This is a genomic window from Streptomyces sp. NPDC060205, assembly GCF_042728395.1.
Classification (GTDB): Bacteria; Actinomycetota; Actinomycetes; order Streptomycetales; family Streptomycetaceae; genus Streptomyces.
Genome location: NZ_JBHWZP010000028.1, coordinates 1 through 50,122, shown reverse-complemented (window position 1 = coordinate 50,122; position 50,122 = coordinate 1). Strand labels below are relative to the sequence as shown.

The window sequence follows — 50,122 nt, the reverse complement described above, 5'->3', positions numbered from 1 at the left end:
ACCCCCGGCGGGTGATCCCGCCCCACCGGGGAGACGATGAGGTGGAGGGCGCGGACGTACGCCGGCATGCGGCGCAGCGGACGGCACGGATGCCCGGTTCGGGCAGCCGGTGGAGGCGCTCGGTACAGGTGCGCGTGGCACGGGTGCTCGTAGGCACCGTCCGGACGGGTTCAGGAGGTTCGCGCCATGGCCATACCGATCGCCTTCACGGCCTCCCTGCCCCCCGCCGAGAGGGCGGCGTACGGCAGGGACGCGCGCAGGCGGGCCTCCCGTTCGTGTCACGGCTGGTTCGAGGCGGAGCAGGAACGGCCCGACCCCGTCGAGGTGATAGAGCGCCAGTCGCGGACACGGCTGCCCGAGCTGGTGCCGATCCGCTACGGACGCATGCTGGAGTCCCCGTTCCGCTTCTACCGGGGCGCCGCGTCGATCATGGCCGCCGACCTCGGACCCGTACCGAACTCCGGCCTGACCGTGCAGCTCTGCGGAGACGCCCATCTGCTCAACTTCCGGCTGCTGGCCTCGCCGGAACGGCACCTGGTCTTCGACATCAACGACTTCGACGAGACCCTCGCCGGACCCTTCGAATGGGACGTCAAGCGGCTGGCGGCCAGCTTCGCGATCGCCGCCCGGGCCAACGGTTTCTCCGTCACGAAGCAGGACCGCGTCGTAGCGGCCTGTGTACGGGCCTACCGGGACCGGATGCGCCAGTTCGCGGGCATGGGCACGCTCGACATCTGGTACGCGCAGGACGACGTCGACCGGATGCGTGAGCTGCTGGCCTCCTCGATGGACAAACGGGTCAGGCGCCGGACCGCCGACGCCTCGGAGCGGGCCAGGACACGCACACATCTCCAGGCCTTCGAGAAGCTCACCCGGGTCACGGCCGAGGGCAGGCGGATCACACCGGACCCACCGCTGATCACTCCGCTGCGGGATCTGCTCGCGGACACCTCCGAGGCCGACGAGGAGAAGGAGCTGCGGACCGTCGTGGACGGGTACGCGCGCACCCTGTCCTCCGAGCGACGGCACCTGCTGCGCCACTACCGGCTCGTGGACATGGCCCGAAAGGTGGTGGGCGTCGGCAGCGTCGGCACCCGCTGCTGGATCCTGCTGATGCTCGGCAGGGACGACGGGGATCCCCTGCTGCTGCAGGCCAAGGAGGCACAGGAGTCGGTCCTCGCCCCGCACACGAACGGCAACCACTACGACAACCAGGGGCGCCGCGTGGTGGCGGGACAGCGGCTGATCCAGACGACCAGTGACATCTTCCTCGGCTGGACGAACGTCGTCGGTCTCGACGGCCGGGGCCGGGACTTCTACGTACGGCAGCTGCGGGACTGGAAGGGCATCGCCCGGCCGGAGACCATGGACCCGGAGCTGCTGCGCCTGTTCGGGCAGCTGTGCGGTGCCTGTCTGGCGCGGGCGCACGCCCGTTCCGGCGATCCCGTGGCCATCGCCGCCTACCTGGGCGGGAGCGAGCGCTTCGACCGCGCGCTCACCGGGTTCGCGCAGGCCTACGCCGACCAGAACGAACGGGACTTCGAGGCGCTGGGCGCCGCCGTCCGCGCCGGCCGGGTCCGCGCCGAGAGTCTCTGAGAGCGTCCCGCCCGCGACGGCACCCCGAGCGCGCCGGTGTGTTCACGCGACGGTGTGCTCAATGGGTCAGGAAGAGCTTGAACGAGATGATCAGCAGGCCGAGGACCAGGTTCACCCCGGCGGTGACGGCCGTCAGACGCCGGGAGGCGCCACCCCTTCGTGCCGCGACGGTGGACCAGCCCACCTGACCGGCCACGGCGACCGCGAGCGCGCACCACATGGTGGCCTCGATGCCCAGCCCCAGCAGGGGACTGACGGCCACGACGGCGGCCGGCGGGACGGCCGCCTCGACGATCGGCCACTCGTCGCGGCAGACGCCCAGAACGGCCTGGAGATCCAGCCTCCGCTGCGTCAGACGCGCCCCGAAGACCTGGGCGTGCACGTGCGCGATCCAGAACGCCACTCCGGTGAGCAGCAACAGCAGCACCAGCTCAAGTCGCGGGAACGAGCCGAGCGCGCCCGCTCCGATGATCACGGAGGCGGCGAGCATGGAGCCGTAGACGGCCCCGGTGCAGTCGGCCCGGGCCCGGCGCTCCGCGGTGCGCACCGCCCGGGACGTGGCCTGTCCGGTACCGGACATCTCGATCTCCCTTCGGGCGCCGGTTCCGCGTCCGCCCGGGTGCCCGTACCGCGGCCGTCCTGCCCCACGGCACGTGACGGGCCCGGACGGCGCCTCACCCTCCATGGGCGACCCCGGCAGCCGAACACCCGAACGCCACCCCCCGCTCAGCCGAAGGCGTCCATCTCCTTGTCGAGCGAGAGGGCGGCCGTGATGAGCGCCAGGTGCGTGAACGCCTGCGGGAAGTTGCCGAGCTGCTCGCCGGTCGAACCGATCTCCTCGGCGAACAGGCCCACGGGGTTGGCGTAGGTGAGCATCTTGTCGAACGCGTACCGGGCCGGCCCGAGCCGGCCCGCCTGCGCCAGCGCGTCCACGTACAGGAAGCTGCACAGGGAGAACGTGCCCTCGCTGCCGCGCAGTCCGTCCGGGGACGCCTGTGGGTCGTAGCGCTGGACGAGGCTGTCGGAGACGAGTTCCCCTTCCATCGCGTCGAGGGTCGACAGCCAGCGCGGGTCCCTCGGCCCGATGAAGCCCACGGAGGGCATGAGCAGCAGGGACGCGTCGAGCGTGGTGTCCTCGTAGTTCTGGACGAACGACCGGCGCCGGGTGTTCCAGCCGCGTTCCATCACCTGGCGCAGGATGGCGTCCCGCGCCATGGTCCACTCCGGGATGTCGGCGGGCCGGGCGAAGTCACGTGCCATCCGGATGCCCCGGTCGAAGGCGACCCAGCACATGAGACGGCTGTAGGTGAAGTCCTTCTGTCCGCCCCGTGTCTCCCAGATCCCCTCGTCGGGCCGGTCCCAGGCCTTGACCAGCCAGTCCAGCACCCCGGACAGGGCCAGCCAGCCGTCGTACGGCGGTGCGTTGCCGGCGCCCTGCACGGTGTGCGACAGAGCCAGGACCGCCTCCCCGTAGATGTCGAGCTGGAGCTGTCCCGCGGCGCCGTTGCCCGCGTACACCGGCGCCGATCCCCGGTACCCCTCGAAGTGGTCGAGCGCCACTTCCGGCAGCTCGGGGTCGCCGTCAACGCGGTACATGATCTGCAGGGGTTCGCCGCTGACCGTGCGGCCCGCCTTCACCCGGTCACCGAGCCAGCCGCGGAACGCGAGGGCCTCCTCGATGTGCCCGAGGCCCAGCAGGGCGCCGACCGACATCGAGCCGTCCCGCACCCAGGTGTAGCGGTAGTCCCAGTTGCGCCCGCCGCCGATCTGTTCGGGCAGCCCCATCGTGGGTGCAGCTACGGGTGCCCCGGTCGGCGCGTAGGTGAGCAGTTTCAGGGTGATGGCCGCCCGGTTCACCATGTCCTGCCAGCGTCCGCGGTAGTGACCGCGGCGCACCCACGCGTGCCAGAAGTCCCGGGTGCCCTCGAACGACGCCAGCACGTCCGACGCCGTCAGCGGTGGTACGGGGCTGTCGTCGGCGTCGCCCACCGTCAGGACGAGCGCGGCGAAGTCCCCCTCGTTCATGGTCAGTTCACTGCGCGCATCGTCGCCGTCGCCGCTCCACCGCACCGGGCCGACGCTCTGCACGACGGCCTGCGCGCCGGGGGCGTCGAAGCGTACGGTGTCCTCGCCGAGGCCGAGACGGTGTCCGGCGCGGCCGTAGTCGAAGCGGGGCCGGCACTCCAGCGAGAAGCGGACCCGGCCGCGCGTCACCCGCAGGATCCTGACGAGCCGGTGCCTGCCCGCCGCGCGCTCGGGGCGCTCCACGGGCATGAAGTCGACCACTTCGCCCACGCCCGACTCCGTCAGGAAACGCGTCACGAGGATCGCGGTGTCCTGGAGGTAGATCTGCACGGGCGGCTGCGCGGTCTCGGCGGACACGGTGAAGTGCCCGCCGCGCTCGTGGTCGAGAAGCGAGGCGAACACACTGGGCGAGTCGAACCTGGGCGCGCACAGCCAGTCGACCGTGCCGTCGGAGGAGACCAGCGCGGCGGTCTGCAGATCACCGACCAGTCCGTGGTCGGCGATGGGGGGATAACGTCGCATGCCCGGCACTCCCTCCGGCAGAAGCGCCCCCGGGCACCACATGTCCCGGCACGATGCCACGCCCTGCCACGGGCCAACATCGCCGCCCCACACCGAGGAAACCTCCCCCACGACGGGTGAGATCCCCACGACAGCGGACCGTTCCCGAGAGGCCCGGCCTCCGTCAGGCCCGCAGGGACCTACACACCGAAGCCCCGTCAGGGCCGCAGGGAATCACGCACCGGAGCCCTCCCCCAGGGGGCGCGGGGACCTACGCCTCGGAGCCCCCTCAGACCCGCAGACAACTACGCACCGAAGCCCCTTCAAGGCCGCAGACACCTATGCACCGAAGCACCCGCGGGCTGCGCAGGGAGCCGCGCACCCAAGCCCCCACAGGCCCGCAGGGAACCGCGCACCGGAGCCCCCCAGGGGCGCGGGGAACTGCGCACCGGGGGCCCGGGGGCGGAGCCCCCGATTCAGTGACAGCACCCCCCTGGAGCCGCAGGAACAGACTCGGGGGCCCGGGGGCAGCGCCCCCGGAAAAGCAGCGGGAGGCCCTCAAGAAAAGAGGACCTCCAGATCCGGCTTCTTGTCGCCGAACAACCCATCCCGCTCCCCCAACGCCGCCAACTTCTCCAGCGACGCCATGTCCACCCCCACCGGCCACCCGGGCAACGTGAGCTTAGCCAGCACATCCCCCTCGATCTTGGTGTAGGTGGTGAGGACCTGACGGGCCTCGTCGGGATGGTCGCCGGCGTACTTGAGCGACTCGGTCATCGCCGCGGCGAACCGCTTCACCAGCCCCGGATCCCGCTTCACCAGCTCGGCCGAGGTGAAGTACGTCGCCACGGTGAGCTTCGGGTCCGTCTCGGCGAACGGGGACGCCACCACACGGGCTCCCTGCGCCTTGGCGATCGTCATGGCGGGTTCCCCCATCCACGCGGCGTCCACCCGCCCGTCGTCCAGCGCCGCCGGCATCTGGTCGAACGGAATCTCCACGAACTCGACCTCGGACGGGTCGCCGCCGTCCGCCCGGACCGATTCACGCACCGTGGTGTCCCCGATGTTCTGCAGGGTGTTCACCGCGACCGTGTGCCCGGCGAGGTCCGCGGCCGATTTGATCGGACTGTCCTTGCTGACACCCACCCCGGTGACGTCACCGCCGACCTTGCCGTTGGACGCCGCGCCGTTCACCACCGATCTGACCGGGACCCCCTTGACCTGCGCGACCATCAGCGACGTGGTGTTGCTGAACCCGAACTGGAACTGGCCGCTGACCACTCCGGGAATGATCGCCGCGCCGCCCTGGGCGCTCACCATCTCCAGTTCGATCCCCCGGCTGCGGAAGAATCCCTTCTTCTGCCCCAGATAGAGCGGGGCCACGTCGACGATCGGAATGATGCCGACCTTGACCCGGGTGGTCCTGTTCCCGCCCGAGGACGACGCACCGTCGGCCTCCGGGTCGGAAGAGCCGCATCCGGCCGCGGCGACGATCGTGGTCAGCACGGCGACAAGCCCGAGAACGCGCCTTCGCATGGGCTCCTCCTGCAGCTCGGTGCTACGGCTCGGCCTATGTTGTGCATTTTCGTGACGGCAGGAATCTACAGGCCTAGTTTCACGCTGTCAGCACTCAGGACAAGGGCAGCCGCGTACGCCGAGGGGCCCGGCAGGCACCGAAGATCCCTTGAGCGTGCCCCGCGTTTTCACGCGACCACCGCACCTCGCTTTCACTGTCCACTTCTTTCGATGCGAATGATCCGGCCGTTCGGAGGTACGTCCTGGAATTCTCGAACGGCCGCGTTTGGACCGGCTCTCTCCGGTCAGCCGTAACAGTGGATCGCACGGACGAAGCACAAGTGAGGACGTGAATCGCAGTGGCCGAGAACGAGAAGGCGAAGGCGAAGACCGAGCAGGCCAAGGGCAAGGTCAAGGAGACCCTGGGCAAGGCTGTCGGCAACGAGCGGCTGACCGCCGAGGGCAAGGCGGAGCAGTCCAAGGGAGACGCCCGCCAGGCCAAGGAAAAGACCAAGGACGTATTCCGGCATTGAGGATCACCTAATGCGGAGGGCCCGTCGCACGCTCTTGCGGCGGGCCTGCTTCTTTTTCAGGCGAAGGAGCAAGAAATGCTCAGGGAGCACCGGACGCCCGTCACCGGCCCGGCGGCCGTCCCGCCCCGGCCCACCCCCTCCGGACCCCGTAATCCGGCCGAGGTGCGCGAAGAGGTGAGGTACGCGCTCGCGGAGGCCCGGCGGTCCCGGCGGCGCGAGGCCCTCGAAGGTGACGAGATCATCGGCGACGCCCTGCTCGTCGCCTCCGAGCTGACGACCAACGCGATGCTGCACGGCGGCGGTGTCACCGGCTTCGAGGTGACATTGGACGACCAGGACGTACGTCTGTCGGTGAGCGACCGCAGCCAGGAGTTCCCCAGGCCGGCGGAACACATCGACGAGCGGGGCTTCATGCGGCCCGGCGGCCACGGCTGGCCGATCGTCTGCCGTCTCGCCCGGGACATCACCATCTCGGAACTCAGGACCGGTGGCAAGCGCATCACCGCCGTGGTACCGCTCAGGCGCCGATAGAGCCGGCCCGGCTCTGCCCTGCCTGTCCGGGGCCACGCACGGCGGACCGGCCGCACCCGGGGGTACAGCCGGTCCTCGGACACAGGCGGAAGCCGCCCATGGGGGGGGCGGATCCTCACGCCGCGGATCCCGACGGGAAGCCGCCCGCGGGAGTCACTTCTTGAGCACCCGAGCGCCCGCGGGAGTCACTTCTTGAGGATGCCGCGTACGTTGTCGACGGATCCGCAGCCGGACGACAGATGGTGCGCCCGCTCCTTGAGGAAGTCCGCGCCCAGCTCTTCGCGGCGCTCCATGGCGACGTTCTCCCGCGCTCCGTTGAGGATGGTCCGCTCCTCCTCGTCGGTGTGGTGCGCGATGGCCTCCACCAGCTCTTCGAGCTTCTCGTCCCAGTCGTCGGAGCCGACCTCGTCGACCTCCAGGAGGGCGAGCAGTGCCTTGTTGCCCTCCTCGTGCTCCTCCTCGCCGTGCTCCACTTCCTCGTCGTCGATGTCCTTGTACCGCTTGAGGGCGGGGTAGACCTTGGTCTCCTCCGCGAGCGCGTGCGCGATCAGGAGGTCGGCGAACTCCGCCAGCGCGGACGCGCGGTCCGCCTCGACACTGCGCATCTGCCGGAAGAGGTCCTCCATCTTCCGGTGGTCCGCGAGTATGAGTTCGACGACGTCTCGTGTCTCAGGCATGGGTGCGGTGGGCCTTCCTCGCTGGAAATACAGTCCAGCGACACGTGTGCCCCCGCGATCGGGGAAAAAGCACCCGCAGGAAAGCCCCCGGAGAAAAACACCGGGGGGTCAGTGTCCTGGCGGGCGCACCCGGCGTCAGGCGGTGAGGGCCTGCCGGGGCACCTGCGCAGCCGTCGCCGGGGCGCGCACCACGGAACGCACCGCGGGGCGCGCGGCGGGCCGCACCGGGTACGTCGTCTTCGAGGGGTCGATCACCGGGTCGCCCAGGACGAGCCGGCCCGCCTCGTGCAGCGCGTCGCACTCGTCCGTGGGCAGCGCCACGTAACAGCCCGTGGCCGCCTGCCAGTAGCCGTACCGGCGGCGGCCGTTGGCGTGCACGGTCAGGCAGACGGGGACCCGCTGAACCGTGATCAGCCGCAGCACCTCGGAACCGCCGGCGCCGAGCGGCGCGGGCGTGCGCGGGACGGGCCGCAGCAGGGTCAGCGGCGCTCCGTCCGAGGCTCGCGGCACGGCACGGCGGCGGGGAGTGGTCGTCATGTGCGGGCGGCCTTTCGACGGACGGGTTCGATCGCGTATCGCCTGGAGCGATAACGTCCTCGCTGCTCGGCATTCTTCCTCAGGGCACTGACATCGCGGGGTGCGGCCGCTCCGGGCCACTCCCTGGGGCCGCACCTCACCGGCGGCCGGGCGGCGGGGGCGCATGATGTGCGCGGCCTTCCAGCTCGCCCTGGACGAAGGGGTCGTCGGCGCTGTCGTACGCCCCGGCGTGATCGAAGAGCGCCTGGGTGATGCGCTCCCACTCGTCGGCCTCCGCCTGCGCGATCAACGCGTCCCGGCCGGTGCGCGAACCGTCCTCGGCCGCCTCGCGGGCGTCCTCCCACGCGGTCTTCGCCTCGTGGTGCCGCATTCCCTGCGCGGACCGCCGTACCCGTTCCCAGGCATCACGTTCGTCCTGGGTCGGCTCCACCACCTCGTCGCTCGTGTCGTCGACGAGACCGGACGCTCGGTCCTGCTGCGGGCTCACTGCTCCACCTCGCTGGGGTACGGCACGGTAAAACCGCCTTCCGCAGTCCCGTCTGCCCCCGCCACGGAAGCCGACACCTGTCCATGATGACGAGCCAATACGTCAGCAAGTTCCCCGGTCCTGGGCGGTGAGGCCCGCGCGCCGCGCGCCGCGGACATCCCCCTGCGCGCCGCCCGCGCTACGCGGTGTTGTCCCGCGAGGTGCGGCTGCGGATGCGGCGCCGCAGGGCGCGTCGCTCGGCCTCACTCTTACCGCCCCAGACACCGATGCTCTGGCCCGTGTCGAGCGCCCAGTTCAGACACTCGTCGCGCACGGGACAGCGCCGGCAGACGGACTTCGCGTCCTCGATCTGCACCAGCGCGGGGCCCGTGCTGCCGATGGGGAAGAAGAGGTCGGGATCGACGGTGCGGCATTCCGCGTACTCGCGCCAGCCCTCCATGGGGGGCCTCCTTCGGTCGCAGTGATGTTGTTCACGGGTTCGGTCCCCCCTCGGGTCACCAGGTACCGCCCGGGTGAAACAGGGTGTCTTGTGGGACAGTGCTGCCCGGACCTCCGCACGGCGCCGGCGATCTCGTACCGGACGTACCGAAAGGCCAGGCCCGGCGCGATGCGGACGCCCGGGTGGCAGGATGGGCCTTCACGAAGCATCCCGGGATGCTTCACCAAAAGAGCAGGTGACGCATGTCAGAGGTGTCGGGCGAGGTCTGGGAGCAGTTCGCGATCGCCGTGGCGGAGATGGCGCGGGATCTGCTGGCGCAGGACTCCGCGCAGGGCACCCTGGACAGGGTCGCGGAGCATGCGAAGGTCCTGATCGACGGGTGCGACGAGGCCGGCATCCTCACGGTGCGGCAGGGCGAGGTGCACGCACTGGCGGCCACGAGCGACGTGGTCCGCCGGTCGGACCGGATGCAGCAGGACCTTCAGGAGGGTCCGTGCTTCGACGCGGTGACCGACCGGGAGCAGATCTACGCCATCGAGGACCTGCGGGAGCCGAACAAGAAGTGGCCCCGCTTCGCCCCCGAGCTGAGGAAGCTGGGCATGGGAAGCATGATGGGCTTCCTCCTGTTCACCGAGGACGACAACCTCGGCGCCCTGAACGTGTACTCGCACAAGCCGGACGCCTTCGACGAGACCGCCCGGCGCGCCGGCTGGATCCTCGCCTCCCACGCGGCCGTGGCGTTCTCCGCGGCCCGTACGCATCAGCAGCTGAGCCACGCCATGGAGACCCGGCACGAGATCGGCGAGGCCATGGGCATCCTGATGGAACGCTACGGACTGAGCGAGGACTCGGCGTTCAAGGTACTCAGGAAGACGTCGCAGGACCGCAACGTGAAACTGCGCGAGATCGCCCGCCAGATCTGCCGAACCGGCGAGAAGCCCTCCTGACACCGGACCGGGCCGGCGATCCGGCCGGCCCTGCCGACCCGACCCCACCACCCGGTCCGTCGGCCCCGTCCGTCCCGCCGGCCCTGCCCGTCCCGTCCCTCACAGGAAGCGGCGGATGGGGATGACGGCCGCCTCCCGGGCCCGCTGTACGACGGAGCGTCGCTTCCAGCGGCCCTTCTCGATCAGGGTGCTGGCGGTCAGGTCCTCGTCGAAGTGGGCGTCGAGGGTCGAGGTGAACTCCTCGTCGAGCACGGCGAGCATGATCTCCTCGTCGTGGTCGAGCGAGCGGCGGTTGAAGTTGGTCGAGCCGACCAGCGAGGCGACCTTGTCCACGGTGATGACCTTGGCGTGCATCATCGTCGGCTGGTACTGGTGGATCTTCACACCGCAGGCGGTGAGGTCCTCGTAGTAGTGCTGGCCGGCCAGCTGGCAGACCCGCTTGTCCGTGTGCGGGCCGGGCAGCAGGATCTCCACCCGTACGCCCCGGCGGGCCGCGGCGCACAGCAGCTCGACGAAGAACGCGTCCGGCGAGAAGTAGGCGGTGGCCAGCCGGAAGCGCTCCTCGGCCGACTCCAGCATCACCCGGAGCAGGGTCTGCATGTCCTGCCAGCCGAAGCTGGCCGAGCCGCGCACCACCTGCACCACGGCCCCGCCCTCGGGGGTGTGCGCGACGAACCGGTCACGGTCGTCGAAGAGTTCCTCGTGGCACTCGGCCCAGTTCTGGGCGAACGCGGCGGCGATACCGTCCACGGCCGGTCCGCGGACCTCGGCATGGGTGTCACGCCACTCGCGCTCGTTGCGCGCGTCGCCGCACCACTCCTCCGCGATCCCCACCCCGCCGGTGAACGCGGTCCGTTCGTCGACGACGAGAACCTTGCGGTGACACCGGTGGTTCTGCTTGAGCGGGGACAGGGCGAGCGGCTTGCGGAACCACGCCACCTGCACGCCGGCCTCTTCCATGGCCGCCAGCAGGTCCTTCTCGATCAGCCTGCTGCCGAACCCGTCGAGCAGCAGGCGCACCCGCACACCGTCCCGGGCCCGTTCCGCGAGCGCCTGCGCGAACTCGCGGGCGATGTCGCCCTTCCAGTACACGAAGGTCATCATGTCCACGGTGTGCTCGGCGGACCTGATGCCCGCCAGCATCGCGGCGAAGATCTCGTCGCCGTTGCGCAGAGCCGTGAGGGAGTTGCCCTCGGTCGCCGCGATGCCGATGAGTCTCTCCAGTCGGCGCCGTATCCGTTCCGCGCGCTGCGCGTACTCCGGCGACGACCATGTCCCGGAAGCGCGGAGCTCCTTCTCGGGCTTGTCCTGCGTGTCCCGCAGGCCTTTCGTGTCGGACTGGTCCTGCGTAAGCGGCTGGTCCTGCGTACGCGACTGGTCCTGCGTACCTGGCTGGTCCTGCGTACTGGTCATGGCATCACCCGGCCGGCACAGGGAGGAGACAGGAGGGTGCGCGCTGCCCGGTCCGGCACGGGCGCGGCGAGCAGACTGTACTCCGGCACCCTGGGTGCGCAGGGAGGGACGTCTTCGTAATTGACCGGGGTTGAGCAGACATGCTCTGGAGCAAGCCGGGCAGGAGACGACCAACTTGCTTTCTAGTTAAGGCGGCACCGTGACTACCTCTGTGAACACCCGCGAGGCATCTGACTGCAGCACGGGCGTGCAGGAGGCCGCGGGCGACCTGCCGTGGATCGAGGACGGGGGCAAGGTCGCTCCCAAGGACGCGCGGGTGCTGTCCCGGCTCTTCCTCGACCGGCTGCAGGAGCTGGAAGAGGGCACCCACGAATACCAGTACGCCCGCAACACCTTGATCGAGATGAACCTGTCCCTGGTCAGCTTCGCGGCCCGCCGGTTCCGCAACCGGGGCAGCGGTGACATGGAGGACGTCATCCAGGTCGGCACGATCGGCCTGATCAAGGCGATCGACCGCTTCGACCTGTCGCGCGAGGTCGAGTTCACCTCCTTCGCGATCCCTTACATCGTCGGTGAGATCAAGCGCTTCTTCCGGGACACCACCTGGGCCGTGCACGTCCCGCGGCGCCTTCAGGAGCTGCGTGTCTCCCTCGCCAAGAGCAAGGAGGCCCTTGCCGCCACGCTGAACCGCCCGCCGACGGTCAAGGAGCTCGCCGTCCATCTGGACCTGAGCGAGGAAGAGGTTATAGAGGGCCTGGTCGCCGCCAACGGCTACGTGGCCGGCTCCATCGACACCCCCGGTGGCGACGACGACTCGACCGACGGCGGTCCGAAGTACGCGGACACCCTGGGCGAGGACGACCCGGCGATGGACCTGTTCGAGGACCTGCACACGCTCGCGCCCCTGCTGCAGCAGCTCGACGAACGGGAGCGGACCATCATCGAGATGCGCTTCGGCCGCGAGATGACGCAGGCCGAGATCGGCCGCGAGCTGAACCTCTCCCAGATGCACATCTCCCGTCTGCTGACGCGCACGCTGAGCCGGCTCCGCGCCGGACTGCTCGCCGCCTGACAGGAACGACCTGACAGGAACGACACGTTGCCGGAACGAAAGGACGAGCAAGGCCGTGAGTGACGAGCAGGACCCGCTCCGGGAGTCGGCCGCGCCGATCGTGACCGAGCCCGTGCCGGACCTCCAGCTGCAGATGTTGGTGCGGCTGGTCGGTCAGGACCCGCAGGCGGCGCTGCCGATCACCCTGTTCGTCGGGGGTGGTCTCCTCTACGGCGACCTCATCTCGCACAAGGCGTGGAAGACCGACTGGGCGCGCAGCCTGCGCAGTGTCGACGGACCCGGCGCACAGCTCCTTGAGCGGTTCCCCGAGCAGGTGGACGAGGCGGTCTCCGACAAACAGGGGCGTCCGGTCCCGCAGCGGCTGCCGCAGTGGATCCATCTGCGCGACGCCACCAGTGCCGTCGCGGCGGGCGGCCCTGTCGTGATGCCCCTGTGGCGGGGGCGGCTCACGGACGTCTCCGGATGGTCCCTGGGCAAGCCCGACAGCTCCCTCGGCGAGACAGAGGACAGCCGCCTCTGACGTACGGGGACAACCGCGTCCGGCGTACGGAGGACAACCGCCTCTGATGTACCGGGCGAACGACAGGACGTACAGGGGACGTACAGGGGACAGGCAGGGGACGGACAAGCAGGTCCCCCGGGCCTCAGCCGCCGTTTCTTCGCGCGCGCCCCGGGCCCGAGGTGCGCAGCGCGCCGACCGACTTCAGCAGCCGGTCCGCGGGCTCCCTCAGCTTCGGATGGGCCAGCACCGTGTTCCGCAGGCCGCGCACCGGCCGGCGCCAGAGCCGGTGTGCCGTCGCCACCGGGTGGGGACGCGTCACGAAGCCCTCCCCCACCCGCAGCTCCCGGGTCTTGAGCCAGTCCTTGTACTCCTTGTCGCCACGGCCCAGGTCCAGGACCCGCACACCCTCGCGGCCCGCGGCCTCCGCCATCCTGAGGTGCATGATCAGCCCGGGTGAGTAGTAGCGCAGTCCGGGGTCGTACGCGGTGAACCAGGCCGCGAACACCGTGCGCGACCTGGGGCCGAAGTGTGCGGCCACCGGCCGGTCGCCGGCGTACACCACGGACAGGACGCCGGTGAAGTGCTCCTCACGGACCTGGAACAGGTGCTCCACCGCGTCGACGATCCAGGGGCGCGCGAAGCGGTCCATGCGGGACGTCCTGCGGTACTGGGCGGACTTCCACCCCATGAGGGTGCGCAGCATCGCGGGATCGCGCTCGTCGAAGACGAACCGCAGCTCCCCCAGGTCGCGTCCCAGGCGGCGTTCCTTCTTCAGCGTCGTCTTCGCCAGTCCCGGGTACGCGCCGCGCAGCCACTCCGCATAGCTGCCGTCACCGACCTTCAGGTCGACGACCGGTGACGCGAACGTCCCCGTGACATAGGGGGTGAATGGTTTCTGCTCCTCGACGAGGTGGTCGAACTCGAAGACGGACAGGCCACAGGCCCGCAGCAGTTCACGGGGGTCCCAGGTGACTCCCGGCCGGTGCACGAGGGCCTGGCAGTCGGACAGCCCGAGCCCGATGGCCCGCCCCACCCCGAAGGAGTTCCGCTCGTACGGGAGGAAGCCCACGGCCTCTTCGCCCTCGTACAGGACCGCCACCCGTGCCCCGCCGCGGTAGGTGCCGATGCCGGCCGCGAACTCAGGGGACAGAAAGGGGTTGGCGTAGTCGGGTGACGCGTCAGCCGCCCGGTGCCAGTCCCGGCGCAGGGACGCGCTCAGGGACTCGGGTCTGTGGATTCTTATGTCCGCCTCGGTGGATCGCATGGCCGATCGCCCCCCATTCCCCCTGGGCGCGACGCCCGCGCCCCCGGCACCTCTTCGACCGATGGCCGACGGCCGACGACCGACAACCGGGTCCGAGGTGTCCGTAGGGCCCAAACGTCGCGAAACAGTACGCAGACTGTCAAGAGTGTCGGTCGTAACGAAAAAGGTGTGAGTCGGGTGCACCGGTTGGTCGGTCCGTAAAGTCACCTTGAAGGTTGAATTCGAGACATGGCTTCGCAGGGGTGGTCAGGTGTCTCTCGCACACCTCGCCGCCTGCGCCTTTGCGGCCCGCGGCAGTGTGCCAGAAGCCATGGAACTGCGGGGACGGTCCTGACAACTTCGGGATCATGGCCTGATGATGCGAGTAGCATCCGGCCCCAGCACCACACGATGACGAGGAAAGGTAACTGCCATGTCCGAAGTCGAATCGGCCGCCACGGAGCTCAAGTCCCAGTACGCCGCCCAGGTGTCTGCGGACCTCGAACGCAACACCAAGGAGCAGGAACGTATCGGCGCCGAAGTGGAGGCGCTCCAGGAGCAGTTGAGTGCTCTGCAGCACGACCAGACCCTGCTCGCCGAGTTGCAGCGGGCGCTGGGTGGTGACCAGGCCGCCGCGGACGCCAAGGGTGGCTCGGCGCCCGCGGCTTCGGTGCCGCGTCAGGCCACGGCCACGGCGGGCGGGCGCAAGAAGGCCACCACCGCGAAGCCGGCCGCCAAGCCGGCTGCCACGAAGGCCGCCACCAAGTCGGCCTCGAAGTCGGCCGCTTCGAAGACACCTGCAGTGAAGACCGCCGCAGCAAAGCCCGCGGCTGCGAAGTCCACCGCCTCGAAGACCGCCGCCGCGAAGCCCGGTACCAAGTCCGTCGCGGCCGAGTCAGGTGCCGCGAAGACCGCCGCCGCGAAGCCCACGCTCGTCGAGCTCATCCGTGAGCACCTCGGCCGGCAGTCCGAGCCGCGCTCGTCCGCGGAGGTCGCCACCGCACTGGCGCAGGCCCACCCGGAGCGCGAGATCAAGCCCAAGGTCGTACGCACCACGGTGGAAGGGCTCGTCGCCAAGGGTCAGGTCCAGCGCAGCAAGCAGGGGTCGTCCGTCTTCTACACGACGTCCAAGGCCGCGCCGGCCGACGCCACCGCGGAGCAGGCCCCCGCTCCGCAGACCACCGCCTGACCCCCGCCCCGGCGCCCGCCCGGCCGACGGGGCGCGGTGACCCCGCCGGCCAGTGGCTGCCGGTCGACGTACAGCTGTCCATGACGGATAGTCAGGCAACGGCGCAGGTGGTGCCGTTGAGGGTGAACGCGGTCGGGGCGGGGTTCGTGGTGCCCTTGTTCGCGGTGAAGCCGACGGCGACCGATCCGCCCGCGGGGATGGTGGCGGTGTACGAGGCGTTGGCCACACTCACCGAGGCGCCGCTCTGGGTCGGGGTACCGCCCCACATGTTGGAGACCGTCTGGCCGCCTGCGAAAGCGAAGACCAGCTTCCAGCCGCTGATCGCGGCGGTGCCCGTGTTGCGGAGGGTGATCTCGCCCTGGAAGCCGCCCGGCCACTCGTTGCTGACGCGGTAGCCGACGGAGCAGCTCGTACCGGGTGTGCTGCCGCCGTCCGCGGTGGTGACACTCACCGTGGCCGAGCGGGCCGAGCGGTTCCCGGCCGCGTCCCGTGCGTAGACGGCGAAGGTGTACGCCGTGTTCGCGGTGAGCCCGGTCACGGTGGTGGTGTTGGTGGTGGCCGCGGCGACCGTGGTCTCGCTGCTTCCGCTGACCCGTACGACGTCGTAGGCGGTGACACCCACGTTGTCGGTGGCGGCGGTCCAGGTGAGGGTCACCGAGGTGGCCGCCACGGCGGAGGCACCCGGGGTGCCCGGCGCGGTCGGGGCCTGGGTGTCACCCGGGGTGCCGCCGCCGTAGATGGTGGCTTCCTCGGAGGTCTGGGCGATGCCGTTGGCGCCGTTGAAGATGCGCTGACCCCAGGAGCTGAGCTGTGCGGGGTCGAAACCGATCGTGAGGTCCAGGATGGGATCGGTGTTGCCGCTCCAGGACCAGGCGAGGTAGCCGAGGCGCAACTGCTGCGCCGTGGCCATCATGGTGTCCTCGTCCGGATCGCCGTACTGGTCGGCCGGACCGCCGAACTCGCCGATGAGGATGGGGAGTTTCGCGGTGACGAACGCGTTCAGGTAGTCGGTGATCTCCGCCGCGGTGTCGAAGACGCTGTACATGTGGATCGAGAAGATGAGGTTGCCGGTGGTGTCGGCGTCGTAGACGGCCTGGGCGTTGGCCCGCATGACTCCTTGCCAGTCCTGGCCCCAGTTGGGCGCGTCCACCATGATGGTGTGCTCGAATCCGGCGGCGCGCAGCTTCTTGACGGCGGCGATCGTGGGATCGGTCCAGCCCGCGGGGTCGGTGTTGCCCCAGGGCTCGTTGCCGATGTTGACGATGACGTAGTTCTCCTGGCCGGTGAGTACGCTCTTGAGGCCGATCCAGTAGTCGGCCGCGTGGTCGAGCGTGCCCGCCGCCGCGTCCTCGCCGTAACCGGTGGTGTCGTGCACCTCCAGTACGCAGATCAGCCGGTTGGCCTTGCACTGGGCGATGACGGCGGCCACGTCCTCAGGACTGTTCTTGCTCCAGCGGTGGCCGTCGGACAGGACGACGCGCACGGAGTTGGCTCCGAGCGCCTTGATGTCGGCCAGCGACTGGGTCTCGCCCGGGTACCAGGTGTGGGCGTGATTGACGCCGCGCATGACGAAATCGTTGCCGTTGCCTTCGAGCAGGCGGCCGTTGTCGACATGGAGGCCGGTCGCGAGGGCGCCCGGGGACGCGCCGGGCGGGTCACCCGGCAACTGGGCGTGTGCGGCGGTCGGGACGAGCGCGCCGAGGACGACGAGCCCGAGCAGGGCGGCCAGCCCGGCGAGGAACGTGCTGACGAGGTTCTTCCGTGTCGTGCTTCTTGTTCTTCTCACTGCGACTCCAGAAAGTGAGCGTCAAGAAACGGGGATTGCGGGAAAGTGGGAGCGCTCCCATACAGTCACCTTGCCAGGGGCACGTCAAGACTTGGCGCATGCTCCGCCGCGTAACGGATGTGCCGGAGGGGGCCTGCGGGAGGCCCCCTCCATGACGCGTCAGGACCCGGCGGCTCCGGGGACCCCGGTGTCGAAGGGCACGGACGTGTGCTGATGGACGATCAGCCAGCGATCACCCGTCAGCCGGTAGCCGGTGGTCACTCGCGCCGTGGTGTCCAGTGCCTGGCCGCCGGCCAGCGTGGCCCGCATCCGGACGAGCGCGTGGCTGAAGGCGATGCTCTCGTCGACCCGCACGCGGAATTCGAGCACCTCGCGCTCCACCGGCCCGGACAGCGCCGCGAACCAGACCTCCTCGGCCTTGCGGAGGGCGTCGACCCCGCGCTGCTCAAGACCGCTCACCGGGTGGAACACCTCCACGTCCGGCGCGTAACAGGCCATCGCCCGGTCGAAGTCCCGCTCCCGCCCGGCGGCCGTCAGTTCCGCGTCGAGCCGGCGGATCTCCCCCTCGGCGTCCTCGTCGTCCCAGAACGCGCGCACCTCCATGGCCCCGAGGGCCGCCACCGGATGCTTCGCGGCGGCCGCCACAGCCTCCTCCAGGCTGTCGCACTCAAGGATGTCGTACCCGGCGACGTACTCCTTCGTCTCCGCGAACGGCCCGTCGGTGCGCAGCACTTCGCCCTCGCGCACGCGCACGGTCACCGCGTCGGCCGGGGGCCGCAGCCGGTGGCCGTGCAGCCGTACACCGGTGCGCACGCTCAGCTCCTCCACCCATGGTTCGACGGGTGCCGTCCCCGTGGCGTCGGCGGTGTCGTCGCCGCAGACGAGCAACATGTACTTCATGGTTCCTCCCGGTGTTCCTGAGACCTTTTGCCTCCCCGACGAACCGGGGTGAGCCGAGTCGACACTTCCGCAGCATCTCTTACGAACCGGCGCGCGCCGCGTGACCACTCTCACGCCCCCCGGGGGCCGCTTGTCACCACCCCTGTACGCGCACTACTGTCACGACGCCTTGGTGCTCGGGAAATCGGTGTGATGCCGGTGCGGCCCTCGCCACTGTGATCGGGAAGTCCGGCTCCGGCCCTCACGGGCAGCCACTGGGTCCTCGGACCCGGGAAGGCGGAGCACGGGTGGTGTTACCCGTAAGCCAGGAGACCGGCCAAGGCGCGTCAACCATCCACGAGGTGCTGGAGAGGGTCTGCTGAGCCATGCACATAGCCGAGGGTTTCCTTCCTCCGGCGCACGCGGTCGCCTGGGGCGTCGCGTCGGCGCCGTTCGTCGTCCACGGAGTCCGGTCGCTCACCCGTGAGGTCAGAGAACATCCCGAGAGCACGCTCCTCATCGGCGCGTCGGGGGCCTTCACCTTCGTCCTCTCCGCACTGAAACTGCCGTCGGTGACCGGCAGCTGCTCGCATCCGACCGGCACCGGCCTGGGCGCCATCCTGTTCCGGCCGCCGATCATGGCGGTCCTGGGCACCATCACCCTGCTCTTCCAGGCACTGCTGCTCGCGCACGGCGGACTGACCACGCTGGGCGCCAACGTCTTCTCGATGGCGATCGTCGGCCCGTGGGCCGGCTACGCGGTCTACCGGCTGCTGCGGCGGTTCGACGTGCCGCTGATGGTCGCGGTGTTCTTCGCCGCGTTCGTCGCCGACCTGTCCACCTACTGCGTCACCAGCGTGCAGCTGGCGCTCGCGTTCCCCGACCCGAGCAGCGGATTCCTGGGCGCGCTCGGCAAGTTCGGCTCGATCTTCGCCGTCACCCAGATCCCGCTCGCGGTGAGCGAGGGGCTGCTCACCGTGCTCGTGATGCGGCTGCTGGTGCAGTCGAGCAAGGGTGAACTGACCCGGCTCGGTGTGTTCCTGGCCGGCAGGCGGTCCCGGGCCGAGGGGTCCGCAGCGGACAGGGCGCCCGAGGATTCCGCGACGGACAGGCCGGCCGAGACGAACGACACGACCGGGACGGTGACCCGATGAGCCGTAACACGAAGATCAACGCCCTGCTGCTGTTCGTGGTGGCCGCGCTCGCCGTACTGCCGCTGGTGTTCGGCATGGGCGACCACAAGAAGGAGCCGTTCACGGGCGCCGACGCGGAGGCCGAGACCGCGATCACCGAGATCGAGCCGGACTACGAGCCGTGGTTCTCACCCCTGTACGAGCCGCCGTCCGGTGAGATCGAGTCGGCGCTGTTCGCCCTCCAGGCCGCCCTCGGCGCGGGCGTCCTCGCCTACTACTTCGGCCTGCGCCGGGGCAGGCGCCAGGGCGAACTGCGGGCCCTGGCACAGCGGGAGGGCGGTCAGGACCCGACGGCTGAGGCACTTGGCGGTGCCGGTGGGTCCGTGGCCGAACCGGGCCGACCGACCGAACGGGCCTGAACCTTCGTGCTGCCGATCGACGCGGCGGCGCACAGCAGTCGCTGGCGCCACCGCCATCCCGTGGACAAGGCCGTGCTCGGCCTCGGCCTGACCGTCCTCGCGATCTCGCTCCCGCCCTGGCCGGGCGCCGCCCTGGTCCTGGTGACCGCCCTCACCGTGCTGCTGGGCCCGGCGGCGGTACCCCGCCGGCGGCTCTGGCGCGCCTACCGGGTACCGCTGGGCTTCTGCGTGACCGGAGCGCTGCCCCTGCTGCTCCAGGTCGGCGGCCCGGACGGGTTCGTGACACTGGCCGAGGGCGGTCCGGTACGCGCCGGTGAACTCCTGCTGCGTACCTCGGCCGCCTCGCTCGGCGTGCTCCTGTTCGCGTTCACCACTCCCCTGTCGGATCTGCTGCCGCGGCTGGTGAACGCCGGGGTGCCCGCGCCGGTCGTCGACGTAGCCCTGGTGACGTACCGGATGAGCTTCCTGCTCCTCGACTCCGTGCGCCGGATCAGGGAGGCGCAGGCCGCCCGGCTCGGGCACACCACACGGGCCGCCACCTGGCGTTCGCTGGCGGGGCTCGGCGCCACCGCCTTCGTGCGGGCCTTCGACCGGGCGACCCGGCTGCAGGCCGGACTCGCGGGCCGCGGCTACGACGGCACCCTGCGCGTCCTGGTCCCGGAGGCCCGGATCTCCGCGCGCTTCACCCTCGCCAGTGTCGCGCTGCTCGCGGCGGTGGCCGCACTCACCCTCGTACTGGAAAGGCCGCTGCGATGAGCGAGCCCGTGCTGGTCGCCCTGCGGGGCGTGTCCTACGCGTACGAGGACGGCCCGACCGTGCTCGGCGGCCTCGACTTCGAGGTGCGCGCGGGGCGCGCGCTCGCCCTGCTCGGCCGCAACGGCAGTGGAAAGACCACCCTGATGCGGCTGCTCAGCGGCGGACTGCGCCCGCGCAGCGGGCAGTTGACCGTGGAGGACCGGCCGGTCCGCTACGACCGCAAGGGCCTGACCCTGCTGCGCACGACCGTGCAGCTGGTGGTCCAGGACCCGGACGACCAGCTCTTCGCCGCGTCCGTCTACCAGGACGTGTCGTTCGGACCGCTGAACCTCGGCCTGCCCGACACCGAGGTACGGGCCCGGGTGGACGAGGCGCTCGCCGCGCTGGACATCTCGGCGCTCGCCGAACGCCCCACCCATCTGCTCTCCTACGGGCAGCGCAAGCGGACCGCGATCGCGGGTGCCGTGGCGATGCGGCCCCGTGTCCTGATCCTCGACGAACCGACCGCGGGGCTGGACCCGGACGGGCAGGAGCGGCTGATCGCGACCCTTGACGGGCTGCGCGCGAGCGGCACCACCGTGGTGATGGCGACGCACGACGTGGACCTCGCCCTGCGCTGGGCCGACGACGCGGCCCTCCTCACCCCGTCCGGAGCGGTCACCGGCCCCGCGGACGCGACCCTGGCCCGTACGGACCTTCTGGAACAGGCGGGGCTGCGGCTGCCCTGGGGCATCGCGGTGGCCGAACTCCTGCGCACACAGGGCCTGTTGACCTCACCGTCCGCCGGTCCGCGCACCGCGGAGGAACTGGCCGCGCTGACCGCACGGCACTCCGCTCCCCCGGTGCCGGCGGACAGCTGACCGCCGTCAGCCGGCGGGGGTCACCCGGGTCACCTTGCCGCGGGCGTCGGCCTGCAGATAGCCGCTCCTGTTGTACTCGTCGGAGAGGTAGACGAACATCTCGGATCCCCGGTCGAACAGGTCGTTCGGCGGCTTGACCACGAGGTAGCGGGTGGTCGCGTCGTCGACGTTCAGCTTCTTCTCCGCCTCGGCGAGCAGCGCGGGGAGCCTGTCCCAGGCGAGGCCGTCCAGGGTCATCGGCTGGTCCCCGCCCGCCAACTGCGCCTTGACGGGGGTCTCCTGGACGCCCCGGCCGACGTAGTAGGTGTACTGCTGGTAACTGGTCCGGCTGCCCTCGACCATCACCTGCGCGGAGACGTATTCGGGGTAGACCGTCAGGTGGCCGTAGCGGTCGCGGCCCGTCTCCTTCTCCAGCGCCTTGACCGCGGTACGGATGCCGTCCGGTGTCAGCAGGTCGGTGGGCGTCTTCTGCTTTGTCCGCCGGGGCGTGGGGCTCTTGTCGGCCGCATCGGTCCTGTCCGTCAAGGAGGCGTCGGCCGACGGATCCGCTGTCGCTCCGTTCGTGGAATCACCCGAGGCCGAGGATCCCGAGCCCTCCCCGTCGGGCAGCAGGGTCCACGCCAGCACGCCCACCAGCACCGTTCCGACGGCGGACAGGGCGACTGCGGTCCGGCGTCCCCGCATCGCGGGCCGTACGGGTGCCGGGTCGGGGCGTACGGGTGCCGGGTCGGGCGGCCGGGGCACGGCGTCGCGCGGAGGCGTGAGCCGGTAGGAGGTGGGTTCCGTACGGGCCTCGGGTGCGGCGTCGGCCATACCCTCGCTCACGGCCGTACCCACGCCCACGCCCGCGCCCGCGCTCGTGTCCGCGCTCACGGCCGTCAGCATGCGGTCGAACGTTCCGGCGTCCGGGCGGGCCTGCGGGTCCCGCACCAGCACGCTCATCAGCGCGTCCGCCAGCGGGCCCGCGTTTCGCGGCTGCGGCACGTCCTCGTACAGGACGGCGGCGAGGGTGGCCATCGTCGTACCCCTGCGCAGCGGATGGCGGCCCTCGACGGCGGCGTACAGCATCATCGCCAGCGACCACAGGTCCGAGGCCGGCCCGCCGTCCTCGCCCGCGATGCGCTCGGGTGCCATGTAGTCGGGCGTACCGATGATCGAGCCGGTGGCGGTGAGGGCCGTCGACTCACGGATCGCCGCGATCCCGAAGTCCGTGAGGACGGGGCGGCCGTCGGGGCGCAGCAGGACGTTGGCGGGCTTGACGTCCCGGTGCTGGATGCCGGCGTCGTGCGCGGCCCGCAGCGCGGCCAGTACCTCCCGTCCGATCCGTGCCGTCTCCACGGGGTCCGTCGGGCCCCGCTCAAGGCGGTCGGCGAGCGAACCGCCGCCGACCAGTTCCATCACGATCCACGGATACGTTCCTTCGCCGCCGTCGACGATGTGATGGATCGTCACGACGTTCGGGTGGTCCATCCTCGCCAGTGCCCTGGCCTCGCGCAGCACCCGTTCCCTCAGCAGCCGCGCGCCCTGCGGGTCGTACTCGGCGAGGTCGATGTCCGGCGGGCGGACCTCCTTGACGGCCACGTTCCGGTGCAGGACGAGGTCCGTGGCCCGCCAGACCGTGCCCATGCCACCGCCGCCGAGCCGTGCCTCCAGCCGGAACCGCCCGTCGATGACCCGTCTGCCGGAGTCCCCGTTGTTCATGCGCGGGAGCTTAGAGGACGGGTACGACAGGCCTTCCCCCCGGGCGGGCGTGCCCTCAGGGAGTGCCCGTGGCCGTCGTTCCGCCGAGGTGGGTGCGGGATCCAGGTCGCGCGGACGTCCCGGCCTCGCGCGCGGCTTCAGGCCCCGGCGGCGACCGCCGCGATGTCCCGGGCGGCGATGTGGCCGAACGTCATCGCCGGTCCGATCGTCGAGCCCGCGCCCGCGTAGCTGTGCCCCATGACGGCGGCGCCGTTCCCCGCGGCGTACAGGCCGGGGACGACGGATCCGTCCGGGCGCAGCACGCGCGCCCGGGCGTCCGTACGCAGGCCGCCCTTGGTGCCCAGGTCACCCGGGACGATCTTGAAGGCGTAGTACGGGGCCAGCCACAGCGGCGCCAGGCAGGAGTTCGGGAGGATCGCCGGGTCGGTGTAGTAGTGGTCGTAGACGCTGTCACCGCGGTGGAAGTCGGTGTCGGTGCCGCTCCGGGCCAGGCTGTTGAAGCGGTTGACGGTGGCCCGCAGGGCGGCCGGCGGTACGCCGATCCCCTGGGCCAGGGCGTCGAGCGTCCAGGCCTTGTGGGCGGCGCCGGACTCGTACCACGCCTCGGGGAGGACGAAGGTCGGGGCGATGTCCTTGAAGAGGTAGCGGTTGCGGTAGTTCTGGTCGACGATCAGCCAGGCCGGGATGTGCGGGGCGCTCGCGTTCTCGTCGTACATGGTGTGCACGACGTCGCTGTAGGGGGCCGCCTCGTTGACGAAGCGGGCTCCGGCGGCGTTGACGAGGAGTCCGCCGGGCAGGGTGCGTTCGGCGAGGCAGAAGTACGGCTGGCCGGGCAGCGGGATGGCCGGGCCCCACCAGGCGTCGTCCATCAGGTCGAGGGCGCCGCCGGCCTGCTGGCCCGCCCGGATCCCGTCACCCGTGTTCTCCTTCGCGCCGACCGTCCACTCGGTGCCGATGGGCTGGCGCTGGTACTGGGCGCGCATGGCCGCGTTGTGCTCGAAGCCGCCCGAGCCGACGATCACCCCGTGGCGGGCCCTGACCAGGCCGGGGGCGCCGTTCCTGGTCACCACGGCTCCCGCGGTGGTGCCGTTCTCCGTGTACAGGTCGGTGAGCGGGGTGTTCAGCCACACCGGCACCTGGGCCGCGAGCAGTCCGGCGCGCAGGCCTGCCGCCAGCGACTGGCCCATGGTGAGGGGCTTCTGGCCGAGGAGCGCGGCCCGGGTCCCGCGGGCCAGGCACTCGGTGGCGACGGCGGCTCCCTTCGTGCTGACCGCGGAGAGGGCGAGCCATTTGTAGTCGGCGCTGAAGACGACCATGCCGCTGGGGACCGGCAGGTACGGGGGATTCAGCCGGGCGAGTTCGGCCCCGAGGATGTTCCCGTCGAGCTGGGCGGGTTCGATGGAACGGCCGCCCGGCAGGCCTCCGGGCAGATCCGGGTAGTAGTCGCTGTAGCCCTCCATGAAGCGGAACCGCAGCGGGCTGTTGGCCATGACGAAGGAGATCATGGCGGGCCCCTGCCCGAGGAAGGCCTGTCTGCGGTCCGCGGGGACCTCGGGGCCGACCACGGCCGCCAGATAGCTCGCCGCCTTGGCCGGGGTGTCGGGGACGCCCGCGGCCAGGATCACCGGGTTGTTCGGAATCCAGATGCCGGCGCCCGAGCGGGCCGCCGAACCGCCGAAGGTGGCCGCCTTCTCCACGACGACACAGCTCAGCCCCTGCTTCGCGGCCGTCAGCGCGGCGGTCATCCCCGCCGCGCCCGACCCGATCACGACGACGTCGTACGTCCCCAGCGGGGGCAGGTCGGCCGCGCGGGCCGTACCGGGGAGCCCGGCGGCGAGCGCGAGGCCCGTGCCGGTCGCCGCGCCGAGCACCCGGCGCCTCGGCGGGCCTGTGGGAGCAGAGGGGCGAGGGGCGTTCGCAGGTCTTGCGGGGTCCGCACTTGTGGCCATGACAGGGCGCTCCAACCGGATGACGAGGGAAAGGACGGGGAGGGAGAGAGCGTGCTGTGCCCCGGGGGCCGACGGGCGTCCGGTGTCCCCGGTTCCGATGCGGAGTCAGGAATGTGGCGCGGGGGTCTTGGGAAGTCAAGGGCCGCGCCGGGCCCCGGCCGGGCCGTGCGCTCGTGCCCTGCGGCCGCGCCCCTTGATCGGGCCTTGAGCGGACCTTGCAGAGGCAATCGTCACCTGTCAGGATGGTGACGTGAATGTGGATCATGTCTTCGTGTGCGGGAACCCGGCCCTGGACTTCGCCGCGACACTCCGCGCCCGCCGCACCCTGCGCTTCGAGATGTTCGCGTCACCGGAGCGGCTGGACGCCTGGTACCTGGAGGCGGGGATCGTCGACACCGTCTCCCCCGGCACGGACACCGACCTCGCGCGGGCCGTCGCCGTACGAGAGGCCGTCTACGAGCTGGTCACCGCCCGGCGCCTCGGCGAGCCCTACGACGGCACGGCGCTCGCCGCGGTGAACGACGCGGCCCGTATGCCTCCGGCGACACCGCAGCTCACCGCGGCGGGGCGGCGGACGGACGCCACACCGCAGGAGGCACTGTCCACGGTGGCCCGGCACGCCGTCGAGGTGCTCAGCGGTCCGGACGTACCGCTGCTGAAGGAGTGCGGCAATCCCGAGTGCACCCGTGTCTACCTCGACCGGTCCCGCGGGATGCGCCGGCAGTGGTGCGGCATGGAGTCCTGCGGCAACAAGCTCAAGGCGGCGGCGTACCGCGCCCGCAAGAAGCAGGCGCGGGTGCCTGCCGGACAGACCGGCACCCACGCCCGCTGACCCTCACGTCCACCGGCGTGCGCGCCCGCACTCGGGGGCGCGCCCGCGCTCAGGGACGGGCGAATCTCAGATGCAGTTCCGTACGAGCCACTCGTCGTCGTTGTACGCGTTCCGCGCGGGATCCACGGCCGTGGCCGGCCTCTCCTCGACGGTGTCCGCGAGACGGACCCGCTCCGGCAGTGCGCCGAAGCGCGCACGGCGGGCCGCCTCGGCGGCATCCGGAACCCGAACCTTCTCGTCCTGCGCCATACCGGCCTCCCGCGTCTCAGCGCCGCTCGACACCGTCCAGTCGGCGTCACCTGCCTGACTGGTGAAGATCCTCCCAGAGGGGTCGTCACCAGTCAAGGCGGTGACGCTGGACGGAGGTGGGGTTCACGCAGTGGGGTTCAGGAAAGGGGGGTCGTGGCGGCCTCGCGCTCGTGGTCCGCCAGCGGCGGGCCCGCGAGGTGGGGTTTCTTGCGGCCGAGGCAGACCAGGGCGAGCATGTCGGGCATGAGGAGCCGGGAGGGCGGCTTCTCCATGCTCATCACGTCCAGCAGGATGCGCAGGGCGCGCGGGTTGCGCGATCCGGCGTCGACCGCCCTGTCCACGAAGGCGGCCAGGGCCCTCTCCAGCCGGGTGGGGGGCTCGTCGCTGGCGCCCGGATAGAACACGTCCTGGCCCACGGCCAGGCTCCAGGCGTTCTCGACCGGACGCGCCGCGCTCTTCTGGACGCGCCGGGCCGTGCCGGGCGTGCGCAGGTCCTGGCGTTCCAGGACGCGGCGCAGCGCGACGACGCTCTGCGCGGCGGCGCTCAGCCCGTGGCCGTAGACGGGGTTGTAGCCGGCGACCGCCTCACCGAGCACGGCGAAGCCGTCGGGCCAGCGCGCGGCCTTCTCGTAGTAGCGCCGCCGGTTGGCCGTGCTGCGGCTGGTGACGACGTCCGTCTCGGGCTCGGCGCCGGCGAGGAGTTCACCGATGACGGGGTGCGGCAGGCCGAGGGCGAAGGGCACGAACTGCTCGTTGTCGGCGCTCGGGCGGCCTCCCCTGGTTCCGGCGAGCGTGACCAGCCAACGGCCGCCCTCAATGGGGGTGATAATGCCGCCCCTGCCGGGGTTCTGACGGGGGTCGGCCTGGACGTTGACGATCGGGAAGCCGTCGGCGGTGCTGCCGGGGGCGCGGTAGATCCGGCTGGCGTAACCGAAACCGGCGTCGACCGTGCGTTCCTGCACCGGCGGGAGCCCCAGGTCCCGCAGCCACTGAGGAGCCCGGCTGCCCCGGCCGCCGGCGTCGATCACCAGATCGGCCGGGAGCGTGCTCTCGGTGTGCGCCGAACGTATTCGTACGCCGGACACACGGCGGGCGTTCCCTTCCAGGGACAGCAGTTCGGTCTCCTGGCGCAGGGTGACGCGGTGGTCGGCCAGCACCCGGTCGCGGATCACCGCGTCGAGCAGATCGCGGCTGCACAGCAGGCTGACGTGACCGCCGTGGGTGAAACGGCGGAACCACTGTCCGGAGGGGGCCTTGGACACCAGGTCGGCCATGACGGGTGTTCTCCGGGCGCCCCGGTCGACGAGCTGGTCGACGACGCCGGGCAGGAGGTCCTCAAGTGCCTTGACCCCACCGGACCACAGGACGTGGGCGTGCCGGGCCTGTGGCAGGCCCTTGCGGGGCCGTGGGCCGTCCGGCAGCAGGTCCCGTTCGATGATCGTGACGTCCGCGTATCCGGCGAGCACCGACGCGGCGAGCATGCCCGTCATGCCCCCTCCGACGACGATCGCGCTGCGCCGGGCGGTGGACTTCGTGTCGGACATGGCGGTGGGCCCTCTCTGTTGACCGGCGTCGGCGCATGACTGCGGCACGCGGGGCGCGCGGGTACGGGTGATCGCTGTGCGGAGCGCGGGAACCGGGATCTCCCCCGGTCCGGCCGCCCGTTGATCGAACCACGAGCGGGCCGACCGGCCACCCCGGACCCGTCAGGCCCGGTCGTGATCGCGGTCGAGGCCGAGGTCGCGCCCGGGATCGTGCGCGGGATCGTGTGGGTGACCGTCGTGGCCGTGGCGTGCCTCGTGCCAGGCCGTCCACCGTCGCGCCGCCCGCTGCCGCACCTCGGCGACGACGGGCGAGGACGACAGGGCCCGGGCCAGCTGCACCATCAGGTGGGGCTGCGCCACCGACCGCAACCGGCCCACGTCCGAGGGGAGTTCGGCGTCGGGGCCGGCGCAGACATGCACCCTGGCCGCCGCGAGCATGGCCGCCTCGGCCACGATCTCCGTGTGGTCCAGCGCCACCGTCCGGCGGACCTCGTCGTCGAGGTAGGGCGAGCACACCAGGACTCCGTCCAGGATCGTGATCTCCTGCTGGACCAGGCGCACCACGGGAAGGTCCCACCAGTGGGTGTCGGCCACCGGCGCCCGCAGATCGCGCAGTTCGAGCCAGAGCGGCCGCAGGAGCCGGCACCGCCGCCAGGCACGGAAGTTGTCCGCGGTGGAGGGGCCCACGCGCGGCAGCGCGAACCCGGCGGCGACGGTGACGCCCGCGACCGCCACGAGGGGCGGCGAGAGGCTCGTGGAGAGGAAGTCCCAGTCGAGGCCGCCCCAACGGGCGCCGATGGCCAGGTACTTGGCGATCTGGTACGACAGGTCGAAGAGCACCCCGACGACGATCAGCGTCAGGCCCTTGCGGGTGAGGTCCCGCACCTTCCGCAGCCAGGCCAGGCACATGCCCGCGAGGGCGGCGGTCGCCGCGGTGTGCGCCACCAGGTACAGCAGGATCATCTCCCGCATGTACGGCGTCCTGGCGTAGTACGTGTCCAGGTCCCGGGTCCGTTCCACGGGTGCGTCGGCCAGGGCGAAGAGCGTGACGATCCCGATGATCACCAGCCCGTAGACGCCCACCACGAGACGTGACGCGCGGGCCACGCGCCCGGGCTCGCCGCCGCGCCAGGCGATCATCAGGACGAGGTAGCAGGCGCTGAGCGCGGACATCCCCGAATAGACCAGCGGGGCGGAGAAGTTGGCGATACCGGTGAGTCCGTTGACGACGCCGATGGTGGGCGGCGCGGACAGCATGCACACGAGCGCGCCGATGAGCAGGACGGAGATGCTCGCGGCCATCAGGGGGTCGCGCCAGGCTCCCCGCATGGCCGGCAGGTTGAGGACGGCCGCGACGAGAAGGATCACGCCGGGAATGTAGAAGACGACGTCCACGACTCCACCGCCCTTCCGCGGCCACGGAGGGCGGTGCCGAGGGGGTTGTCGATCACGTCGTTCTCGTGGTTCGCGTGGTTCATGTGGGGGACTTCTCGCCGTCCCCGGCCGGGACCGCGGTACCGCTCTCCCGGGCCGCCGCGACGATCGGGGACGAGCGCAGCGCGACGGACACGCCCACGGGTGCGGTGCGCACCGCGCTGATCTCGGAGTGGTCGGGAAGGACCCGGGAGGCGGCGGGCAGGCCCCGGCCGGCCGCGCGGACCGCGGCGGCGACCATCGCCGCACGGCCGATCCGGGCGGCCTCGTCGTCGGTGTGGCCCGCGGCGAGAGCCGCGGCCCGCGCGCGCGTACGGACCCCGGTGTCGAACCACGGTGTAACGAGGCTCAGTCCGTCCTGGATGCCCGCCTCGCGCTGGGTGAGGCGGACCTGGGGCGAGGAGTACCACGGGATGGGGCCGGCGAGCGGTGTACGGGGCGAGGCGCGGCCGAGTTCGCGCCACAGGGAGCGGAGCTTGCGGTGGGTCTTCGCCGCCCGCCAGTTGGCGGCCGCCCAGGGGCCCACGAGGGGCATCAGGAATCCGACGGTGGCGCAGGGCGCGGACAGGGCGGACAGGAGCGGCGCCAGGGTCGTACTGAGGGCTCCCCAGTCCTGACCGGCCCAGCACGCCGCCACCGCGGCCAGTTTGAGGCCGCTGAAGGCCAGGTTCAGGAGCCAGCCGAGGACGAGGACCCACAGACCGGCCCGCAGCCATCCGCCCACCTGGAGCGCCCAGCGCCAGCACAGCACCGTCGTGACGAGCGCGGCGGTCATGTGGGCGACCAGGTAGAGCACGATCATCTCGCGGATGTACGGGGTCGTCGCGTAGTAGGTGTCGAAGTCCGTGTGCCGGTCCACCGGGGCGTCACCGAGGGCGAAGAGGACGACCAGCAGGACGACGACCAGGGCGTATCCGGCCTGCCAGCGCCGCGAGACCCTGCGTACGCGCTCGGGCGGGCCCCCGCGCCAGTGGACGATGAGCAGCAGACAGGCGGCGCTGAAGGCGCTGATGATGCCGTACACCAGCGGGCTGGAGAAGTTCGCGGTGCCGGTGGCCTCGTTGACGGCGGTGATCGTGGGAGGCGCGGCGAAGAAGAAGCCCGCGCCGCCGAGAGCGATCACGAGACAGACGGACCGTACGAGCGGGTCGCGCCAGTCCTTGACCAGGCCCGGCAGTTTGACGGCGAGGCCGATCAGCGTGGCGACGGCCGGTATGTAGTAGTCCGAGGAGTCCACCGCTCAGACCTGTGGCCGGCGCTGTCCCAGTGACGCACCGATCCGCCCGGCGATCCTGCCCCGGTCCATGGCCGCGCTGTCGGCGTCGCCCTCCAGCCAGACGCGGAAGCGGGTGACCGCCAGCAGTCCGAACCGCTCGGCGTCCGCCTCCTCGCGCCGGTCGAACTCAGTGCGGGCGGCGACTTTGCGTACCGGCTCCTGCAGTTCGGGGAGTTCGGCGCCGGTCGAGACCATGTGGGCCGCCACCGCCTTGCCCACGACGTGGTTGCCGCAGTCCCCCTTGAGCATGTGCCACACCTCGTGGAAGAAGATCGCCAGCTGGTGCAGCGGTGTCGCCCGCTTGTCCACCACGATGAGGTCGTAGGCGGGGAGGTCGAGCCACAGTCCGCTGGCGGTCTGGTGCGGGAACTCCTCCTTCACGAGCCGGACCTCACGGCCTCTCAGCTCGCTCACGGTCGTGACCAGCGCGGCGAACAGGGCGTCGGGATCCGAGGGGACGGGCGGTGCCAGCCCGTCGACCAGCTGACCGATCAGATTCCGCATCTCTCTGGCTCTGCCTGTGCGCACTGCTCTCCCCGCGAACCTCAGCACGGGCTCCAGCGCGCCCAGCTAGATAGGCAAATATGTCAAACCAGAGCCGTGTCGGCCACACCGAGCCGGAAGAAGTACGCGGAAGGCAGCGATCTGAAATACCGAACAAACCCGACATGCACTGGTCTGGTCCTGGCGCATCCGTTGCGCTCGCGGTGCCCTCCCGTCCCGCGGCGGAACGTCGGCCGCCCGCCGGTTCCGGCGGGCCGTCCGGCCCGGCGGCCCTCCTCGGCCGGCATCGTCCCTGCTTGCAGGGGGTGGCCTCCGGCCGGACGCGCCACGTGACGGGCGCTGTCCGTTTTCCGGGCCCGCGAAGTCCACGCTTCCGTGCCCTTCGGGAAGGTCTTGATCCAGTCACTCGTCGCCGCGTGTGCCGCAGCTCACGCAGCGCAATGCCCTGACCACGGAACAAGCGGGAGCGGTCCGCCGTTCTTCTCCACGTGGCCGCGGAGGGGACAGTGTCCCCGGGCCTCACCCACAGCCCATGGGGAAGATCGTTCGGCTGAAGCCCCATGGAGCCATTCGCCGAGAGGCGACCGCCCTCCGCGGACACCGCACACGGCCCCGGCTGGTCTCCCCCGTCCAGCCGGGGCCTCTTGCTGCCCGCGCCGCACCCGGGAAGGGCGGCCGGACCTGCTTGCGCAGCTCCGACCGCCCCCGTGAGGTGTGGGCGACAGTCCCGCTACCTCGACCTGCTGCTGATCCGGCGCAGGAGCACGAAGCCGGCGATCACCAGCAGTCCTCCGGCCGCCGCCGGCCACAGGCTCGTGCCGGTTTCCGCGAGTCCGCCCGTCACCGTCTGCGGGGCGGCCACGCCACCCGCGTCCTCGGGTTCGGGGCCGGGTACGGCACTGCCGGCGTCCGCGCCGCCCGTGGAACCGGCGGCATCGCTCTGGGTCGCCGACGGTGACGTGTCCGCCTTGGGCTCGGCGTTCCCCTTGCCCTGGTCGTCCTTGGCCTGGTCGTCCTCACCCTTGTCGGCGCCGCCCGCGTCCTCGGTGTTGCCGGCCGAGGGCTTCGCGGTGTTCTTGCCGCCGTTGTCCGCGGGGGTCTCGCTCTGACCGTTGTCCCCGGGCTCGTCGTCACCCGGCTGCTCGGTGCCGGGCTCCTCCGTACCGGGCTCGTCGTCGCCCGGCTGCTCGTTGCCCTCGGTCGGGTCGGGGGCCGGAGTGGTCGCGGGCGGGTCGGTCGGCTCCTCGCCACCACCGCCGTTGCCGCCGCCTCCGTTACCGCCACCGCCATTGCCGCCACCGTTGCCGCCGTCATCGGCGCCGTCGCACTTACGGCCCTCGTTGATGCAGTCGACCATGTCCTTCATCAGTGCCTCGTCGAAGACGTTGATGAAGTCGCCGTGGTCGGTGACCGGCTTGTGCAGCTGCTCGGGGAAGGAGTCGACCGCGAAGAACGGCTTCGACTTGCCGCCGTCGGCCACGCTGGGCGCGTCGACGTCGTAGACGATGCGCTGCACCAGCTGCGGAATGGCCTTGAAGTCGTTCGCGCAGCTGCCGTCGGCGGTCGCGAACGCCACGTGCGTGCGGTGGTTGGCACTGTCGATGTTCCGGCCGTCCCAGCAGCTCTGGAACCTGAAGGTGCGGACCACGTCACTGCCCTGGGGGCAGAGAGGGTACTTGTCCTTCAGCTGCCGGTCCTCGAAGCCGGTGCAGCTCCACGACGCGTTGGCGTTGGTGGGGCCGTTGACGAACGCCTTGGCGTCGCCGGTGATGATGCGCAGCAGCTTCGGCATGGCCGTGACCTCGCCGCGCGGGCTGCCCTCGAACGACATCGTGGCCGCCTTGGGCCTGATGATCTCGCCGGCGTTGCCCTCGATGCCACCGCCCGGGGAGGCGGCGTCCTTCTCATCGGCGCCGTTCTGCAGGCGCAGCACGGGCCAGAAGTACGAGGACTTGTCGCCCTGGTCCTCACAGGAGGTCTCGGCGTTCGCCAGGTCCTCGTCGCTCGCGAAGGCGTCGTTGGACTGGTTGCCGACGTAGTCGTGGAAGTGGTGGGCGCCGTTGCTGACACCGGGAGCCACGATCACGTTGTCGGAGTTGAAGAGCCCGTTCTCGTTCGTACCGCACCTGGTGACGAAGGAGCCCTTGGAGGCGTTGCCCTGGGCGGCCGGCTTCGACACGTTCGGCTGGACGGTGGAGATGTCCACGAAGTCGGCTGCCACGGGGCCGTTTCCGGCCTGGCCGCCGTTGCCGGGAGGCTGCTCGCCCTGCCCCTGCTCGCCGCCCTGGTCCTGGCCCTGGTCCTGGCCGTCGCCCTGGTTCTGGTCCTGGCCGTCCTGGCCTGCGCCGTCCTCGGCGTTGTCACCCTCGGCGTCGCCGTTCTGTTCGCCGTCCTGCCCGTTCTCCGGCGCGTCCTGGTTGCCGGAGGCGCGGAGTATGCAGGGCGCGAAGGCGTCCAGCCCTTCGGGGCGGTCACCCACGGCGTCGATGGCCGCCACGATGCGCTCGATGGTCGCCGCTCGCTTGTCCTTGAGCGGATTCATGATCGAGTTCTGCGCGAAGGCGGCGTCCTGCTTGATCGCGTCGGCGGAGCTCTGCAGCCTCTGATACGCCTCGGCGATCTGCTTGTCCAGGAGGGCGAGTTGCTTGTCGACCTCCGTCTTGGACCCGTCCGGCACCGCGGCCAGCTCACTGCCCACATCCGGGCAGTCGATCGTGGCGGCACCCGAGGCAAGGACCTGGTCGGTCTGGCCCGAGGTGCTCTCGGAGGCAGTGGCGTAGACGTTCGCCGCTACCAGTCCACCTCCTCCCAGCATCAGCGCGACCGCCCCGATGGTCGCGCGTCGTGCGCCTGTTGGGCGTCTGCGCGTGTTGCGTCCCAAGGATCTACTCCTACGCTTCGTTGCCGACGGGCACGGCAATCCCCCGCTTCATACGGAGATGAAGCTCCGAGTGTTCAGACACATCTCGGATTCATAGAAACCTCTCACGAACCAGACGTTTGCGAGACCCGTGTCCGGGCAATCACGTTTTCCTGCGGTCTGGTTGGGGAAGGGCATTCTGATGCGCTCCGTGAGGGCGCCGCCGAGTGCGTTTCTGCCGGTTTATGCCGGCCAAGTCGCGGCTCGTGGCCGGTTTTCCCGGCGGCCACGGAAGAAATATGCCATCACCTCGCGTGCCCTGCGCCCTTGTTGGCGCGAGTCGGACCTGCGCCCACCCCGGCTGCGGCGAACCTGATCGGGCACCGCCCGCCGCGGGTCGCGTGCCGCGGATCGCGTGCCGGGGCTACGTCCACGGCATCGCGCGCAGGCGCCGCGTCACGACGCCGTGTTCACGACGCCATGTGCCGGCACCACGTTCACGACACCACGTGCCGGCACCGCGTTCACGACACCACGTGCCGGCACCGCGTCGACGGCAACTCGCGCGAGCGCCGCGCGCCCTGGGCCGCGCTCACCTGCGCGGGGCGCGGGCGCCGGGCCCGCAGCATCCCGTACCCGCACACGACGGCCCCGCCGGTCACACGGGCCACATGGGTGCAACAGGGGTGCACCACGGGTGCACCACGGCCGGTGCCCGACACAGGCAGCGGGGTCGTGGCTCGTGGCCGCTCTGCCGTCGGCGGCGTCCGGGCGCATCATGAAAGTGGACGCATTTGCCCTGGTCCGCGGCTGAACGCGCACGGAGGCCGTCATGCACACCCCGGACCGCTACCGGCTGACCTTCACCCATGGGCCATCGGGCGGCGAGGCCGTCACGGACGAGGTGGTCGTGGAACGGACCACCTCCCTCGGGCCGGGCGGCAACCCGGTCTACTGCGATCGCACCGGCATCCTGCGCGCCGAGATCAGCCGGGCGGGAGAGGTGCGGATGCTCGCCAGCGGCGGCCATCAGTCGCCGTCGGCGCCGTCCGCCGAGCCGCTTCCCTGAGCCGCCGAGCCGCTTCCCTGAGCGCCCGGGCCTCGCGCCATGAGGGGTGGCGGGACGGGACAGCCGGTAGTGGCGGCGGGGCAGGAGGGGGCGATGTGCCGACGCGCGCTTCGCCCGGGTTTCCGCCAGAGGTCTGGGCCACCCGGGCCGGACCTTCACCCGTCACACCTGGGGCGCCCCTCGCCTCCTGGCCCCCGGCAGTGTAGACATGAGCATATGGTCCGATTCTTGGGTCGATCCTGGGCCCGGTCGACCTCCCGCCTCAGCGGCCTGCGCGCGCGGCGCAGGCATGACCGCCCCGACCGCGTACACGGGCGGCGGACACGACGGACGCCGGACGGGCCGACCGGTCCGCAGGGAGCACAGGACGGCGGGCACCCGCCCGGCTCCGCCGGGGCACGGTCCGGGCTGGCCGGTCGCAGCGTCGCCGGCCAGGTCTTCCTGCTGCAGGTGGCGATCGTGCTGCTGCTGGTCGTGGCCGCGGCCGGCGCCCTGGTCCTCCAGGTGCGCCACGACAGCACGACTGAGGCGCGCAACCGCTCCCTGGCCGTCGCCGAGACCTTCGCCAACGCTCCGGGCACCCGCGCGGCACTGAGCGCCCCCGATCCCACGGCCGTGCTCCAGCCGCGCGCCGAGGCGGCCCGCGTGGGGTCCAAGGTCGACTTCGTCGTGGTGATGAACACCGACGGCATCCGCTACACCCACCCCAAGCCGGACCGGATCGGCAAGAAGTTCGTCGGGACCCTCGCTCCCGCGCTGGCGGGCAAGTCCTTCACCGAGGAGATCACGGGCACCCTCGGGCCCCTGGTGCAGGCCGTGGTGCCGGTCAAGGCCGACGACGGCACGGTGGTGGGCCTGGTCTCGGCGGGCATCACGACCGAGAACGTGGGAGGGGTCGGGGACCGCCAGATGCCCCTCCTGCTGACCGCCGCGGCGGCGGCCCTGGCACTGGCCCTGGCCGGCACGGCCCTGGTGAGCAGACGCCTGCTGCGGCAGACCCATGGTCTGGGGCCGTTCGAGATGACCCGGATGTACGAGCACCACGACGCGGTGCTGCACGCCGTCCGGGAGGGAGTGCTCATCGTCGGCGGCGAGGGCACGCTGCTGCTCGCCAACGACGAGGCGCACCGGCTGCTGGACCTCCCGGAGGACGCCGAGGGACGTCATGTCCTCGAACTCGGCCTGGACGCGGGCACCGGCGCCCTGCTGGCCTCGGGGCACGTCGTCACCGACGAGGTGCGCCTGGTCGGCGACCGGCTGCTGGCCGTCAACCAGCGGCCCACGGACCTCAAGGGCGGCCCGGCGGGCAGTGTCGCCACGCTCCGCGACTCGACCGAACTGCGCGCGCTGTCCGGCCGGGCCGAGCTGGCCCGGGAACACCTCAAGCTCCTGTACGACGCCGGGGTGGGCATCGGTACGACCCTGGACGTGACCCGGACGGCCGAGGAATTGGCCGAGGTCGCCGTCCCGCGGTTCGCGGACTTCGCCACGGTGGATCTGGCCGAGGCGGTGCTGAGCGGCGAGGAACCGGACGCGGGCACCTCGCTGCGCCGTACGGCGCTGAGCGGGATCCGCAAGGACGCTCCCCTGTACGCGGTGGGTGAGCGGATCGGGTTCGTCGCCTCCACCCCGCAGGCGCAGAGCCTCGGCACCGGCGAGGCCGTGGTCGCGCCCGCGCTGAAGGAGGCGCACGGCTGGCTCGCCCAGGACCTGGAGCGCACCGCGCAGGTCGTGGAGTACGGCATCCACTCGCTGATCACGGTCCCCCTGCGGGCAGGGAACCTGGTGATGGGGGTGGCGAACTTCTGGCGCTCCGAGAAGCCCGAGCCGTTCGACGAGGAGGAGCTGGCCCTCGCCGAGGAGCTGGTCGCCCGGGCCGCGGTCTCGATCGACAACGCGCGCCGCTACACACGCGAGCACACGATGGCCGAGACGCTGCAGCGCAGTCTGCTGCCCCGCAATCTGCCCGAGCAGAGCGCCCTGGACATCTCGTACCGCTATCTCCCGGCCCAGGCGGGGGTGGGCGGCGACTGGTTCGACGTGCTGCCGCTGTCCGGCGCGCGGGTCGCGCTGGTCGTCGGCGACGTCGTGGGCCACGGCCTGCACGCGGCGGCCACCATGGGGCGGCTGCGCACGGCGGTGCACAACTTCTCGGCGCTGGACCTGCCGCCCGACGAACTGCTGGGGCTTCTCGACGAACTGGTCGCCCGCATCGACCAGGACGAGGCGACGGAGGACGGCAGCGCCGCGATCACCGGCGCGACCTGTCTGTACGCCGTCTACGACCCGACCACCCGGCAGTGCGTCGTGGCCCGGGCCGGCCACCCGCCGCCCGCGGTGGTCCGCCCGGACGGCAGTGTGGACTTCCCCGAGGTGCCCGCCGGTCCGCCGCTCGGTCTCGGCGGTCTCCCCTTCGAGACGGCCGAGCTCAAACTGGAGGAGGGCAGCAGGCTCGTCCTCTACACGGACGGGCTCGTCGAGGACCGGGAACGGGACATCGACGTCGGCCTCGAACTCCTGCGGACCGCCCTGGCCGGGGCCGACCGCTCCCCCGAGGACACCTGCCAGGCCGTCCTGAACGCCCTGCTGCCGCCCCGCCCGAGCGACGACATCGCGCTGATCGTCGCGGGCACGCGCGCACTCGGCGCGGACCGCATCGCCGAATGGCGGGTGCCGTCCGACCCGGCGGCCGTCGGCGAGGTACGCGCCTCGGTCACCCGGCAGCTGACGGAGTGGGGCCAGGACGACCTGACGTTCACGACGGAGCTGATCCTCAGCGAGCTGGTCACCAACGCGATCCGGTACGGCAACGGCCCCATCGAGGTCCGTATGATCCTCGACCGCAGTCTGATCTGCGAGGTCTTCGACGGCAGCAACACGTCACCGCATCTGCGGTACGCGGCCTCGACGGACGAGGGCGGACGCGGGCTGTTCCTCGTGGCTCAGCTCACCGAGCGCTGGGGCACCCGCTACACCCCGGCGGGCAAGGTCATCTGGACGGAACAGCCGCTCTCCTGAGCCGGACGTCACCGTGCGAAGCGGCGTGCCGTACGGGCGCTCACGGCGTGCCGTTCCCCTGGAGGCGTTCCAGGTCGTCGGGGCGTACCTGGATGACGAACAGCGCGACCAGGGCCGCGACGAGGGCGAAGATCGCGGCGATGACGAAGGCGTGCGAGATGCCCGACGTCAGCACCTGGTCGCCCCAGGGCGACGGGAGTTCGCCGGTCCTGCGGAACCGCAGGCGCTGGGCGGGGGTCGCCTCGGCCATGAACGCGCGGACCTGGTCGGCGGCCTCGTTGCGGCTGGCCGTGCCGAAGACGGTGACCAGGACGGACAGGCCGAGCGAACCGCCCACCTGCTGGGTGGCGTTGAGGATCCCGGAGGCCGCTCCCGCCTCCTGCGGTGCCACGCCCGACACCGCCATCAGGGTCAGCGACACGAAGTTCAGCCCCATGCCGAAGCCGAAGACCAGCATGGGCCCGAGGATGCTGCCCGCGTAGGTGCTGTCGACCTCGGTCAGGGTCAGCCAGGCGAGGCCGACGGCCGACAGGATCGCGCCGACCGTCATGAACGGCTTGGGACCCCAACGGGGCAGCAGCTGCGAGGCGATCGCGGCGCCCACCGCGATGACGGCGCTGACCGGCAGGAAGGCGAGGCCGGCCCGCAGCGGGCTGAAGCCGAGGACGTTCTGCACGAAGAGCGTCAGGAAGAAGAACATGCCGAACATCGCCGCGGCCAGGCTCAGCATGATGGCGTACACACCGGCGCGGTTGCGGTCGCGGAACATCCACAGTGGCGTGATGGGCTGCCTGGACCGGCTCTCGACGAAGATGAAGGCGGCGAGGAACACCACGGCCGCCACGAACGCCCCCACGGTCAGGCCGTCGCTCCAGCCGTCCTCCGAGGCGCGGATGAAGCCGTAGACGAGCAGCACCATGCCCACGGTGGAGGTGAGTGCGCCGAGGACGTCGAAGTGGCCCGGCATCCGTTCGGACTCCCGGATGTAGCGGGGCGTCGCGAGCGCGATCAGCAGGCCGATGGGGATGTTGACGAACAGGACCCAGCGCCAGTCCAGCCACTCCACGAGCACGCCGCCCGCGAGCAGGCCGATCGCGCTGCCGCCGGCCGAGACCGCGGCGAACACGCCGAACGCCCTGTTGCGCTCGGGTCCTTCGCGGAACGTGGTGGTGATCAGCGAGAGGGCCGTCGGGGAGGCGATGGCGCCGCCGACGCCCTGCAGGGAGCGCGCCGCGAGCAACTGCCAGGACTCCTGGGACAGTCCGCCGAGCAGCGAGGCCAGCACGAAGAGCAGCACGCCGAAGACGAAGACCCTGCGGCGGCCGAGGATGTCGCCGAGCCGGCCGCCGAGCAGGAGCAGACCGCCGAAGGTCAGCGTGTAGGCGTTCACCACCCACGAGAGGTTCTCGGTCGAGAAGCCGAGCGAACTCTGGATGTGCGGGAGGGCGATGTTCACGATGGTGATGTCGAGGACCACCATCAACTGGCACGAGGCGATGACGAGGAGTGCGATTCCGCTGCCGTGGCCCCGCTCCGGGGTCTTGGCAGTGCCGGAAGGTGTCGCGTGTGAGCCCGTCATGGGATCGGCCTGTGTCCTGGCGGTCGTCCGGCTGCGGACGTCCGCTACACCGACGTTAGCCCCGGGCTCCGGCGCTCACCAGTCGATCACCCGGGTTCCCGGGCGGCGCCCGGGAGGTGACGCCTGGATGCGGGCTCGCACAGTGGTACGCGGTGCCCCGTCCCGGTCAGTCCTCACCCCTGACGATGTTCCCCTCCGGCTCCGCAAAAGGACGGCGGGTGTCCCGGTCGGCTGTCGCCGGAAGGCAGAAGCGCACGCCTCCCACGCGGCGGCGCCGGGCCTGCGCCCAGCCGGTCTCGGGGCGCCGGACGGTGTCCTGTGTGCTGCCGTACGCGGTCACGACTCCTCACATTCCTTCCGCGTCCCGGTCCCTCCGGGGGCCGGTTCCGCGTCATGTCGCTGCCGTTTGTCGTCCACGGCTGCCGGGTCCCCCGCAGCGGTGCCCGGAAACCCGGGCATCCTGGTCGTGTCTTCGGCGCGCCCGCCGGTCCCCCGTACGGGTGGAACCGGCGTCAGTGGCCGGCTCGGGGGTTCCGCTCACGGGCCGGCTCCGTCCCCGGCGAGGGGGGTCGCGCGTCGCGCTCGGAGTCGTGCTGCTCCAGCAGCGACAGCAGACCCGCGACCGACAGGCCCGCGTCGGCCGGGTGGCGCAGGATCGTCCCGGGCTCGATGCGGTATTCGTTGGTGCGGCCCTGCCGGGTGTGCGTGAGATAGCCATCCTGTTCCAGATCAGAAATGATCTTCTGAACAGCACGCTCGGTGAGCCGGCAGCGCGCCGCGATGTCCCGGATGCGGGTGTTCTGGTTCTCGGCGATCGCGGCCAGCACCCGTGCGTGATTGGTGAGGAACGTCCAGCCGGTGTGTGTCTCAGGTACTTCACCCATGACCCCCAGCATACGACCTGGCATTCACGCAAACCAAAGGGTGAAAGATTTTTCATGTATCACTTGACGTGTGAAAGTTTGGGACGGAGTCTGGAGGAGACAGTGACGGTGGATGCCCCGGGAGCGGCTGCCATGTCGGAACCAACGCTTTCCTCGCAGGTCGGCGGTTCACGCACAGCCTCCCGCGGAGGCCCGTCAGCCCCCGCGCGCGAGCAGTTCCTCGCCCCCTCGGAGACCTCGTCACCGTTCGCACCCGCGGGCGGTACCGAGCGCGGGACCCCGCACCCGCACCCCGGCACGAAGCAGAGCACCATGGAGGAGAGATCGTTGTCCGGTGACGCCACGGAGGCCCTCGACATCGTCGACGCCACCGACGCCGAGCAGAGTCTGCGCGTCGAAGTCCTCCAGCTGAAACGCGCCATGCAGACGCGGCCGGTCATCGACCTGGCCCGCGGGGTCCTCATGGCGTCTTTCGGGCTGGACCCCGAGGAAGCGTGGAGCGTACTCGTCACGGTCTCCCAGAAGGCCAACATCAAGCTGTTCCATCTCGCCGAGGGCACGGTGGCCGCCGTCACGGGCGAGCCGCTGCCCGAGGCCCTGCGCCAGCAACTGTCCGCGGCGGTCGCCGAACTCGTAGCAGGGCGCTCGGCGGCCCAGGAGTCGGAGCCGTGAACGCGCGGGACGTCCCGGCGGACGCCGGGGCGGGCACCGCGGCCGGTGTCCCGCCGCCTCACAGCGCCGCCAGCACCTCTGCCCGGTACTCGGTGTAGACGGCGCGCAGGGCGGGAGCCGGCCAGTGCGGCGGGAGGAGTTCGCCGGGCAGCACCGGGTCGGTGACCAGATGCCGTACGACGGCGGCGAACGCGGCGAAACGGTCGGCCGGCCGTGCGGTGCGGGCCACGTGTGCCAGCAGGGAGTCGGCGGTGTCGGCCCAGCCGTCGAGCGGCCACAGACTCCCGGCCAGTGCGCGCGCGGACTGCTCGGGCCGGGCGGTGAACCGCTCGGTGAGGTGTGTCAGACCCGCGGGCCACGGGCGCCGCAGGTTGGCCGGCCGCAGCCACACCCCCTCCCGCAGTTCCGCCAGCCGCAGGCCGGTCAACTCGGCGCGCAGTTCGGCTCGTTCGGCCGGACCGCGGCCGGTGGCGGTGACGACGACAGTCTCCCACGTGCCGTCCCAGTCCCGGGTCCTGGGGTGCACGGCCTCGTCCTGGCGGCGCTGGCGTTCCAGCAGCCGTTCGCTGAGCCGGTAGACGCCGTCGGCGCGCCGCAGATCGCCCGCCGTCACCATCCGGCTGAGTGCGGCCCGCAGGGTGGAGCCCGCGATGCCGAAGGGCTCCACGCTGCGGATCAGGTCCCGCACGGGAAGCTCGGGAGGGTGGACGCCCAGCAGGAGGCTCAGCACGACCGATCGTGCGGACAGCGGGCGCAGTCCGGGGTCGGCCGGTGACCGGGGCTCGTTCATCCGCATGGACGGCATTGTGCCCGGTCGGGCGAACGGGGCCGCGCCGGCGGCCCGGGGGCGACGGTGTTACACCATTGCTGCGACCGCAGAGATGGTGCAACACTGCGGACATGGTCCCGATCCTCACGCCGGAACAGTCCGCCACGCACGACGTCACCAACCAGGCCCCCGCCCTGGCCCCGTACGACGCGGCCGAGGACACGGCGCTGCTGGAAGGGCTCCGCCGCGAGGGTGCGGGATGGGCCGAGGGTGACATCCGCAGGCTGGGCCGCGTGGCGGGTGGGGAGGAGGCGCAGGAGTGGGCCGGGCAGGCCGACCGCCATGAGCCGGAGCTGCGTACGCACGACCGTTTCGGCAACCGGATCGACGAGGTCGAGTTCCACCCCGCCTGGCACCGACTGCTGGGCACCGCGGTGGCCGAGGGTCTGGCCGCCGCGCCCTGGGCCGACGACCGGCCCGGCGCCCATGTGGTCCGCACGGCCGGCGGACTGGTGTGGGGGCACACCGACGCCGGGCACGGCTGCCCCACCTCGATGACCTACGCGGCCGTACCCGCGCTGCGCAAGCAGCCCGAACTGGCCGCGGTGTACGAGCCCCTGCTGGTCAGTCGCGTCTACGAGCCGGGGCTGCGCGTCCCGGGCGGGAAGCGCGGGCTGCTGGCGGGCATGGGCATGACCGAGAAGCAGGGCGGCTCGGACGTCCGCACCAACACGACGGCCGCCGCGCCCACCGCGGAGCCCGGTGCGTACACCCTGCGCGGCCACAAGTGGTTCACGTCCGCCCCGATGTGCGACGTGTTCCTGGTCCTCGCCCAGGCGCCGCGCGGTCTGTCCTGCTTCCTCGTGCCGCGGATCCTGCCCGACGGCAGCCGCAACACCTTCCGTATCCAGCGCCTCAAGGACAAGCTGGGCAACCGCTCGAACGCGTCCTCGGAACCGGAGTTCGACAACACCGTCGCCTGGCTGGTCGGTCCTGAGGGACAGGGCGTCAAGACGATCATCGAGATGGTCAACTGCACCCGGCTCGACTGCGTGATGATGAGCGCGACGCTGATGCGCAAGACCCTCGTGGAGGCCGGCCACCACACCAAGCACCGGGGCGCCTTCGGTGCGCTGCTGATCGACCAGCCGCTCATGCGCAACGTGCTGGCCGACCTGGCGCTGGAGTCGGAGGCCGCCACGACCCTCACGCTGCGGCTCGCCGGCGCGGCCGACCGTGCGATCCGCGGCGACGCCCAGGAGGCGGCCTTCCGCCGGATCGCCACCGCCGTCGGCAAGTACTGGGTGACCAAGCGCGGCCCGGCGTTCACGGCCGAGGCGCTGGAGTGCCTGGGCGGCAACGGCTATGTCGAGGAGTCGGGCATGCCCCGTCACTACCGCGAGGCCCCGCTGCTCTCCATCTGGGAGGGGTCGGGCAACGTCAACGCCCTCGATGTGCTGCGGGCCCTCGGCCGGGCGCCCGAGACCGGCGAGGCGCTGTTCGCGGAACTCGCCCTGGCCCGCGGCGCCGACGCCCGGCTGGACGCGGCCGTCGGCAGGCTCAAGGACCAGCTGCGCGACCTGAGCGACCGGCAGGGCTTCGAGTCGGGCGCCCGCCGGCTGGTGGAGCTGATGGCGCTGACCCTGCAGGGCTCCCTCCTGGTCCGGCACGCACCGGCGGCGGTCGCCGACGCCTTCTGCGCCACCCGGCTCGGCGGCGACTGGGGACACTCCTTCGGCACCCTTCCGGCCGCCGCGGACCTGACCACGATCCTGGACCGCGCCCTGCCCGACACGGCCGCGCGGCCTTAGCAGCGGGCGCCCACGTCTGGCCTGATCATGCTGAACGCCCCTGTCGGCAGGCGCGTATGACTTCCCGGAACCGCGCCCGCAGCAGGGGCGCGCACGCCGGGAAGAGACGAGGGATCGATGACCGAACAGCGTTACCACGTCATGGGCATGACCTGCGGCCGCTGTGCCGACAAGCTCGGGGCGGAGGTCGGCGGAGTCCTCGGTGTGAACGGCGTGCAGGTCGACCTCGACACCGGGTCGGTGACCGTGACGGGTGAGGCGTTCGACGGCGCGAAGGTCTGCGCGGCCATCGCGGGAGCCGGTTTCGAGGTCGCCGCCGTGCTCTGACCCCCGCCCGCCGCACGCACCGGGCGTGCTGTCCAGCCGAAAAGATGCCTTTCATCCTAACGAAGGGCACAACCGGACGGACCGCACGAGCCGGGCTCCGCGTCCACTAGCTTCCCTTCCCTGCGCATGAGCCCGCGCATCGGGGCCACCAGGGCGCAGCAGGGACAGAGGAGCGACGTGGCCGGAGTGAGCCTCCCGGAACATCCGTACGACCGCACGGAGGCGACCCGGCTGCTGTGCGCCGGCACGTATCAGGACGCCGCCTTCCGCCGTCGGGTCATCGACGAACTGGTGGTCCACCAGGAGCGTCCCGTGGCCCCGCCGCTGGGGGTCGACGTGCTTCCCGTACTGACGCACGCCGTGCGGATCACCCGGCAGGAGTCCCGGACCGCGGGACTGATGCTGGCCGCCTGGCTGGGGTTCCTGCTGTCCGACGTGGTGATGTTCTGGGACAGCGTGGGCGACCGCTCGGGCATCGGGGCCGACGTCGGCCTCGGTGACGTGTTCACCGCGTTCTACCTGGGCGACGACAGGCTGACCGCCGGAATGCCCATGCCGTGGTCGCAGTTCTACGCGTTCGTCGCCCTCGGCCTCTGGTTCGCCCGGTCCGTACGCGCGCAGGGCGCCGACGGCCGCCAGGCGGGTCTGCCCGCTCCGGTGGCGAAGGCCGCCGCCGGTGCCGGCGTCGCGGTGACCGTGTGCGCCGCGCTGTTCGCCGTCTTCTACTGGTGCTGGTTCGTCGCCGGGGTGCTCGACGGTGCCGTACAGACGCCCTACCCGCTGCTCTTTCCGCTGCTCATCGCCCTGATCGCCTGGTGGCACGAGACCACCCAGCGCAGGGCCCTGTGCCGCTGGCTGTCCCGCTGGACGTTCCGGACGACGACCCAACCGGACCTGCCCGCGGGCCCGTTGTACGAGGACCTGGTCGCCGCCGTCCGCCGCGAGCAGTCGGCCGCACTGACCCTGTACGAGCCGGACAGTCCCTTCGTCGGGATGGGCTCGCCCCGCCGGTCCTGGTCGTTCGCGATGGAACTGCGCAAGCGCTCCGCTCCGCCGAACGGACCCGAGGCCGCGGACACGGGCCCCTCCTCCCCCTCCCCCGACGGTTCGCTGATTCCGCACCAGACGCACGGCCCGCTCACCGCGGAGAGCGCCCTCGCCATGATCGAGCCGCAGTTGGTACGGCTGCGCGAGTCCGCCGCGCTCACCGGGAAGGACCGGCTGCGGGAGCTGGAGGTCGACCGCTTCGTCTGTCTGCCGGGCGGTGTCGGCCGCGACGAGGTGCTGCGCCTCGGCGGCAGCGACGACGTGCACGCCGTGCAGGCGGACGGACAGCGTGCCGGGGACGGCCGGACCGTCTACGACCCCGCCCAGGTCGCCGCGCATCTGAGGGAGGCCGTGGACGAGGGCGGCGAGGGACGGCGCGTCTTCCTCCGCGTCCGCATCGGCGCCTGGCACGAGCAGGTCGTGGTGACCGTCCTGGTCCGCGTGCACACCCAGGGCGGCATGCTCGTGATGGAGGTCGTCCCGTATGTGCTCGGCCCCGTCCGCAAGGACTTCAAGAGTGTGGACGCCCTCGTGGACCGGCTGCCCGAGAGCTGGGCGAGCGGTGCCGCACGCGCCCTCGGACACGGGCCCGCGACCGGGGTGAGCACCGCCCTCGGCGCGCTGAGGACCCTCGCCAGGGAGATCGGCACCGGCTGGTCGGACCGGGAGACGGACCCCGACGTGCCGCGTGTCTCACTACGCGAGCTGGCCAGTACGACGGCCCTCTCGCCGTACCAGGAGATGGACGTCACCCGGTACATCAAGACGGTCCAGGAGCGCATCGTGAACGGCATGCGCGAGGCACTGCAGTCCCACGGCTACCGGACCGACCAGTTCGAACAGCACGTCTACCAGGTCAGTGGCGGAAGCGTCTTCGTGCAGGACATGTCCGGCGGCGCCGTCGCCACGGGCAGCCACGGCAGCGCGAGGGCGCACACCAACGCCCCCGCCGCGGCGAACGGCACGCCGCCGCGCAGCGGCGCCTAGAACCACCGAGAACCTCATCCGAACCCCGGCCCCGAGGACCAGGACATGAACGACACAGGACACCCCACCGGCGGCCGGCCCGCGCAGGACGGCGGATCCGGCAGCGTGCACATCGGCTCCATGAGCGGCGGTTCGATCGCCACCGGCAGCCACGGGCACGCGACGTCCGTCAACCACACCGCGGCCGGGACCGCCCTGCCGCACGAGGAGCTGCTGCGGGCCGTCCGCGCCCTCCGCGAGGCGCTGCCCGTCCAGGAGCGCAGCGCCGAGGACATGTCCCTCGACGGCGAACTGGCGGACGCGGAGAGCGAGATCGTCCGCACCGGGGTCGCTCCCCCGGAACGCCTCACCCGGCTGCTGGTGAGCGTACGGGGCTGGCTCGGTTCGCAGGCCGCGGCGGCGGGGGCGGTCGCCTCGGCCACCGCCGTCGTCCAGGGCATCGCCCAGCTCCTCGGATGACGGGCCGGACGGTGACAGGCAGGACCCGCGGTATGCGGGTGTTCGACACCGAGCGGCAGGAGTGGGCGGGGTCCCGGCGCGAACGCCTCTTCCACCCCGACCAGTACCTCGACGTACGACGGCAGAAGGCCGTCCGGCGGAAGACGGCGATCGTCCTCGCGGTGGCCGGCCTCGCCTTCGGTGTCTGGGCCCTGGCCTGGAAGGACGAGCCGGAGCCCTACCGGAACTTCACCGCCGCCCGGTCGGACACCAAGAAGGAGCCCTCGGACGGGTCGGGGAACGGGGACGGGTCCGGGGGCGGCTCGCCGTCGGCACAGCCCTCCGCCGCCCTGCCCGCGGACTACGAGCCCCTTCAGGACGCCGAGGGGTTCCGGGTGGCGCTTCCGACGGGCTGGGAACGCGACAGCCGGTCGTCGCAGTTCGGTATCGACGTGGTCGACTACCGCAGCCCGGACGGCACCCGAAGGCTCCAGGTGTTCCAGGTCATGGAGACCTCCCCGTACGAGTCCTTGCAGGTCGCGCAGGTGGAGGCGCAGAAGCTCGACGGATACGAGGCGATCTCCCTCACGGAAGTACCCGGCGACGGGGGCCAGGCCGCCGAGCACGAGTACCGGGCGGACGAGATCGCGGGCGAGCAGGGCGGCGGCGGTGCCCGGCACGTGATCGACCACCGCTTCGAGGCCGCCGACGGCGAACGGTACGCGGTGGTCGCGTACGGCTCGGACGCCGACGGACCGGACGACGAGCGGGAACTCGTGGACACGGCGCTGCGCTGGTTCTGCCCGCCGGGCACGCAGTGCGGGACGCCCGCGGGGTGACGGGCCGCCGGCGCTCGCTCCGGCGGGCCGGTGCGGACCTCAGGAGGGCGCCGCGGTCGTGCCCCGCACTTCGAGGACGGGCGGGCTGAGGACGACCTGGCCCGGCCGGGCGGGGTCGGCGATCCGGTCGAGCAGGCACTGCGCGGCACGGCGGCCGACGTCGTGGCCCGCGCTGTCCACGGTGGTGAGCCAGAGGTGGCGCAGCCGGGCGAGGTAGGTGTTGTCGTAGCCCACGAGGGAGAGGTCGCGGGGGACCTGGAGGCCGAGTTCCTCGGCGGCCGACAGCGCGCCGACGCAGGCGATGTCGTTGAAGGCGAACACGGCGGTGGGCCGCCGTGCGGCGCTGAGCAGCCGGACCGTGGCCCGGTAGCCGCCCTCCTCGGTGAGGTCGCCCTGTGCCACGACGGCCGTGTCGCCCAGCCCGTGCTCGCGCATGACGGCTTCGAAGCTGCGGCGGCGCAGTGCGCCGACCATCCCCTGTCCGGCGATGTGGGCGATGTGCCGGTGGCCGAGCCCGATGAGGTGTTCGGTGGCGAGACGGGCGCCGTACTCGTCGTCGTTGGCGACGATGTCCGCGCGGGGCAGGACCGGCTCACGGGCGCCCGCGACGACGGTCGGCAGCCGTCCGGCCGCCGTCCGCAGCATCTGCGGGCCGGGCAGGGTGCCCACCGCGACGAGTCCGTCGACCCGCAGGTCCGTGAACATGCGGGTGAGGTCCTCGCCGAGCCGCCGGTTCAGATGGCCGTCGGCCAGCAGCATGTGCAGACCGTGGGCGTCCAGCAGGGAGTTGAGGCCGTCCAGCAGTTCCACGAACCAGGGGTTGCGCATGTCGTTCAGGAGCACGCCCACCATGGGGGTGCCCCCTGACCGGGCGTGGTCGAGGGCCTGCGGATGGGCGCGCCGCTCGCTGAGGCTGCGCGCGGCGGCGTTGGGCCGGTAGCCGAGCTCCTCGACGGCGGCCAGGACGGCCTCGCGCTTCTCGGGGCGCACCCGGTCGGAGCCGCGCAGCACGAGGGAGACCAGGGATTTGGACACTCCGGCCCGTTCGGCGACATCGCGGATCGTCGGTGGTCTCATGAATTGGACCGTTCCACACGTTTCGACGGAAAGTCAAAGGGGTTGACACCTGCTGTGACGAACTCCAGTGTGATCCGGAACGGTCCTGGACCGATCCAAAAACACCGCGCCACCGAAGAACACAGCACCACCGAAGAGCACGGTTCCACCGAACAGCACCGCACCACCGATCCGAAGAGGGACAGTCATGGGGAGTACGCTCGGCGTCGCCGTCGTGGGGTTCGGCTGGATGGGGCGGGTGCACACCCAGGCGTACACGCGCGTGCCGCACCACTTCCCGGGGCTGTCCCTGCGGCCCGAACTGATCGCGGTCGCCGACGAGGTGCCCGGCCGGGCCGAGGAGGCCGCCGCCCAGTACGGCTTCGCCACGGCGGCCCGGGACTGGCGCGAGGTCGCCGCCGACCCCCGGGTCCAGGCGGTGAGCGTCGCCGCTCCGAACTTCCTGCACCGTGAGATCGGCGTCGCCATGGCCGAGGCGGGCAAGCACCTCTGGATCGAGAAGCCGGTCGGTCTCACCGCCGCCGACGCGCGGGCCGTCGCGGGCGCCGTCGCCACCGCGGGCGTCCAGGGCACGGTCGGCTTCAACTACCGCAACGCGCCCGCCGTCGCCGCCGCCCGCGAACTGATCGCCGCCGGTGAGATCGGCACCGTCACGCACCTCCGCATCCGCCTCTTCAGCGACTACGCCGCCCACCCCGAAGGCGCCCTGACATGGCGTTACGAGCGTGAGCGCGGCGGCAGCGGCGTGCTCGGCGACCTCGCTTCGCACGGCGTGGACCTGGCCCGCTTCCTGCTGGGCGAGATCGCGTCGCTGACCGCCGACACGGCCGTCTTCGTCCCCGAGCGGGCCCGGCCCACCGGTGCCACCGCCGGCCACACCCGGTCCGCCGGCGGCGAGTTGGGGCCGGTGGAGAACGAGGACTACGTGTCCTGTCTGCTGCGCTTCGCCTCCGGCGCCCGCGGTGTCCTGGAGGCCTGCCGGGTCTCGGTCGGCGAGCAGAACAACTACGGCTTCGAGATCCACGGCACCAAGGGCGCGGTCTCGTGGGACTTCCGTCGTATGGGTGAACTGGGCGTCAGCCGCGGCACGTCGTTCCAGGACCAGCCCGTCAGCACGCTGTACGTCGGCCCGGGGCACGGCGAGTACGCGGCGTTCCAGCCGGGGTCGGCCAACAGCATGGGCTACGACGACCTGAAGGTGATCGAGGCGCACAACTTCCTGCGCTCCATCGCCGAGAGCACCCCGTACGGGGCCACGCTGGAGGACGCCGTCCACAGCGCAACCGCCCTGGACGCCATGGCCCGTTCCGCCGAGCACGGCACGTGGGTGAGTCCGGGGGACTGAGTCTGGCATAAGCCCGGGGTACGTGCCGACACGCGCCGTGGGCCCACCGGATCATCAGTAGGATTGCCTGCTCATGGACACACGCCAGGTGAACGAGATGATCGCTGTCCCGCCGGGGCAGGTCACGCTGTCGGACCGGCGGACGCGGCGCAGTTGGTCGGTCGAGCTCGCGCCCTACCGGCTCGGGGCCTTCCCGGTCACGCAGGCGCTGTACGCGCGGGTCTCGGGCATGTGGCCGAGCAGCGCCGACGGGGACCAGCTGCCCGTCGAGGGGGTCTCGTGGTGGGACGCGGTCCGGTTCTGCAACGCCCTGTCGCTGCGGGAGGGCCTGACGCCGGCCTACGCCATCCGGGCGGACGGCGGGGGCGTCGAGTTAGAGGTCGACTGGGACAGGGCCGCCGACGGCTACCGGCTGCCCACGGAGGCCGAGTGGGAGCACGGCTGCCGTGCGGGGACGCCGGGGCCACGGTACGGACCGCTCGACGAGATCGCCTGGTACCGCGACAACTCGCAGGAGCGCGTCCACGACGTGGGCGGCAAACGGCCCAACCAGTGGGGGCTGCACGACATGCTGGGCAACGTGTGGGACTGGTGCTGGGACGTCTACGACGCGGAGGTGTACGGCGGGTACCGGGTGTTGCGCGGGGGCGGCTGGTTCGACGAGCACTGGAGTGTCCGCGCGAGCGCGCGGCGCCGCAGCCATCCGAGTTACCAGGTCGACGACGTGGGCTTCCGGGTCGCCCGATCCGTGGGGTGAGCCGTCCGGCGGGGTTTGTGTGCCGGGGGGGGCGTGTGCGGGTGGGTTTCGTGTGTGGCTGCGGGTCGGTGGGGGTTGGCCGCGCAGTTCCCCGCGCCCCTGGCCCCTCAGGGG

46 protein-coding genes and 1 riboswitch are annotated in these 50,122 nt (G+C 71.4%); of the genes, 22 read left to right on the top strand and 24 right to left on the bottom strand.

The genetic code is table 11. The annotated features are described in order from the left end of the window. The first annotated feature begins 186 nt into the window (after nucleotides 1-186). Entirely contained in the window at nucleotides 187-1,596 is a 1,410-nt protein-coding gene (locus ACFWGJ_RS07665) for a DUF2252 domain-containing protein (RefSeq protein WP_387321657.1), read from the top strand. 58 nt (nucleotides 1,597-1,654) lie between these two features. Here ACFWGJ_RS07665 and ACFWGJ_RS07660 read toward each other — a convergent pair whose 3' ends face one another. The 3 genes from ACFWGJ_RS07660 to ACFWGJ_RS07650 all read right to left on the bottom strand — a co-directional run bounded on the left by ACFWGJ_RS07660 (nucleotide 1,655) and on the right by ACFWGJ_RS07650 (nucleotide 5,658). Next, nucleotides 1,655-2,176 (bottom strand): hypothetical protein, encoded by a 522-nt coding sequence (locus ACFWGJ_RS07660; RefSeq protein WP_387321656.1) that lies wholly within the window; start codon nucleotides 2,174-2,176, stop codon nucleotides 1,655-1,657. Between the two features lie 146 nt (nucleotides 2,177-2,322). Next, nucleotides 2,323-4,143: a glycoside hydrolase family 15 protein gene (locus tag ACFWGJ_RS07655; protein WP_387321655.1), complete on the bottom strand. Its 1,821-nt coding sequence runs from the start codon at nucleotides 4,141-4,143 to the stop codon at nucleotides 2,323-2,325. Nucleotides 4,144-4,680: 537 nt separating this feature from the next. Then, the gene (locus tag ACFWGJ_RS07650; RefSeq protein ID WP_387321654.1) at nucleotides 4,681-5,658 is read right to left on the bottom strand and encodes an ABC transporter substrate-binding protein; all 978 of its coding nucleotides are present in this window, start codon (nucleotides 5,656-5,658) and stop codon (nucleotides 4,681-4,683) included. 338 nt (nucleotides 5,659-5,996) lie between these two features. Between ACFWGJ_RS07650 and ACFWGJ_RS07645 the strand changes: the two genes are divergently transcribed. Beyond that, nucleotides 5,997-6,170, top strand: a complete 174-nt coding sequence (locus ACFWGJ_RS07645) for a CsbD family protein (protein ID WP_387321653.1) — start codon at nucleotides 5,997-5,999, stop codon at nucleotides 6,168-6,170. Nucleotides 6,171-6,245: 75 nt separating this feature from the next. Next, nucleotides 6,246-6,701 carry an ATP-binding protein gene (locus ACFWGJ_RS07640; protein WP_387321652.1) on the top strand — a complete coding sequence of 152 codons (456 nt, stop codon included), beginning with the start codon at nucleotides 6,246-6,248 and terminating at the stop codon, nucleotides 6,699-6,701. 185 nt (nucleotides 6,702-6,886) lie between these two features. Here ACFWGJ_RS07640 and ACFWGJ_RS07635 read toward each other — a convergent pair whose 3' ends face one another. The 4 genes from ACFWGJ_RS07635 to ACFWGJ_RS07620 all read right to left on the bottom strand — a co-directional run bounded on the left by ACFWGJ_RS07635 (nucleotide 6,887) and on the right by ACFWGJ_RS07620 (nucleotide 8,841). Continuing rightward, entirely contained in the window at nucleotides 6,887-7,378 is a 492-nt protein-coding gene (locus ACFWGJ_RS07635) for a hemerythrin domain-containing protein (RefSeq protein ID WP_387321651.1), read from the bottom strand. 135 nt (nucleotides 7,379-7,513) lie between these two features. Beyond that, nucleotides 7,514-7,915, bottom strand: a complete 402-nt coding sequence (locus ACFWGJ_RS07630; RefSeq protein WP_387321650.1) for a hypothetical protein — start codon at nucleotides 7,913-7,915, stop codon at nucleotides 7,514-7,516. A gap of 136 nt (nucleotides 7,916-8,051) precedes the next feature. Continuing rightward, the gene (locus ACFWGJ_RS07625) at nucleotides 8,052-8,402 is read right to left on the bottom strand and encodes a hypothetical protein (protein ID WP_387321649.1); all 351 of its coding nucleotides are present in this window, start codon (nucleotides 8,400-8,402) and stop codon (nucleotides 8,052-8,054) included. A 178-nt stretch (nucleotides 8,403-8,580) separates the two neighbouring features. Beyond that, on the bottom strand, nucleotides 8,581-8,841 hold the full coding sequence (locus ACFWGJ_RS07620) for a WhiB family transcriptional regulator (RefSeq protein WP_387321648.1): 261 nt from the start codon (nucleotides 8,839-8,841) through the stop codon (nucleotides 8,581-8,583). Between the two features lie 242 nt (nucleotides 8,842-9,083). Between ACFWGJ_RS07620 and ACFWGJ_RS07615 the strand changes: the two genes are divergently transcribed. After that, nucleotides 9,084-9,788: a GAF and ANTAR domain-containing protein gene (locus tag ACFWGJ_RS07615; RefSeq protein WP_387321647.1), complete on the top strand. Its 705-nt coding sequence runs from the start codon at nucleotides 9,084-9,086 to the stop codon at nucleotides 9,786-9,788. Nucleotides 9,789-9,887: 99 nt separating this feature from the next. On the opposite strand, the gene ACFWGJ_RS07610 is transcribed toward ACFWGJ_RS07615, so the two are convergent. After that, entirely contained in the window at nucleotides 9,888-11,201 is a 1,314-nt protein-coding gene (locus ACFWGJ_RS07610; RefSeq protein WP_387321646.1) for a phosphatidylserine/phosphatidylglycerophosphate/cardiolipin synthase family protein, read from the bottom strand. Between the two features lie 199 nt (nucleotides 11,202-11,400). Here ACFWGJ_RS07610 and ACFWGJ_RS07605 point away from each other — a divergent pair, with 199 nt between their 5' ends. Beyond that, nucleotides 11,401-12,273 (top strand): SigB/SigF/SigG family RNA polymerase sigma factor, encoded by an 873-nt coding sequence (locus ACFWGJ_RS07605; RefSeq protein WP_387321645.1) that lies wholly within the window; start codon nucleotides 11,401-11,403, stop codon nucleotides 12,271-12,273. 55 nt (nucleotides 12,274-12,328) lie between these two features. Continuing rightward, nucleotides 12,329-12,793 carry a hypothetical protein gene (locus tag ACFWGJ_RS07600; RefSeq protein WP_387321644.1) on the top strand — a complete coding sequence of 155 codons (465 nt, stop codon included), beginning with the start codon at nucleotides 12,329-12,331 and terminating at the stop codon, nucleotides 12,791-12,793. Nucleotides 12,794-12,917: 124 nt separating this feature from the next. Here ACFWGJ_RS07600 and ACFWGJ_RS07595 read toward each other — a convergent pair whose 3' ends face one another. Continuing rightward, on the bottom strand, nucleotides 12,918-14,039 hold the full coding sequence (locus ACFWGJ_RS07595; RefSeq protein WP_387321643.1) for a GNAT family N-acetyltransferase: 1,122 nt from the start codon (nucleotides 14,037-14,039) through the stop codon (nucleotides 12,918-12,920). A gap of 412 nt (nucleotides 14,040-14,451) precedes the next feature. Between ACFWGJ_RS07595 and ACFWGJ_RS07590 the strand changes: the two genes are divergently transcribed. After that, on the top strand, nucleotides 14,452-15,207 hold the full coding sequence (locus ACFWGJ_RS07590) for a hypothetical protein (RefSeq protein ID WP_387321642.1): 756 nt from the start codon (nucleotides 14,452-14,454) through the stop codon (nucleotides 15,205-15,207). A gap of 91 nt (nucleotides 15,208-15,298) precedes the next feature. Here the strand turns inward: ACFWGJ_RS07590 and ACFWGJ_RS07585 are convergent, their stop codons facing one another. Further along, nucleotides 15,299-16,993 carry a cellulase family glycosylhydrolase gene (locus ACFWGJ_RS07585; protein ID WP_387321641.1) on the bottom strand — a complete coding sequence of 565 codons (1,695 nt, stop codon included), beginning with the start codon at nucleotides 16,991-16,993 and terminating at the stop codon, nucleotides 15,299-15,301. A 159-nt stretch (nucleotides 16,994-17,152) separates the two neighbouring features. Continuing rightward, complete coding sequence (locus tag ACFWGJ_RS07580; protein WP_387321640.1) at nucleotides 17,153-17,893, bottom strand: nuclear transport factor 2 family protein; 741 nt, start codon at nucleotides 17,891-17,893, stop codon at nucleotides 17,153-17,155. 153 nt (nucleotides 17,894-18,046) lie between these two features. Further along, nucleotides 18,047-18,229, top strand: a riboswitch (cobalamin riboswitch). Nucleotides 18,230-18,258: 29 nt separating this feature from the next. On the opposite strand from ACFWGJ_RS07580, the gene ACFWGJ_RS07575 reads away from it, so the two are divergent. The 4 genes from ACFWGJ_RS07575 to ACFWGJ_RS07560 are packed head-to-tail and all read left to right on the top strand — an operon-like array spanning nucleotide 18,259 to nucleotide 21,040. Further along, nucleotides 18,259-19,026 carry an energy-coupling factor ABC transporter permease gene (locus tag ACFWGJ_RS07575; RefSeq protein WP_387321639.1) on the top strand — a complete coding sequence of 256 codons (768 nt, stop codon included), beginning with the start codon at nucleotides 18,259-18,261 and terminating at the stop codon, nucleotides 19,024-19,026. Continuing rightward, nucleotides 19,023-19,424 carry an energy-coupling factor ABC transporter substrate-binding protein gene (locus ACFWGJ_RS07570; RefSeq protein ID WP_387321638.1) on the top strand — a complete coding sequence of 134 codons (402 nt, stop codon included), beginning with the start codon at nucleotides 19,023-19,025 and terminating at the stop codon, nucleotides 19,422-19,424. The genes ACFWGJ_RS07575 and ACFWGJ_RS07570 overlap by 4 nt, the downstream gene beginning before the upstream one ends. 6 nt (nucleotides 19,425-19,430) lie before the next feature. Continuing rightward, entirely contained in the window at nucleotides 19,431-20,180 is a 750-nt protein-coding gene (gene cbiQ, locus ACFWGJ_RS07565; protein ID WP_387321637.1) for a cobalt ECF transporter T component CbiQ, read from the top strand. Continuing rightward, nucleotides 20,177-21,040, top strand: coding sequence for an energy-coupling factor ABC transporter ATP-binding protein (locus ACFWGJ_RS07560; RefSeq protein ID WP_387321636.1), 864 nt, complete (start codon nucleotides 20,177-20,179; stop codon nucleotides 21,038-21,040). The genes cbiQ and ACFWGJ_RS07560 overlap by 4 nt, the downstream gene beginning before the upstream one ends. 6 nt (nucleotides 21,041-21,046) lie before the next feature. Here the strand turns inward: ACFWGJ_RS07560 and ACFWGJ_RS07555 are convergent, their stop codons facing one another. After that, nucleotides 21,047-22,741 carry a serine/threonine-protein kinase gene (locus tag ACFWGJ_RS07555; RefSeq protein ID WP_387321635.1) on the bottom strand — a complete coding sequence of 565 codons (1,695 nt, stop codon included), beginning with the start codon at nucleotides 22,739-22,741 and terminating at the stop codon, nucleotides 21,047-21,049. Nucleotides 22,742-22,878: 137 nt separating this feature from the next. Then, nucleotides 22,879-24,690, bottom strand: a complete 1,812-nt coding sequence (kstD, locus tag ACFWGJ_RS07550) for a 3-oxosteroid 1-dehydrogenase (RefSeq protein WP_387321634.1) — start codon at nucleotides 24,688-24,690, stop codon at nucleotides 22,879-22,881. Nucleotides 24,691-24,940: 250 nt separating this feature from the next. Here kstD and ACFWGJ_RS07545 point away from each other — a divergent pair, with 250 nt between their 5' ends. Further along, entirely contained in the window at nucleotides 24,941-25,522 is a 582-nt protein-coding gene (locus tag ACFWGJ_RS07545; protein WP_387321633.1) for a CGNR zinc finger domain-containing protein, read from the top strand. Nucleotides 25,523-25,588: 66 nt separating this feature from the next. On the opposite strand, the gene ACFWGJ_RS07540 is transcribed toward ACFWGJ_RS07545, so the two are convergent. The 6 genes from ACFWGJ_RS07540 to ACFWGJ_RS07515 all read right to left on the bottom strand — a co-directional run bounded on the left by ACFWGJ_RS07540 (nucleotide 25,589) and on the right by ACFWGJ_RS07515 (nucleotide 33,344). Beyond that, on the bottom strand, nucleotides 25,589-25,867 hold the full coding sequence (locus tag ACFWGJ_RS07540; protein ID WP_387321632.1) for a hypothetical protein: 279 nt from the start codon (nucleotides 25,865-25,867) through the stop codon (nucleotides 25,589-25,591). A 41-nt stretch (nucleotides 25,868-25,908) separates the two neighbouring features. Next, entirely contained in the window at nucleotides 25,909-27,315 is a 1,407-nt protein-coding gene (locus ACFWGJ_RS07535) for an FAD-dependent oxidoreductase (protein ID WP_387321631.1), read from the bottom strand. Between the two features lie 162 nt (nucleotides 27,316-27,477). After that, nucleotides 27,478-28,683: a DUF6545 domain-containing protein gene (locus ACFWGJ_RS07530; protein ID WP_387321630.1), complete on the bottom strand. Its 1,206-nt coding sequence runs from the start codon at nucleotides 28,681-28,683 to the stop codon at nucleotides 27,478-27,480. A 106-nt stretch (nucleotides 28,684-28,789) separates the two neighbouring features. Continuing rightward, complete coding sequence (locus ACFWGJ_RS07525) at nucleotides 28,790-29,986, bottom strand: MAB_1171c family putative transporter (RefSeq protein ID WP_387321629.1); 1,197 nt, start codon at nucleotides 29,984-29,986, stop codon at nucleotides 28,790-28,792. 3 nt (nucleotides 29,987-29,989) lie between these two features. Further along, the gene (locus ACFWGJ_RS07520) at nucleotides 29,990-30,529 is read right to left on the bottom strand and encodes a toxin-antitoxin system, toxin component (RefSeq protein WP_387321628.1); all 540 of its coding nucleotides are present in this window, start codon (nucleotides 30,527-30,529) and stop codon (nucleotides 29,990-29,992) included. 730 nt (nucleotides 30,530-31,259) lie between these two features. Continuing rightward, the gene (locus tag ACFWGJ_RS07515) at nucleotides 31,260-33,344 is read right to left on the bottom strand and encodes a DUF1996 domain-containing protein (RefSeq protein WP_387321658.1); all 2,085 of its coding nucleotides are present in this window, start codon (nucleotides 33,342-33,344) and stop codon (nucleotides 31,260-31,262) included. Nucleotides 33,345-34,221: 877 nt separating this feature from the next. Here ACFWGJ_RS07515 and ACFWGJ_RS07510 point away from each other — a divergent pair. Both ACFWGJ_RS07510 and ACFWGJ_RS07505 read left to right on the top strand, forming a co-directional pair. Beyond that, a complete protein-coding gene (locus ACFWGJ_RS07510) occupies nucleotides 34,222-34,458 on the top strand; it encodes a DUF6296 family protein (protein WP_387321627.1) in 237 nt (78 codons plus the stop codon). A 216-nt stretch (nucleotides 34,459-34,674) separates the two neighbouring features. Next, the gene (locus tag ACFWGJ_RS07505) at nucleotides 34,675-37,476 is read left to right on the top strand and encodes a SpoIIE family protein phosphatase (protein ID WP_387321626.1); all 2,802 of its coding nucleotides are present in this window, start codon (nucleotides 34,675-34,677) and stop codon (nucleotides 37,474-37,476) included. Nucleotides 37,477-37,516: 40 nt separating this feature from the next. Here ACFWGJ_RS07505 and ACFWGJ_RS07500 read toward each other — a convergent pair whose 3' ends face one another. The 3 genes from ACFWGJ_RS07500 to ACFWGJ_RS07490 all read right to left on the bottom strand — a co-directional run bounded on the left by ACFWGJ_RS07500 (nucleotide 37,517) and on the right by ACFWGJ_RS07490 (nucleotide 39,939). Continuing rightward, nucleotides 37,517-39,055: an MFS transporter gene (locus tag ACFWGJ_RS07500; protein ID WP_387321625.1), complete on the bottom strand. Its 1,539-nt coding sequence runs from the start codon at nucleotides 39,053-39,055 to the stop codon at nucleotides 37,517-37,519. 166 nt (nucleotides 39,056-39,221) lie between these two features. Continuing rightward, nucleotides 39,222-39,395 (bottom strand): hypothetical protein, encoded by a 174-nt coding sequence (locus ACFWGJ_RS07495; protein ID WP_387321624.1) that lies wholly within the window; start codon nucleotides 39,393-39,395, stop codon nucleotides 39,222-39,224. Between the two features lie 172 nt (nucleotides 39,396-39,567). Further along, complete coding sequence (locus tag ACFWGJ_RS07490) at nucleotides 39,568-39,939, bottom strand: helix-turn-helix transcriptional regulator (RefSeq protein ID WP_387321623.1); 372 nt, start codon at nucleotides 39,937-39,939, stop codon at nucleotides 39,568-39,570. A gap of 132 nt (nucleotides 39,940-40,071) precedes the next feature. On the opposite strand from ACFWGJ_RS07490, the gene ACFWGJ_RS07485 reads away from it, so the two are divergent. After that, nucleotides 40,072-40,611: an ANTAR domain-containing protein gene (locus ACFWGJ_RS07485; RefSeq protein ID WP_387321622.1), complete on the top strand. Its 540-nt coding sequence runs from the start codon at nucleotides 40,072-40,074 to the stop codon at nucleotides 40,609-40,611. A gap of 58 nt (nucleotides 40,612-40,669) precedes the next feature. Here the strand turns inward: ACFWGJ_RS07485 and ACFWGJ_RS07480 are convergent, their stop codons facing one another. Continuing rightward, on the bottom strand, nucleotides 40,670-41,407 hold the full coding sequence (locus tag ACFWGJ_RS07480) for a PaaX family transcriptional regulator C-terminal domain-containing protein (RefSeq protein WP_387321621.1): 738 nt from the start codon (nucleotides 41,405-41,407) through the stop codon (nucleotides 40,670-40,672). A 104-nt stretch (nucleotides 41,408-41,511) separates the two neighbouring features. Between ACFWGJ_RS07480 and ACFWGJ_RS07475 the strand changes: the two genes are divergently transcribed. From ACFWGJ_RS07475 to ACFWGJ_RS07455, 5 genes are all read left to right on the top strand, one after another. Then, nucleotides 41,512-43,191, top strand: a complete 1,680-nt coding sequence (locus tag ACFWGJ_RS07475; protein WP_387321620.1) for an acyl-CoA dehydrogenase family protein — start codon at nucleotides 41,512-41,514, stop codon at nucleotides 43,189-43,191. A 117-nt stretch (nucleotides 43,192-43,308) separates the two neighbouring features. After that, a complete protein-coding gene (locus ACFWGJ_RS07470; protein WP_387321619.1) occupies nucleotides 43,309-43,518 on the top strand; it encodes a heavy-metal-associated domain-containing protein in 210 nt (69 codons plus the stop codon). 126 nt (nucleotides 43,519-43,644) lie between these two features. After that, nucleotides 43,645-45,552, top strand: coding sequence for a hypothetical protein (locus ACFWGJ_RS07465; protein WP_387321618.1), 1,908 nt, complete (start codon nucleotides 43,645-43,647; stop codon nucleotides 45,550-45,552). A gap of 45 nt (nucleotides 45,553-45,597) precedes the next feature. Then, nucleotides 45,598-46,011: a hypothetical protein gene (locus ACFWGJ_RS07460; protein WP_387321617.1), complete on the top strand. Its 414-nt coding sequence runs from the start codon at nucleotides 45,598-45,600 to the stop codon at nucleotides 46,009-46,011. A gap of 32 nt (nucleotides 46,012-46,043) precedes the next feature. After that, nucleotides 46,044-46,829: a hypothetical protein gene (locus tag ACFWGJ_RS07455; RefSeq protein WP_387321616.1), complete on the top strand. Its 786-nt coding sequence runs from the start codon at nucleotides 46,044-46,046 to the stop codon at nucleotides 46,827-46,829. A gap of 39 nt (nucleotides 46,830-46,868) precedes the next feature. Here the strand turns inward: ACFWGJ_RS07455 and ACFWGJ_RS07450 are convergent, their stop codons facing one another. After that, the gene (locus tag ACFWGJ_RS07450) at nucleotides 46,869-47,906 is read right to left on the bottom strand and encodes a LacI family DNA-binding transcriptional regulator (protein ID WP_387321615.1); all 1,038 of its coding nucleotides are present in this window, start codon (nucleotides 47,904-47,906) and stop codon (nucleotides 46,869-46,871) included. Between the two features lie 187 nt (nucleotides 47,907-48,093). Between ACFWGJ_RS07450 and ACFWGJ_RS07445 the strand changes: the two genes are divergently transcribed. Next, the gene (locus ACFWGJ_RS07445) at nucleotides 48,094-49,251 is read left to right on the top strand and encodes a Gfo/Idh/MocA family protein (RefSeq protein WP_387321614.1); all 1,158 of its coding nucleotides are present in this window, start codon (nucleotides 48,094-48,096) and stop codon (nucleotides 49,249-49,251) included. A 73-nt stretch (nucleotides 49,252-49,324) separates the two neighbouring features. Continuing rightward, nucleotides 49,325-50,008, top strand: a complete 684-nt coding sequence (locus ACFWGJ_RS07440; protein ID WP_387321613.1) for a formylglycine-generating enzyme family protein — start codon at nucleotides 49,325-49,327, stop codon at nucleotides 50,006-50,008. Nucleotides 50,009-50,122: the final 114 nt, after the last annotated feature.

Bases quoted from the DNA above. Each gene is read 5' to 3' on its own strand.
- ACFWGJ_RS07440 (WP_387321613.1), top strand. From the start codon at position 49,325: ATGGACACACGCCAGGTGAACGAGATGATCGCTGTCCCGCCGGGGCAG.
- ACFWGJ_RS07660 (WP_387321656.1), bottom strand. From the start codon at position 2,176: ATGTCCGGTACCGGACAGGCCACGTCCCGGGCGGTGCGCACCGCGGAG.
- ACFWGJ_RS07620 (WP_387321648.1), bottom strand. From the start codon at position 8,841: ATGGAGGGCTGGCGCGAGTACGCGGAATGCCGCACCGTCGATCCCGAC.
- kstD (WP_387321634.1), bottom strand. From the start codon at position 24,690: ATGGCCACAAGTGCGGACCCCGCAAGACCTGCGAACGCCCCTCGCCCC.
- ACFWGJ_RS07505 (WP_387321626.1), top strand. From the start codon at position 34,675: ATGGTCCGATTCTTGGGTCGATCCTGGGCCCGGTCGACCTCCCGCCTC.
- ACFWGJ_RS07480 (WP_387321621.1), bottom strand. From the start codon at position 41,407: ATGCGGATGAACGAGCCCCGGTCACCGGCCGACCCCGGACTGCGCCCG.
- ACFWGJ_RS07515 (WP_387321658.1), bottom strand. From the start codon at position 33,344: ATGCTGGGAGGAGGTGGACTGGTAGCGGCGAACGTCTACGCCACTGCC.
- ACFWGJ_RS07470 (WP_387321619.1), top strand. From the start codon at position 43,309: ATGACCGAACAGCGTTACCACGTCATGGGCATGACCTGCGGCCGCTGT.
- ACFWGJ_RS07465 (WP_387321618.1), top strand. From the start codon at position 43,645: ATGAGCCCGCGCATCGGGGCCACCAGGGCGCAGCAGGGACAGAGGAGC.
- ACFWGJ_RS07590 (WP_387321642.1), top strand. From the start codon at position 14,452: ATGTCCGAAGTCGAATCGGCCGCCACGGAGCTCAAGTCCCAGTACGCC.
- ACFWGJ_RS07630 (WP_387321650.1), bottom strand. From the start codon at position 7,915: ATGACGACCACTCCCCGCCGCCGTGCCGTGCCGCGAGCCTCGGACGGA.
- ACFWGJ_RS07595 (WP_387321643.1), bottom strand. From the start codon at position 14,039: ATGCGATCCACCGAGGCGGACATAAGAATCCACAGACCCGAGTCCCTG.
- ACFWGJ_RS07455 (WP_387321616.1), top strand. From the start codon at position 46,044: ATGCGGGTGTTCGACACCGAGCGGCAGGAGTGGGCGGGGTCCCGGCGC.
- ACFWGJ_RS07510 (WP_387321627.1), top strand. From the start codon at position 34,222: ATGCACACCCCGGACCGCTACCGGCTGACCTTCACCCATGGGCCATCG.
- ACFWGJ_RS07615 (WP_387321647.1), top strand. From the start codon at position 9,084: ATGTCAGAGGTGTCGGGCGAGGTCTGGGAGCAGTTCGCGATCGCCGTG.
- ACFWGJ_RS07635 (WP_387321651.1), bottom strand. From the start codon at position 7,378: ATGCCTGAGACACGAGACGTCGTCGAACTCATACTCGCGGACCACCGG.
- ACFWGJ_RS07490 (WP_387321623.1), bottom strand. From the start codon at position 39,939: ATGGGTGAAGTACCTGAGACACACACCGGCTGGACGTTCCTCACCAAT.
- ACFWGJ_RS07560 (WP_387321636.1), top strand. From the start codon at position 20,177: ATGAGCGAGCCCGTGCTGGTCGCCCTGCGGGGCGTGTCCTACGCGTAC.
- ACFWGJ_RS07580 (WP_387321640.1), bottom strand. From the start codon at position 17,893: ATGAAGTACATGTTGCTCGTCTGCGGCGACGACACCGCCGACGCCACG.
- ACFWGJ_RS07665 (WP_387321657.1), top strand. From the start codon at position 187: ATGGCCATACCGATCGCCTTCACGGCCTCCCTGCCCCCCGCCGAGAGG.
- ACFWGJ_RS07445 (WP_387321614.1), top strand. From the start codon at position 48,094: ATGGGGAGTACGCTCGGCGTCGCCGTCGTGGGGTTCGGCTGGATGGGG.
- ACFWGJ_RS07475 (WP_387321620.1), top strand. From the start codon at position 41,512: ATGGTCCCGATCCTCACGCCGGAACAGTCCGCCACGCACGACGTCACC.
- ACFWGJ_RS07650 (WP_387321654.1), bottom strand. From the start codon at position 5,658: ATGCGAAGGCGCGTTCTCGGGCTTGTCGCCGTGCTGACCACGATCGTC.
- ACFWGJ_RS07450 (WP_387321615.1), bottom strand. From the start codon at position 47,906: ATGAGACCACCGACGATCCGCGATGTCGCCGAACGGGCCGGAGTGTCC.
- ACFWGJ_RS07570 (WP_387321638.1), top strand. From the start codon at position 19,023: ATGAGCCGTAACACGAAGATCAACGCCCTGCTGCTGTTCGTGGTGGCC.
- ACFWGJ_RS07485 (WP_387321622.1), top strand. From the start codon at position 40,072: ATGTCGGAACCAACGCTTTCCTCGCAGGTCGGCGGTTCACGCACAGCC.
- ACFWGJ_RS07520 (WP_387321628.1), bottom strand. From the start codon at position 30,529: ATGCGGAATCTGATCGGTCAGCTGGTCGACGGGCTGGCACCGCCCGTC.
- ACFWGJ_RS07575 (WP_387321639.1), top strand. From the start codon at position 18,259: ATGCACATAGCCGAGGGTTTCCTTCCTCCGGCGCACGCGGTCGCCTGG.
- ACFWGJ_RS07500 (WP_387321625.1), bottom strand. From the start codon at position 39,055: ATGACGGGCTCACACGCGACACCTTCCGGCACTGCCAAGACCCCGGAG.
- ACFWGJ_RS07610 (WP_387321646.1), bottom strand. From the start codon at position 11,201: ATGACCAGTACGCAGGACCAGCCAGGTACGCAGGACCAGTCGCGTACG.
- ACFWGJ_RS07640 (WP_387321652.1), top strand. From the start codon at position 6,246: ATGCTCAGGGAGCACCGGACGCCCGTCACCGGCCCGGCGGCCGTCCCG.
- ACFWGJ_RS07535 (WP_387321631.1), bottom strand. From the start codon at position 27,315: ATGTCCGACACGAAGTCCACCGCCCGGCGCAGCGCGATCGTCGTCGGA.
- ACFWGJ_RS07655 (WP_387321655.1), bottom strand. From the start codon at position 4,143: ATGCGACGTTATCCCCCCATCGCCGACCACGGACTGGTCGGTGATCTG.
- ACFWGJ_RS07460 (WP_387321617.1), top strand. From the start codon at position 45,598: ATGAACGACACAGGACACCCCACCGGCGGCCGGCCCGCGCAGGACGGC.
- ACFWGJ_RS07555 (WP_387321635.1), bottom strand. From the start codon at position 22,741: ATGAACAACGGGGACTCCGGCAGACGGGTCATCGACGGGCGGTTCCGG.